This is a genomic window from Bradyrhizobium sp. AZCC 2289 (genome assembly GCF_036924615.1).
Taxonomy (GTDB): domain Bacteria; phylum Pseudomonadota; class Alphaproteobacteria; order Rhizobiales; family Xanthobacteraceae; genus Bradyrhizobium.
The window spans coordinates 9813721-9869348 of record NZ_JAZHRY010000001.1 but is presented as its reverse complement, the minus strand read 5'-3'; the positions used below and the strand labels follow the sequence as shown (position 1 = coordinate 9869348).

General features: G+C 61.6%; 58 protein-coding genes and 3 pseudogenes (1 of these 61 running past the window's edge). 35 read left to right on the top strand and 26 right to left on the bottom strand.

The annotated features are described in order from the left end of the window. The first annotated feature begins 79 nt into the window (after positions 1 to 79). Positions 80 to 409, top strand: a complete 330-nt coding sequence (locus V1289_RS46425) for a hypothetical protein (protein WP_334406302.1) — start codon at positions 80 to 82, stop codon at positions 407 to 409. A gap of 59 nt (positions 410 to 468) precedes the next feature. On the opposite strand, the gene V1289_RS46420 is transcribed toward V1289_RS46425, so the two are convergent. Together V1289_RS46420 and V1289_RS46415 are read right to left on the bottom strand one after the other, a co-directional pair. Beyond that, the gene (locus V1289_RS46420) at positions 469 to 1284 is read right to left on the bottom strand and encodes a lytic murein transglycosylase (protein ID WP_334406300.1); all 816 of its coding nucleotides are present in this window, start codon (positions 1282 to 1284) and stop codon (positions 469 to 471) included. Between the two features lie 229 nt (positions 1285 to 1513). Next, a complete protein-coding gene (locus V1289_RS46415) occupies positions 1514 to 2428 on the bottom strand; it encodes a DUF2189 domain-containing protein (protein ID WP_334406298.1) in 915 nt (304 codons plus the stop codon). Positions 2429 to 2726: 298 nt separating this feature from the next. On the opposite strand from V1289_RS46415, the gene V1289_RS46410 reads away from it, so the two are divergent. Both V1289_RS46410 and V1289_RS46405 read left to right on the top strand, forming a co-directional pair. Further along, positions 2727 to 3128, top strand: coding sequence for a DUF3597 domain-containing protein (locus tag V1289_RS46410; RefSeq protein ID WP_334406296.1), 402 nt, complete (start codon positions 2727 to 2729; stop codon positions 3126 to 3128). A gap of 104 nt (positions 3129 to 3232) precedes the next feature. Further along, positions 3233 to 4023 (top strand): annotated as a pseudogene (locus V1289_RS46405) (fumarylacetoacetate hydrolase family protein). A 64-nt stretch (positions 4024 to 4087) separates the two neighbouring features. Here V1289_RS46405 and V1289_RS46400 read toward each other — a convergent pair. Both V1289_RS46400 and V1289_RS46395 read right to left on the bottom strand, forming a co-directional pair. Beyond that, entirely contained in the window at positions 4088 to 4366 is a 279-nt protein-coding gene (locus tag V1289_RS46400; protein ID WP_074276644.1) for a GNAT family N-acetyltransferase, read from the bottom strand. An 80-nt stretch (positions 4367 to 4446) separates the two neighbouring features. After that, the gene (locus V1289_RS46395) at positions 4447 to 5799 is read right to left on the bottom strand and encodes an IS1182 family transposase (protein WP_334406294.1); all 1353 of its coding nucleotides are present in this window, start codon (positions 5797 to 5799) and stop codon (positions 4447 to 4449) included. A gap of 123 nt (positions 5800 to 5922) precedes the next feature. Between V1289_RS46395 and V1289_RS46390 the strand changes: the two genes are divergently transcribed. After that, on the top strand, positions 5923 to 6882 hold the full coding sequence (locus V1289_RS46390) for a tetratricopeptide repeat protein (RefSeq protein WP_334406293.1): 960 nt from the start codon (positions 5923 to 5925) through the stop codon (positions 6880 to 6882). 156 nt (positions 6883 to 7038) lie between these two features. Continuing rightward, positions 7039 to 7443 carry an SPW repeat protein gene (locus V1289_RS46385; RefSeq protein WP_334406292.1) on the top strand — a complete coding sequence of 135 codons (405 nt, stop codon included), beginning with the start codon at positions 7039 to 7041 and terminating at the stop codon, positions 7441 to 7443. Positions 7444 to 7506: 63 nt separating this feature from the next. Here V1289_RS46385 and V1289_RS46380 read toward each other — a convergent pair whose 3' ends face one another. Then, on the bottom strand, positions 7507 to 8040 hold the full coding sequence (locus V1289_RS46380) for a DUF3828 domain-containing protein (RefSeq protein ID WP_334406291.1): 534 nt from the start codon (positions 8038 to 8040) through the stop codon (positions 7507 to 7509). 88 nt (positions 8041 to 8128) lie between these two features. Between V1289_RS46380 and V1289_RS46375 the strand changes: the two genes are divergently transcribed. Next, the gene (locus V1289_RS46375) at positions 8129 to 8257 is read left to right on the top strand and encodes a hypothetical protein (protein ID WP_309177009.1); all 129 of its coding nucleotides are present in this window, start codon (positions 8129 to 8131) and stop codon (positions 8255 to 8257) included. Between the two features lie 27 nt (positions 8258 to 8284). On the opposite strand, the gene V1289_RS46370 is transcribed toward V1289_RS46375, so the two are convergent. Then, positions 8285 to 9742, bottom strand: a complete 1458-nt coding sequence (locus V1289_RS46370; RefSeq protein WP_334406289.1) for an alkaline phosphatase family protein — start codon at positions 9740 to 9742, stop codon at positions 8285 to 8287. A 263-nt stretch (positions 9743 to 10005) separates the two neighbouring features. On the opposite strand from V1289_RS46370, the gene V1289_RS46365 reads away from it, so the two are divergent. The 10 genes from V1289_RS46365 to V1289_RS46320 all read left to right on the top strand — a co-directional run bounded on the left by V1289_RS46365 (position 10006) and on the right by V1289_RS46320 (position 17484). Continuing rightward, positions 10006 to 10206 carry a hypothetical protein gene (locus V1289_RS46365; RefSeq protein ID WP_334406287.1) on the top strand — a complete coding sequence of 67 codons (201 nt, stop codon included), beginning with the start codon at positions 10006 to 10008 and terminating at the stop codon, positions 10204 to 10206. Beyond that, positions 10203 to 11849, top strand: a complete 1647-nt coding sequence (locus V1289_RS46360) for an acyl-CoA synthetase (protein WP_334406285.1) — start codon at positions 10203 to 10205, stop codon at positions 11847 to 11849. Before V1289_RS46365 ends, V1289_RS46360 begins: the two co-directional genes overlap by 4 nt. 3 nt (positions 11850 to 11852) lie before the next feature. Beyond that, positions 11853 to 12725 (top strand): PCC domain-containing protein, encoded by an 873-nt coding sequence (locus tag V1289_RS46355; RefSeq protein WP_334406283.1) that lies wholly within the window; start codon positions 11853 to 11855, stop codon positions 12723 to 12725. Between the two features lie 714 nt (positions 12726 to 13439). Beyond that, positions 13440 to 14204: an AAA family ATPase gene (locus tag V1289_RS46350; RefSeq protein WP_334406281.1), complete on the top strand. Its 765-nt coding sequence runs from the start codon at positions 13440 to 13442 to the stop codon at positions 14202 to 14204. Between the two features lie 63 nt (positions 14205 to 14267). Then, positions 14268 to 14495, top strand: a complete 228-nt coding sequence (locus V1289_RS46345; RefSeq protein ID WP_309177002.1) for a DUF433 domain-containing protein — start codon at positions 14268 to 14270, stop codon at positions 14493 to 14495. Between the two features lie 3 nt (positions 14496 to 14498). After that, a complete protein-coding gene (locus V1289_RS46340; RefSeq protein WP_334406279.1) occupies positions 14499 to 14864 on the top strand; it encodes a DUF5615 family PIN-like protein in 366 nt (121 codons plus the stop codon). Between the two features lie 109 nt (positions 14865 to 14973). Beyond that, on the top strand, positions 14974 to 16257 hold the full coding sequence (locus V1289_RS46335; protein WP_334406277.1) for a cystathionine gamma-synthase family protein: 1284 nt from the start codon (positions 14974 to 14976) through the stop codon (positions 16255 to 16257). Positions 16258 to 16392: 135 nt separating this feature from the next. Beyond that, on the top strand, positions 16393 to 16719 hold the full coding sequence (locus V1289_RS46330) for a PRC-barrel domain-containing protein (RefSeq protein ID WP_334406275.1): 327 nt from the start codon (positions 16393 to 16395) through the stop codon (positions 16717 to 16719). A 177-nt stretch (positions 16720 to 16896) separates the two neighbouring features. Further along, entirely contained in the window at positions 16897 to 17118 is a 222-nt protein-coding gene (locus V1289_RS46325) for a DUF433 domain-containing protein (RefSeq protein ID WP_334406273.1), read from the top strand. A 3-nt stretch (positions 17119 to 17121) separates the two neighbouring features. Then, positions 17122 to 17484, top strand: coding sequence for a DUF5615 family PIN-like protein (locus V1289_RS46320; protein WP_334406271.1), 363 nt, complete (start codon positions 17122 to 17124; stop codon positions 17482 to 17484). A 47-nt stretch (positions 17485 to 17531) separates the two neighbouring features. Here the strand turns inward: V1289_RS46320 and V1289_RS46315 are convergent, their stop codons facing one another. The 6 genes and pseudogenes from V1289_RS46315 to V1289_RS46290 form a co-directional block, all read right to left on the bottom strand. Further along, positions 17532 to 18413 carry a hypothetical protein gene (locus V1289_RS46315; protein ID WP_334406269.1) on the bottom strand — a complete coding sequence of 294 codons (882 nt, stop codon included), beginning with the start codon at positions 18411 to 18413 and terminating at the stop codon, positions 17532 to 17534. Between the two features lie 142 nt (positions 18414 to 18555). Next, positions 18556 to 19397: pseudogene (locus tag V1289_RS46310) on the bottom strand (IS5 family transposase). A 232-nt stretch (positions 19398 to 19629) separates the two neighbouring features. Beyond that, the gene (locus V1289_RS46305) at positions 19630 to 20865 is read right to left on the bottom strand and encodes an IS701 family transposase (protein ID WP_334396467.1); all 1236 of its coding nucleotides are present in this window, start codon (positions 20863 to 20865) and stop codon (positions 19630 to 19632) included. 265 nt (positions 20866 to 21130) lie between these two features. After that, on the bottom strand, positions 21131 to 24106 hold the full coding sequence (gene uvrA / locus V1289_RS46300) for an excinuclease ABC subunit UvrA (protein ID WP_334406267.1): 2976 nt from the start codon (positions 24104 to 24106) through the stop codon (positions 21131 to 21133). A gap of 255 nt (positions 24107 to 24361) precedes the next feature. Then, a complete protein-coding gene (locus tag V1289_RS46295; protein WP_334406266.1) occupies positions 24362 to 25015 on the bottom strand; it encodes an outer membrane protein in 654 nt (217 codons plus the stop codon). Between the two features lie 404 nt (positions 25016 to 25419). Continuing rightward, the gene (locus tag V1289_RS46290) at positions 25420 to 26196 is read right to left on the bottom strand and encodes an outer membrane protein (protein WP_334406265.1); all 777 of its coding nucleotides are present in this window, start codon (positions 26194 to 26196) and stop codon (positions 25420 to 25422) included. Positions 26197 to 26646: 450 nt separating this feature from the next. Here V1289_RS46290 and V1289_RS46285 point away from each other — a divergent pair, with 450 nt between their 5' ends. From V1289_RS46285 to gyrA, 3 genes and pseudogenes are all read left to right on the top strand, one after another. Further along, positions 26647 to 27144, top strand: a complete 498-nt coding sequence (locus tag V1289_RS46285) for a single-stranded DNA-binding protein (RefSeq protein ID WP_074276662.1) — start codon at positions 26647 to 26649, stop codon at positions 27142 to 27144. A 264-nt stretch (positions 27145 to 27408) separates the two neighbouring features. After that, positions 27409 to 27807, top strand: coding sequence for a DUF2306 domain-containing protein (locus V1289_RS46280; protein ID WP_334406264.1), 399 nt, complete (start codon positions 27409 to 27411; stop codon positions 27805 to 27807). 204 nt (positions 27808 to 28011) lie between these two features. Beyond that, a pseudogene (gyrA, locus tag V1289_RS46275) lies at positions 28012 to 30742 on the top strand (DNA gyrase subunit A). Between the two features lie 57 nt (positions 30743 to 30799). Here the strand turns inward: gyrA and V1289_RS46270 are convergent. Together V1289_RS46270 and V1289_RS46265 are read right to left on the bottom strand one after the other, a co-directional pair. Further along, positions 30800 to 32707 carry a potassium transporter Kup gene (locus tag V1289_RS46270; RefSeq protein WP_334406262.1) on the bottom strand — a complete coding sequence of 636 codons (1908 nt, stop codon included), beginning with the start codon at positions 32705 to 32707 and terminating at the stop codon, positions 30800 to 30802. Positions 32708 to 32833: 126 nt separating this feature from the next. Then, positions 32834 to 33094 (bottom strand): hypothetical protein, encoded by a 261-nt coding sequence (locus V1289_RS46265; protein WP_334406260.1) that lies wholly within the window; start codon positions 33092 to 33094, stop codon positions 32834 to 32836. A 272-nt stretch (positions 33095 to 33366) separates the two neighbouring features. On the opposite strand from V1289_RS46265, the gene coaD reads away from it, so the two are divergent. From coaD to V1289_RS46235, 6 genes are all read left to right on the top strand, one after another. Continuing rightward, the gene (gene coaD / locus V1289_RS46260; protein WP_334406258.1) at positions 33367 to 33864 is read left to right on the top strand and encodes a pantetheine-phosphate adenylyltransferase; all 498 of its coding nucleotides are present in this window, start codon (positions 33367 to 33369) and stop codon (positions 33862 to 33864) included. 47 nt (positions 33865 to 33911) lie between these two features. Then, complete coding sequence (locus V1289_RS46255; protein WP_334406256.1) at positions 33912 to 34475, top strand: peptidylprolyl isomerase; 564 nt, start codon at positions 33912 to 33914, stop codon at positions 34473 to 34475. A 14-nt stretch (positions 34476 to 34489) separates the two neighbouring features. Beyond that, positions 34490 to 34930, top strand: coding sequence for a hypothetical protein (locus tag V1289_RS46250; RefSeq protein ID WP_334406254.1), 441 nt, complete (start codon positions 34490 to 34492; stop codon positions 34928 to 34930). Continuing rightward, entirely contained in the window at positions 34906 to 35370 is a 465-nt protein-coding gene (locus tag V1289_RS46245; protein WP_074276671.1) for a peptidylprolyl isomerase, read from the top strand. The genes V1289_RS46250 and V1289_RS46245 overlap by 25 nt, the downstream gene beginning before the upstream one ends. A 118-nt stretch (positions 35371 to 35488) precedes the next feature. After that, positions 35489 to 36559, top strand: coding sequence for a tRNA preQ1(34) S-adenosylmethionine ribosyltransferase-isomerase QueA (gene queA / locus V1289_RS46240; protein WP_334406252.1), 1071 nt, complete (start codon positions 35489 to 35491; stop codon positions 36557 to 36559). Positions 36560 to 37060: 501 nt separating this feature from the next. Beyond that, entirely contained in the window at positions 37061 to 37207 is a 147-nt protein-coding gene (locus V1289_RS46235) for a hypothetical protein (protein WP_334406250.1), read from the top strand. Positions 37208 to 37244: 37 nt separating this feature from the next. Here the strand turns inward: V1289_RS46235 and V1289_RS46230 are convergent, their stop codons facing one another. Continuing rightward, positions 37245 to 38558 (bottom strand): hypothetical protein, encoded by a 1314-nt coding sequence (locus V1289_RS46230; protein ID WP_334406248.1) that lies wholly within the window; start codon positions 38556 to 38558, stop codon positions 37245 to 37247. A gap of 173 nt (positions 38559 to 38731) precedes the next feature. On the opposite strand from V1289_RS46230, the gene V1289_RS46225 reads away from it, so the two are divergent. The 3 genes from V1289_RS46225 to ltrA all read left to right on the top strand — a co-directional run bounded on the left by V1289_RS46225 (position 38732) and on the right by ltrA (position 43171). Next, on the top strand, positions 38732 to 39463 hold the full coding sequence (locus V1289_RS46225) for a hypothetical protein (RefSeq protein WP_334406246.1): 732 nt from the start codon (positions 38732 to 38734) through the stop codon (positions 39461 to 39463). A gap of 119 nt (positions 39464 to 39582) precedes the next feature. Further along, positions 39583 to 41097 (top strand): NAD(P)/FAD-dependent oxidoreductase, encoded by a 1515-nt coding sequence (locus V1289_RS46220; RefSeq protein ID WP_334406244.1) that lies wholly within the window; start codon positions 39583 to 39585, stop codon positions 41095 to 41097. Between the two features lie 691 nt (positions 41098 to 41788). Further along, positions 41789 to 43171 carry a group II intron reverse transcriptase/maturase gene (ltrA, locus tag V1289_RS46215; RefSeq protein ID WP_334406242.1) on the top strand — a complete coding sequence of 461 codons (1383 nt, stop codon included), beginning with the start codon at positions 41789 to 41791 and terminating at the stop codon, positions 43169 to 43171. A 129-nt stretch (positions 43172 to 43300) separates the two neighbouring features. Here the strand turns inward: ltrA and V1289_RS46210 are convergent, their stop codons facing one another. Next, the gene (locus tag V1289_RS46210) at positions 43301 to 43654 is read right to left on the bottom strand and encodes an integrase core domain-containing protein (RefSeq protein ID WP_334406240.1); all 354 of its coding nucleotides are present in this window, start codon (positions 43652 to 43654) and stop codon (positions 43301 to 43303) included. Here V1289_RS46210 and V1289_RS46205 point away from each other — a divergent pair. Next, the gene (locus V1289_RS46205) at positions 43561 to 44199 is read left to right on the top strand and encodes an acyltransferase family protein (protein ID WP_334406238.1); all 639 of its coding nucleotides are present in this window, start codon (positions 43561 to 43563) and stop codon (positions 44197 to 44199) included. The two genes, V1289_RS46210 and V1289_RS46205, sit on opposite strands and share 94 nt — an antisense overlap. A 61-nt stretch (positions 44200 to 44260) precedes the next feature. Here the strand turns inward: V1289_RS46205 and V1289_RS46200 are convergent, their stop codons facing one another. Continuing rightward, positions 44261 to 45298: an aspartate-semialdehyde dehydrogenase gene (locus V1289_RS46200; RefSeq protein WP_334406236.1), complete on the bottom strand. Its 1038-nt coding sequence runs from the start codon at positions 45296 to 45298 to the stop codon at positions 44261 to 44263. A gap of 245 nt (positions 45299 to 45543) precedes the next feature. Here V1289_RS46200 and tgt point away from each other — a divergent pair, with 245 nt between their 5' ends. Beyond that, positions 45544 to 46689, top strand: a complete 1146-nt coding sequence (tgt, locus tag V1289_RS46195; protein WP_334406234.1) for a tRNA guanosine(34) transglycosylase Tgt — start codon at positions 45544 to 45546, stop codon at positions 46687 to 46689. Between the two features lies 1 nt (position 46690). Here the strand turns inward: tgt and V1289_RS46190 are convergent, their stop codons facing one another. After that, positions 46691 to 46906, bottom strand: coding sequence for a hypothetical protein (locus tag V1289_RS46190; RefSeq protein ID WP_074278626.1), 216 nt, complete (start codon positions 46904 to 46906; stop codon positions 46691 to 46693). Between the two features lie 232 nt (positions 46907 to 47138). Between V1289_RS46190 and cysK the strand changes: the two genes are divergently transcribed. After that, a complete protein-coding gene (gene cysK / locus V1289_RS46185; protein WP_309176662.1) occupies positions 47139 to 48116 on the top strand; it encodes a cysteine synthase A in 978 nt (325 codons plus the stop codon). A 2-nt stretch (positions 48117 to 48118) separates the two neighbouring features. Continuing rightward, positions 48119 to 48358: a BrnA antitoxin family protein gene (locus tag V1289_RS46180; RefSeq protein WP_334406231.1), complete on the top strand. Its 240-nt coding sequence runs from the start codon at positions 48119 to 48121 to the stop codon at positions 48356 to 48358. A gap of 158 nt (positions 48359 to 48516) precedes the next feature. Here the strand turns inward: V1289_RS46180 and V1289_RS46175 are convergent, their stop codons facing one another. Together V1289_RS46175 and V1289_RS46170 are read right to left on the bottom strand one after the other, a co-directional pair. Beyond that, positions 48517 to 49932, bottom strand: coding sequence for a caspase family protein (locus tag V1289_RS46175; protein ID WP_334406229.1), 1416 nt, complete (start codon positions 49930 to 49932; stop codon positions 48517 to 48519). 203 nt (positions 49933 to 50135) lie between these two features. Continuing rightward, entirely contained in the window at positions 50136 to 51014 is an 879-nt protein-coding gene (locus V1289_RS46170) for a DMT family transporter (protein WP_334406227.1), read from the bottom strand. A 324-nt stretch (positions 51015 to 51338) separates the two neighbouring features. Here V1289_RS46170 and V1289_RS46165 point away from each other — a divergent pair, with 324 nt between their 5' ends. After that, entirely contained in the window at positions 51339 to 51737 is a 399-nt protein-coding gene (locus V1289_RS46165; protein ID WP_334406225.1) for a RidA family protein, read from the top strand. A gap of 33 nt (positions 51738 to 51770) precedes the next feature. Then, positions 51771 to 51971, top strand: coding sequence for a hypothetical protein (locus tag V1289_RS46160; protein WP_309176667.1), 201 nt, complete (start codon positions 51771 to 51773; stop codon positions 51969 to 51971). Between the two features lie 55 nt (positions 51972 to 52026). Here the strand turns inward: V1289_RS46160 and V1289_RS46155 are convergent, their stop codons facing one another. The 5 genes from V1289_RS46155 to V1289_RS46135 all read right to left on the bottom strand — a co-directional run bounded on the left by V1289_RS46155 (position 52027) and on the right by V1289_RS46135 (position 54710). Continuing rightward, complete coding sequence (locus V1289_RS46155) at positions 52027 to 52581, bottom strand: hypothetical protein (RefSeq protein ID WP_442896152.1); 555 nt, start codon at positions 52579 to 52581, stop codon at positions 52027 to 52029. After that, complete coding sequence (locus V1289_RS46150) at positions 52526 to 52885, bottom strand: hypothetical protein (protein ID WP_334406221.1); 360 nt, start codon at positions 52883 to 52885, stop codon at positions 52526 to 52528. Before V1289_RS46150 ends, V1289_RS46155 begins: the two co-directional genes overlap by 56 nt. Before the next feature lie 198 nt (positions 52886 to 53083). After that, positions 53084 to 53683, bottom strand: a complete 600-nt coding sequence (locus tag V1289_RS46145; RefSeq protein WP_334406220.1) for a formyltransferase family protein — start codon at positions 53681 to 53683, stop codon at positions 53084 to 53086. A gap of 325 nt (positions 53684 to 54008) precedes the next feature. Then, positions 54009 to 54251, bottom strand: coding sequence for a hypothetical protein (locus tag V1289_RS46140; protein WP_334406219.1), 243 nt, complete (start codon positions 54249 to 54251; stop codon positions 54009 to 54011). 102 nt (positions 54252 to 54353) lie between these two features. Further along, on the bottom strand, positions 54354 to 54710 hold the full coding sequence (locus V1289_RS46135) for a hypothetical protein (protein ID WP_334406218.1): 357 nt from the start codon (positions 54708 to 54710) through the stop codon (positions 54354 to 54356). A gap of 324 nt (positions 54711 to 55034) precedes the next feature. Here V1289_RS46135 and V1289_RS46130 point away from each other — a divergent pair, with 324 nt between their 5' ends. Continuing rightward, on the top strand, positions 55035 to 55292 hold the full coding sequence (locus tag V1289_RS46130) for a hypothetical protein (protein ID WP_074276687.1): 258 nt from the start codon (positions 55035 to 55037) through the stop codon (positions 55290 to 55292). Between the two features lie 25 nt (positions 55293 to 55317). On the opposite strand, the gene V1289_RS46125 is transcribed toward V1289_RS46130, so the two are convergent. Then, positions 55318 to 55628, bottom strand: the final stretch of a protein-coding gene (locus V1289_RS46125) for an ATP-dependent helicase (RefSeq protein WP_334406216.1). It continues 1747 nt past the right edge of the window; the window shows 311 of its 2058 coding nt (coding positions 1748–2058); its start codon lies off the right edge, out of view; its stop codon occupies positions 55318 to 55320.

Genomic DNA, 55628 nt, shown 5'->3' with positions numbered 1-55628 from the left:
CATGCGGCTTTGCGCGCGGCGCCGATCACATTTCTATCGCATGAAATTCATTCCGGAACGGTGCCGGGATCAGCGAAAAATGATTTCGCAGATTCCGGCAATGACGCCGTTGTCTGTGCAAGAAAAACAGAAAATGGAAAGTAACATGCTCAATAAATTACTCGGAGCGGCCGCAATGGTCGCCGTTGCTTACGCAGTCGTTCCCGCCAACGCTGCCAAGATGGGTGGCGGCTGCAGCGGCCCGAACCTCGCCAAAACCGAATCCATGATCGACACGATGGCTGATGGTGAAGGCAAGATCATGGCCCAAAAGGAAATCGCGATGGCGCAGGACGCGATGCTCAACGGCAAGATGGGTGCATGCGGCATGCACCTGAGCAAGGCGATGCACGCCGGCATGGCGAAGTAATCCGTCGCACGCGAAGGGGCCGGTTGCTTTGCGATCGGCCCTCTCATTGGTCTGATTGTTTAGGGCGCGTGCGCGAGTTGGGTCGCGAAATAGCCGATGGTCCTGGCATAGACCTCGCTCTTGTTCCATTGCTGGATCACCGCGAAATTGGCACTTCCGGGCTCCCAGTTCTTGCCGCGCTGCCAGCCGTAGCTGGCGAGAAAATTCGCGGTCGATGCCAGCACATCGGGCGCACTCCGCAGCAAATCGCGGCGGCCATTGCCGTCGAAATCGACTGCATATTTTATGTAGGACGAGGGCATGAACTGGGTCTGGCCGATTTCACCGGCCCATGCGCCGCGCATTTCCTGCGGCGCGAGATCGCCGCGTTCGACAATACGCAAGGCGTCCATCAATTCGGCCTTGAACATGTCGGAGCGCCGGCAGTCATAAGCCAACGTCGCCAGCGAACGCATGGTCGGGAATTTCCCGGTGTTGACGCCGAAATCGGTTTCCAGGCCCCAGATTGCCACCAGCACTTCGGCCGGCACGCCATAGCTCTGTTCGATGCGCGCAAGCACCGAGCCATACTGCTTGAGCATGTTGGACCCGCGGGCAAGCCGGGGCGGGACCATGCGGCCGGAAAACTGTTCGAAGGTCTGATTGAACACCGCCTGTGAATGGTCGCGCGCCAGGATGGCCTTGTCGAGGGTCACGCCGGTCAGGCCGGCTTGAATCGCGGGCTGCGATATTCCCTTGGATGCGGCTTCCTTCTTGAAGTCCTCGAGCCAGGCTTCGAATGTACCGGTGCCGCAGGGCGCCGCAAGCGCCGGCGCCGCCGAGGCCGCGAACAACGCACCCAGCGCAAAAGCGCCGAGGGAAAAGCGAGAGGTCATTTGGTCGTTCACTCCGAAGTCGATTCGCTATCGACGTTAGTATCGGAACCAGACCAAATGTTCGCGGCAACCGCGGCCAAAACAAGGCTTCCAGCTCCACGTCACCGCAGCGAATGCGCCGCCGGCCTCGACGCCCAATTCGTAGGCAGCCTGATTGGATCAGGATCGGCGCATGCCAAACCGCCGGTTTACAATCAACCGGCAGTCTGCCTGAGAGCGCGCCTAAGGCTCATGCGCCACCCTTGCGCCGCCACGGAAACAGGTTAGCCGGGAAATCTGCGGCTGGCTTACGTTCGCGCGGCGGGCGCGGCGGCAGCGGCTGTGGATTGAGCTCGGGCTCAATCACTTCCCGGTAGAGATGCCAGGTGGCGTGGCCAAGCAGCGGAATCACGATCGCGAGGCCAAGGAAGAACGGCAGCGATCCCGCAACCAGCAGCACCGCGACGATCAGCCCCCAGACGGCCATCGGCCATGGATTTTTGGCGACCGCACGAAGCGACGTCACCATGGCATCGCCCGCGCCGGCATGCCGATCGAGCATCAGCGGGAACGAAACGACGCTGATACAAAGCGCGACCAGCGCGAACAGAAAGCCGACGCCGCAGCCCGCCACGATCAGCCACCAGCCCTGCGGCGTGGTGAGCACGCGCTCTGCAAAATCCGGAATTCCCGCCGCGGTCTCGTAACCGAATGCGGCGATGTAAATGGCTTGGGCGGTGGCGATCCAGGTCACGAACAGGGCAAACAAGAGCACGCCGAGCCCGAGCATCGCGCCGAATGAGGGTGACCGGAGCACGTCGATCGCGTTCCACGCGGACGCTTCTTCTCCGTTCTCGCGACGGCGGCTCAATTCATAAAGGCCGAGTGCTGCAAACGGGCCGAGCAGGGCGAATCCGGCGGCCAGCGGAAACAGCAGCGGCAGCACGGCATAACCCAGCACCGTGCGCGCGATCACCAATCCGAGCACGGGGTAGATCACGCACAGGATGACGGCGTGGCTTGGCACCGCCTTGAAATCCTCCCAGCCGAGCTGCAAGGCGCGGTGCAGATCGGAGAGGCCGATGGTTCGGATGACTGGCGCAGCCGCGGCATCTTGTCCGGTCTGCGTCAGTGATGTGACATTGCCTTGAATTTGAGTGGCCATGGTCGTCGTCTCCCTTCGGCGGTCGCATTTTGCGCGCGCGAGAGGCGCACAAACGTGCCGTTTCTCGAATTGATCACGATCAGGCCAGACGCGAAGACAGGAAAGTGGAACGGGCCATGTCGCGAACTGAGTGAACAGCGTACTCCCAAACCGGGACAGAAGCACTCACGCTTCGGTGAATGTCGCATTGGCAAGTCTCGCCCGGCTGGGTAAACTCGAAACGCGATACCGGTCAGGCTGCCGGTCAAAAAGTGCCGCAAGAGAATCACTCCATCTTCAAGTCCACTGGGAGCGAATGATGAGCATTTTCGGAAAAATCATGAGCGCGATCTTCGGCAGCGCGCCTACCGCAGCGCCCGCTGGCGGCGGTGCGGCGGCAGCACCTGCTGGCGGATCCACCGGAGGATCGCCGTCCGCGGCACCGGCGGCAGCACCTGCGCAAACCGTCGACGTTGCTCCCATCCTGGACAAGGCGGTGGCCGCCAAGGGCGAGAAGCTGGAATGGCGCACCTCGATCGTCGACCTGATGAAGGCGCTTGACATCGATTCGAGCTTTGCCGCGCGCAAGGAGCTGGCCAAGGAGCTCGGCTACACCGGCGACAGCAACGATTCCGCGAGCATGAACATCTGGCTGCACAAGCAGGTGATGACGAAGCTCGCCGCAAACGGCGGCAAGCTGCCGCCGGAAATCAAGCATTGAGATCATCGCCTTGAGTGCGTTAAAGGCCCGCGACGCCGCGGGCTTTTTCGTGCAAGCCGTCCTTGTGTCGAACCGGAACAATGAAATGAAAAGGGAGAATACCCATGAACAGGATTGACCGCAGAACCATCCTCGCGTCGGGCGCGCTGGCGCTGGCAGGCGCCACGGCACAAAGCCGGCCTGCCGGAGCACAAGCCGGCCCGAAGGCGATGTTTCCGGTTCCGGCGACGACCGTCCCGATCGTCGGCGAGACCGATGTGTTTCAGGTCCGCCGCATCTATTGCATCGGGCGCAATTATGCCGCGCACGCGATAGAGCGCGGCTCCGATCCGACCCGCGAGCCGCCGTTCTTCTTCCAGAAGCCAACCGACGCGATCCAGAACGTGGCGGTCGGCACCGTCGCCGATCATCCCTATCCATCGCTGACCAAGAACTATCACCATGAGGTCGAGCTGGTGGCCGCGCTGAAATCGGGCGGCGCCAATATTCCAGCCGAGAAAGCGCTCGAGCATGTCTACGGCTACGCGCTCGGTCTCGATATGACCCGGCGCGACCTGCAAAACGGCATGGCCGCGGAAAAGAAGCCCTGGGAAATCGGCAAGAGTTTTGACCATGCCGCCGTGATCGGCCCGATCCACCCCGCGACCAGGACCGGCCATTCACCAAGGGCGCGATCTCGCTTGCGATCAACGGCACCGTCAAGCAGAGCTCGGACCTGCAGAACATGATCTGGAGCGTGTCCGAGCAGATCGCCAAATTGTCCGAAGCGTTCGAGCTGAAGGCCGGCGACATCATCTATTCCGGCACGCCGGAAAATGTCGGTCCGGTCGTGAAGGGCGATGTGCTGTTGTGCAAGCTCGAAGGCCTGCCGGATATGTCGATCAGGATTACGTAAATACCTCAGCGTCATTCCGGGTCCGTGCTGGTGCGCGCCCCGGAATGACGGCGGTCGTGCTGGATTACGCGGTCAGATCCGCAAACTCCGGATGCTTTCGCAGATAATCCACCACGAAGCCGCAGCCGGCGATCACCTTGCGTCCGTCGGCGCGGATCAGTTCCAGTGCGCCCTTGACCAGTTCGGAAGCGATGCCGCGGCCGCGCAGCGCGCGCGGGGTTTCGGTGTGGGTGATGATGACTGCAGCCGGCGTCAGGCGGTAATTCGCAAATGCCACGGTACCTTCGACGTCGAGTTCGAAGCGGTTTTGGGTCTTGTTGTCGCGGACGGATTCGGTCGCCATGGCCTTGCTTTCGGTGAGAGGTCTTCTTCATTCATCTAGGAGCCCGTCCAGATAGGCGTTGCGATGGGCATTGTTGCAGGTTAGCCGGCTGAGGCTGCGTTTGCGAGGGTGAACAGCTTCAGGAGGTTGTGGGTGGTGCAGATGATGGCCCATTCGGCCCGCACTTTCTCTACGCCCCGCAACAGGAACTGGCGGAAGCCGCGCGCCTGTTTGATCTGTCCGAACACCGGTTCCACTACTTGCTTTCTCAATCGGTAGGGTGTTTCGAAGCCGCCGTCGTCGATCTTCTTTCGCATCCGTTGGGTCAGCGGTCCGCCGATTTTTCCGTTCGCTGCTGTCGGGTGCTTGGCGCGTCCGGGCGCGACATAGCCGTCAACGCCGTGTGCTTCGAGCGCTTCGAGATTGGATTCGCTGCAGTAGCCGGAGTCCGCCGAGGCCTGCTCCGGCTTGCGGCCGAGATTGTTCTCGATGGCAACGATCAGGGGCACCAGCTGGCCCTTATCGTTGCCGCACTGCGTCAGTTCGTGCGCGACAATGATCTGGGCGCCTGCGTCGACGGCGGCCTGGGCATTGTAGGCCTGAACGAAGCCATCCTTCGACTTCATGATGCGGCTTTCCGGATCGGTGAAGTTGCGTTGCGACTTGGGATCAGGTTGGTCCGATGGCGGCGCCGCCGGTTTGCCCGGCTTCTTGCGGCCTTCGACTTGGCGCTGCTGTTCCTTTTCGACCTCGATGCGACGCTCTTCCTCCGCCGCCAGCTTGGCATCCGCCTCCAGCGCCGCCATCGCCTGCTGGATCTTCGCCAGCCGTTTCTGCTTGTCGCCGGCCCAATCCGGCATCTCGTCGCCGCGCTTGTCCTTACCGAAAGTCTCGTCTTCCTCGGCATCCGCCGCCTCGGCGGCCGCCAGCATGCGAGCGACCTCGGCTTTCAATTCCGCCTCGCGTTTCTTCATGCGCTCATAACTCATCGCTTTATGTTTCGACGCGTTCGCTTTGATCTTCGTGCCATCAAGCGCGACATGGCCGAGTTTGACCAACCCTGCCGTCTCGCACAACTTCAGAACCTGCAGAAACAGCGCGCCGAGCGCCTTCAAATGCCGCTTGCGGAAGTCGCTGATCGTGCGAAAATCCGGCGGATCGAGCGCCACAATCATCACAAAATCATTCCGTTCGCGGCAGGCCTTCGCGATCCGCCGCGACGAATACAGCCCACTCGCATAGCCGTGCAGCAGAAGCGCCGCCATCATGCGCGGGTCAAACGGCGGCTGCCCGAGCCCGCTCACATAGCTGCCCGTGATCTCCTTGAGATCGAGGCTCTCCCGCACCAGTTCAACGATAAACCGCGAGACATGGCCTTTCGGCACGAAGTCCTGCACATTCGGCGGCAGAAGCAGCGTCTGATCGATATTCCAGGGGCGAAAATACTTGCTCATAGCCCAAGGTTGAATCAGACTCGCTCAGAATTGAACAGCCGCTATTCGGACAGGCTCCTAGGCTTTCGAACCCGCCAGGGCAAACCCGCGACCAAAGGGAAATCGGCCGCATGGATTGCCTGAATGCGTTTTTTTACCTGCCTGACCGCATCGCTCGTGGGCGCAGCCCTGACATTCGCGCACCCGTCTGCCGCATCCGCAGAAGGCGACCAGACCAGGAACGAGCAGCTCTGGCAGAGCTGCATCGGTGCCACCACCACGGCCGAAGACAGGGTGACGGCCTGCAGTGCCGTGATCGACGGCAAGACGGAGACCGGCAGCAAGCTCGCCGGCGCCTATTGCAACCTTGGCTACGGCCTCACCGAACAGCGCCAGCTCGATGCCGCGCTGGCCGACCTCAATGAGGCGATCCGGATCGATTCGGCCTATCCCTGCGCTTACACCAATCGCGGCCGCGTCTACGCCTTCAAGCGCGATTTCGACCACGCCATGGCCGATTATGACGAGGCGATCCGCATCGATCCGACGTTTGCGCTGGCCTACAACAACCGCGGCGACGCCTGGTTGGGCAAGGGCGACCTCGACCGCGCGCTGGCCGACTTCAACGCCGCCATCAAATACAACCCATCGCTCGCCATCGCCTATGGCAATCGCGGCTACGCCTATCAGCGCAAGCGCGACACCGTCCATGCGCTCGCCGATTACACCATGCAGATCAAGCTCAGGCCCGACGCGCTTGCCTACATCAACCGCGGCAATGTCTACCGCGATACCGAGCAGCTCGATCGCGCCGCCGCCGACTATGGCGAGGCGGCCAGGATCGCGCCGACCGATGCCCGCGGCTGGCGCAATCGCGGAATGATCCGGCTGTACCAAGGCGACAACAAGGGCGGTCTTGCCGACTACGACAAGGCGCTGCAATACGATCCGGCCGACGCCTATTCGTGGAACAACCGCGCCCAGGCCAAGCTGCGGCTTGGTGACAAGGCCGGCGCGATTGCGGATTTTCGCAAAGCGCTGGAGATCAGCCCCGGCCTGCGCACCGCGCGCGACGGGCTGCAGCAGCTCGGCGCCGCGCAATAGACGGCAAAATCGCGGCCGGCGGGCCTTGCAAGCGGTCACACTTTACCTACGTCTTCTGAAGACATACGCCCCCGAAGCGGCCGGATGGTCGTTTGATATCGGAGTGTCATGATCGCCGGCTGCTGACGTATGCCTCTTTTCAAAGGGAGGTCTACCATGTCGGATTTTCGCTTCTTCAGTACGCATCGACCGTGGGAGGACTGGTTCGGCATGCTGCTTGGCGTGCTGATCCTGATCTCGCCATGGTTTCCGGTGCAGGCCAGCCAAGAGATCGTCGATGCCGAACGTAGCCACATGATCCTCAATGCGTTTGTGGTCGGCATGCTGGTCTTTGGTGTCGCCCAACTCGAATATGTCGCACTGCAGCGGTGGGAGGAGGGGGCGGCTATCGTGCTCGGCCTGTGGCTGATCGCTTCACCCTTCATCTTCGGCTATTCCGCCGACACCATGCTCCGGTTTTGGCACGCGACGCTGGGCGGATTGGTGGTTTTGCTGGGTGCGCTGCAGCTATGGCAGGACTGGCGCCTGAGCGATCAGGAACTCGCCAGGCATTCGCAGTAGCACCTTGCGACGGGCCTGCCGGTTGGCTGTTGACCGGCAGGTCGTCCGTTGACTGAACATCCGCTAGTTCTTGAGCGACCCCGTGAGCATGTCGCGGATCGACCATGGTTCGCCGTCGCTGCTACCCTTGATATCGTCGATCTTCCAGTCGCCGGCGTCGCGCACGAAGTCGTATCGCACGGTCTGATCGGCGGGCTTGCGCGTCGGGGTGTTGCGGCCGGCGATGGTGACGGCGATCACGGCCTTTTCCGCCTCCAGGCTTGTAGCCACCACCTTGAACGATTTGACGTCCGGCTCCTGCGAGTTTGTGACGGGATCAAAGTCCACAGGGCCGACGTCGCCCTTCGGGGTGTGGGCATCGGCCTTCGCCCATAATTCGACCAGCGATTTCGACAAATATTTTGCCTTTGCCGCCTTGTTCTCGATCACGAACGCGCCGCCGCCATCGCCTTTGCCCTTGGCCGCGCGGGTGTAGATGGCGGTGACGATGGCAACGGGATCGCTCGCTGCGGGCGGTGCCGCCAATGCCCGGCGTGCCGAAACGTTGGCGAATAGCCCGGCGGTTGCGGTGAAAATCAGTTGTCGACGGCTAACCATGGAGTCCTCAAATCGGGTGCGTGCTTATGGACGGGGATGCGTGCCTGCATCATGGTGATAGCAGCGAATCCGTCGCCGGGAGGCTGCCATGGCCAATGAAAAGGGCCCCAACATCAAGAAGAAGCAGAAATGCAAGAATTGCGAGGGCAAGGGCCTCCTGAAGAAGGGCGACAAGGTGGTGAAGTGCCAGCGCTGCAAAGGGACCGGGCTGCGCTAGACGCTGTCCGGCGAGGTCATGCGGGCGCTACTTCTTCGCCCGGCGCTTCGTTGTTTTTCTGGCCTTCGCGGTTTTCCTCGCTTTCCTGGCTGGCGCCTTTTTCTTCTTCGGCAATGGCTTCGGTTTGGTCGGATGCTTCGCCCGGTCGATCATGAACGAGCGGAACTGCTCCACCGCAAGCTGCGCTTCATCCCTCGGCGTGCGCGCCGCTGACCGCGTCATCATTGCCGTGCGGACGCTCGGCTCGCTGATTTGCGCTGCAAGATGATGCCCGAGTTCGATCATCGATCTCTGATTGTCCGATAGCTCGGTGCTTTCCGGCGTCGCGTGCAGCGTCGGGATGTTCGATTTCGGCAACAGATTGTAGGTCTGCCGCGGCGTGTTGCGGAGATATTTGGCGAACGTATTTGTGCTGGCCGAACCAACGCGATCGCCGAGCAGATTTGTCAGGTTCCACTTGTCGAGCAGGAATTTCAGCAGGCTGGTGTGATCGAAGGTATCGTTGATGACGCCCTGATCCAGCCACGGCGACAGCAGGATGGTGGGCACGCGCAGGCCGAGCCTGTCGAACTTGAAGCCGGTGGCGTCGGTGCGATTGTCGGGGCGTACCGCGGCCGGCGGATCGACGTGGTCGTAGAAGCCGCCGTGCTCATCGTAGGTGATGACCAGCAGCGAGCGTTGCCAGAGCGCATCGTTGCCGCGCAGCGCATTGTAGACATCCCAGATCAGCTGTTCGCCGCGAAACACATCTGACAGCGGGTGCTGATCGTTTTGCGAGACCTTGTCCCACGGAAACGTCCCGTAATTCGGCTCGATGAAACAGTACTGCGGGAATTCCGTCTCAGCACCCTGAGCGGCGAGATAAAAGTACCGCATCGGGTCGACCCAGGGCACGTGCTTCAGAACAAGCGTCTGCGACACATCGCCGTCGCCGTAATAGATTTTCCAGGAGATGCCGTTGTCGCCGAGCAGATCATACAGCGTCCACTGGTCCCAATTATTGCCGATGCTGTTGGTGGTGTAGCCGAGCGAGGTCCCGGTGTGCACGAAGACGCGGTTGGGCCATGTCGGCCCCGGCATCGACGAAAACCAGCGGTCGCAAACCGTGTACTGCTTGGCCAGCGTATGCAGATTGGGAAGTACGCCGTCGTCATAGTAGCCCATGATCTCCTGGCGCTGCATCCAGTCGGTCGCGGGGTAGGTGGTGGCGAAATCGGTTACGAAGCCGAGGTTCGGACCCTTCTGCTGGTTGGCCACATTCGGGTACTCGTGCATCGGATCGGGCGTAACGGCGCGCGCGATCGTCGGCTGCATGACGTGCCGGATCGGCGGCTTCGGTGTCGGACTGGTATCGTCATTCCAGTGATTGGCCGCGGTGCCCTTGATGCCGCCGCCGCCAATCCGTTCCGGAAATAAAGCGCCGAGCATCCGGTCGAAGGAGTTGTTCTCCAGCATCAAGACGATGATGTGGTCGAGCGATGCCATGGATGCCTCCCTGTCGCCGGTTATCGACAAGGCTAATGCGCCGATCCCGGAAGCACAACTGAAAATGGTTGTGGTGGTGCGGGCACTACTTCGACAATGACCGCGTATGCGCGCATCACGGCGACGTCATTCGCGTTCGAAATGCCGCCGCGAACCGGGGTTCCGGCGGCCCTTGCCGAACCCGGCGCGATGACGATAAACCAGAGCCGGGAAACCCGGTTTGGGCGCGCTCAACAAGCCCCGTTTGAGAAGAGGAAACATCCATGAAACTCGTGCTGACGTCGCTCGGCATCGTCCTGCTTGTTGTGGCCGCGGTCTATTTCGTGCTGCCGGCCGACCAGTTGCCGAGCTTCTTTCCCGGCCATGAGGCGGGCGTGACGCGGATGCACACCAAGCACGGGATTGTCGCGGGCGTGGCCGGTCTGGTGCTGCTGGCGGCCGGCGTCTGGATGGGACGCAAATGAGCGGCGGGCCCGCCGTCACCGCGGCGGCGCCGCGCGGCGGCCTGGCGCGGATGTCGTGCCGGGTGATGAATCTCGCATATCTCGTCACCCAGAACGCGCGCCGGCACGGCGACCGCATTGGCTTCGTCTGGGGCGAGCGTTCCTGGAGTTGGCGTGAGATCGACAGCCTGGTTTCGGCTTTGGCGGCGGCGCTGGCTGCACGCGGCATCGTCAAGGGTGACCGCATCCTGGTTCATTCCAGGAATTGCGACGAGATGTTCTGGTCGATGTTCGCGGCGTTCCGGCTCGGCGCGGTCTGGGTCCCGACCAATTTCCGCCTGATGCCGGACGAGGTCGCCTATCTCGCTACCGCCTCCGGTGCGAAGGCGTTTTTGTGCCATGGCGATTTTCCCGATCACGCTGCAGGGGTCGCCAACCCCGCGCTCGAATTCATCTGGCGGATCGGCGAGGGCGCGTTCGGCGAGCAATCCGTCAGCGAAGCGATTGCGGCGCAGGCGGGCGCCAAGGCCGCAAACACCGCGGTCGACTACGACGATCCCTGCTGGTTCTTCTTCACCTCGGGCACCACCGGGCGCTCCAAGGCGGCGGTGCTGACCCATGGCCAGATGGCCTTCGTGGTCACCAACCATCTTGCCGACCTGATGCCCGGCACCACCGAGCAGGACGCGTCGCTGGTGGTGGCGCCGCTGTCGCATGGCGCCGGCGTGCATCAGCTGGTGCAGGCCGCGCGCGGCGTGCCGACCATTCTGCTGCCATCGGAAAAATTCGATATCGCCGAGGCGTTCCGGCTGATCGAGAAACACCGCGTCAGCAACATTTTTACGGTGCCGACGATTTTGAAGATGATGGTCGAGCATCCCGCGGTTGACAAATACGATCACTCCTCGCTGCGCTTCATCATCTATGCCGGCGCGCCGATGTACCGCGAGGACCAGAAGGCCGCGCTGAACAAGCTCGGCGCGGTGCTGGTGCAATATTTCGGCCTTGGCGAAGTCACCGGCAATATCACGGTGCTGCCTCCCGGCTTGCACGATCCCGAGGACGGCCCGCATGCGCGGATCGGCACCTGCGGCTTCGAGCGCACGGGCATGCAGGTCTCGATCCAGGGCGACGACGGCCGCGAACTGAAGCCGTTCGAGACCGGCGAGATCTGCGTGATCGGCCCCGCCGTGTTCGCCGGCTACTACGACAACCCCGAGGCCAACGCAAAAGCGTTTCGCGACGGCTGGTTCCGCACCGGCGATCTCGGCCACATGGACGACGAGGGTTTTGTCTACATCACCGGACGTGCCTCCGATATGTACATCTCCGGCGGCTCCAACATCTATCCGCGGGAGGTCGAGGAGAAGATCTTGACCCATCCCGCGGTCGGCGAGGTCGCGGTGCTCGGCGTGCCCGATCCGTTCTGGGGCGAGGTCGGCGTCGCCGTTTGCGTCGCGCGCGAGGGCACCACTCCCGTGAGCGAAGCCGAACTGGCGGCGTTCCTGTCGCCAAAGGTGCCGCGCTACAAGATGCCAAAGCGGTTTTTCTTCTGGGACGCATTGCCGAAATCCGGTTACGGCAAGGTGCCGAAGCGGTTGATCCGCGACGAGCTGGAAGCGCGCGGGCTTTTGGATGTCGTCGCCAAATCGACGGGCACGTGAGCGATGCGCAGCATCGCCCAGCCCGGGCCGCCCGCCACCGAGCGCATCCAGTGGGTCGAGGCGCGCGGTCGCGCCTTCTCGTTCACGCTTGAAGCCGGCATCCCGCTGCTGGAAGCCGCGCGCCGCGGCTTTGCGGCAGCCGGATTTGGCGGCGGCGTGCTGAGCGCCAAAGGTGGGGCGCTCGGCCCGTTTGCCTATGTGATGCCGGCGCTGTCCAAGGACGGCGCCAACGCGGCGTTCTACAGCGACACCTTCCGGCCCGACGGCGTCACCCGGCTGAAGCTCGCAGCAATGACGCTTGGCCAACGCGACGGCGCGCCGTTCTTCCATTGCCACGGTCTGTGGACGGAGCAAGACGGACGCGTCAATGGCGGGCATATGCTGCCGGAGGGGACGTTTGTCGCCGAGCCGTTCGAGGTGAACGCCTTCGGTCTCGACGGCGCGGTCTTCACCGCCGAGCCCGATAGCGAGACGAACTTCAAATTGTTTGGACCGGTGGCGAGCGCGATGACGGATGCGAAAACGACCAGCCGCGCCTTCGCGCTGCGGCTGCGCCCGAACCAGGACTTTGCCTGCAGCCTGGAAACGTTTTGCCGCCGGCACGGCGTCATCCACGCGCGGCTGCATGGCGGGGTCGGCTCGACCATCGGCGCCTGCTTCACCGATGGCCACACCGTCGTGCCGTTCGCGACCGAACTTGCGGTTCGTTCCGGCAGCGTCGCGCCGGGCCCCGATGGCACGCTGCACGCAGATCTCGATATCGCGCTGGTCGATTACCTCGGCGGCATCGCCGAGGGAAAACTGATACGCGGCGACAATCCGGTGCTGATGACGATGGAATTGGTGCTGGAAGTGCTGGGCGAGGAGGGACGGTAGTACCCACATAGGATCGTCATTGCGAGCGAAGCGAAGCAATCCATCTTACCGCTTGCGGAGACATGGATTGCTTCGTCGCTGACGCTCCTCGCAATGACGGCAAGATACACCTTCGCGTTCTCGCGGCGCGATACGCCCGAGCTTTGCATCTTCGATGTCCCTCCGAGAGAACAGAGGGCGCAGGGAAGACCGGGTGCGCGCTGCACCCGCGGTCTCGTGTGCAAGGTTGCACAAAGAAATGCGCACACGAGCATACAGGTTCAGCGGAAACACTCCGGCCTTCCCCGCGCAATGGTTTTACGGCTTATAGCGCGCTCTCCCCGGTGACCGGCTTTCTTGCCACCGTCACTTGCGGATCGCTCCACAAGCTTGACGCCAGCATCGGGGCGCCAGGACCACACGACTTCGCCGTCCGCATCAGCCGCGCTCGTCAGTCGCAGCATCTACGTCCACCGCATCCCACCGCGCGTTTCGTGACGATCGCGAGCCGCCCCTCTTGTCGGGTGAGACGCGCGGAGAAAGGCCACTGATTTGCCCGACGCGACAAGCGGAATATTTTCATAGTGGAGGCTTGACAGGCCAAGGACTGATTTGCCCGTCGGGCAAAAAAACACCCTTTTTTGGCCTTTTGAGTTCACTAGTTCTCGATTTGTTCTTGAATTGCGCCCCGTTTCAGCTATTGGTTGAGTGGCCTTTTCGGTGACTGACGAGCGCATGGCGAGACGAAGCCGAACGATCAATCTGCCGGCGCCGTACCTGAAGCGCATCTGGCTCGAGCCATCGCGCGTCACCGACCGCGAGGCCTATCCATTCTGCCTGCCGCTGTTGCGCGACGATTTCGAACTGAGTTTCGACAGGGCGATCACGATCATCGTCGGCGAGAACGGCACCGGGAAATCCACGCTTCTGGAAGGGATCGCGGTGCTCGCCGGCTATGATGAAGCCGGCGGCGGCAAGGGTTATATGCCGGTCGACCATTCCCAGGCGACCGAGGTGATGGGTGGCCGGCTTTCGAATGCACTCCGTGCAAGCTGGTTGCCGAAGATTACCAACGGCTGGTTCTTCCGCGCCGAGAGCTTCTTTTCCGTCGCAAGATATCTGGACCTGGCGGCGCGCGAAGTCGGTCAGCGAGGACCCGACTTCCTCTCGCATTCCCACGGCGAAGGCTTTCTGCGCTTCTTCGAAGAGCGCTGCCAGCGGCAGGGCATCTTCATCTTCGACGAACCGGAATCCGCGCTGTCGCCGTCGCGCCAGATGGAGTTTTTGAAGCTGATGCGGCGGATGGACAGCATCGGCCACTGCCAGATCATCATGGCCACGCATTCGCCAATGCTGATGGCCTATCCCAACGCGCGGCTGCTGCGGCTGACGAAATACGGGCTGGAGCCGGTGACGGTGAAGGAGACCGATCACTACAAGGTCATGCGGGAGTTTTGCGATGACCCGGCGGGGTTTGTGGAGGCGGCGATAGCGGAGTGAGGCGTCGGGCGTAACCGCTGACAAGCTGCGTTTCATCTGATATCTTGGGATCGAAGGTGCCGAATGTCCGACCTCCTGACACGAATTACGATAGACCCTGACCGCATGCATGGCCGCCCATGCATTCGCGGCCTACGTATTACCGTTGCGGATATTCTGGGCTTGCTGTCGGTTGGCCAGTCGCGAGAGGCGATCCTGCGAGAGTACCCATATCTCGAGAGCGAGGATATCGACGCGGCGCTGGCCTTTGCCGCCCGCCAGGCAGACCACCCCATCATCGCGGCGGAATAGGTCTTGCTCTTTCTCGTCGACGCTCAGCTTCCGCCCTCGCTGGTAGAGGCTCTGAGCGGCGCCGGCTGTGCGGCCGTGCACGTTGCCGACATCGACCTCGTGACCGCGACTGACCAGCAGATTTGGGATGAAGCCGTTTCGCGCTCAGCCGTCCTGGTGACCAAAGATCGGGACTTCTCGCTTCTCCGCGCGGCGAAGAGCGACGGTCCTGTGATCTTGTGGATTAGGGTCGGCAACACGGACAACCGAAGCTTGATCGCGAAGATATTGCGCTCCTTGCCGGAAATAACCGCTGCCGTCGAACGAGGTGAAACGGTTATTGAGCTTGTTGGACTCCAGGCCGTAGGGCGGCAACAGCGAAGCGTGTGACGACCGTGCGGCCGAGCGAAAGAGGCGGAACACGCACCGCTATTCCGCCCTTGCAATAGCAAAACCGGTTATCGTTGGCGCGTTCCTAATCCAGACAGCGAGGCTGGCCATGGTGAAACCATTTCCGTCGAAGACCCACATCGGCAACCACATGCTGCATCCTGAAACGCTGATGCTGAACTACGGCTACGATCCGCAACTGTCGGAAGGGGCTGTCAAATCGCCGGTCTTTCTGACCTCGACCTTCGTGTTCAGGACCGCCGAAGACGGACAGGATTTTTTCGATTTCGTCTCGGGTCGGCGCGAGCCTCCCGAAGGGATGGGCGCGGGCCTCGTGTATTCGCGGTTCAATCACCCCAACAGCGAGATCGTCGAGGACAGGCTCGCCGTCTACGAGCGCGCCGAAAAATGCGCGCTGTTCTCGTCCGGCATGGCGGCGATTGCGACCACGATCCTCGCGTTCGTCCGCCCTGGCGACGTCATTCTGCACTCCCAACCGCTCTATGGCGGGACGGAAACCCTGCTCGCGAAGACGCTGGCGGGCCTCTCGATCGGCGCCGTGGGCTTTGCCGACGGCATCGACGAAGCCGCCGTCGAGCTGGCGGGGGACGAGGCCATGCAAAAGGGGCGGGTTGCGATGATTCTCATCGAAACCCCGGCAAATCCGACCAACGGACTCGTTGATATCGCGCTTGTCCGCCGCATCGCCGACAATATCGGCGAGGCGCAGGACCACGTGCCGATCGTCGCGTGTGACAATACGTTGCTCGGGCCGGTGTTTCAGCGGCCGATCGAACACGGCGCGGATCTTTCGTTGTACTCCCTGACCAAATATATCGGCGGTCATTCCGACCTGATCGCGGGCGCAGCGCTCGGCTCAAAGGCCATCATGAAGGATATCAAGGCGCTGCGAGGCGCCATCGGTACCCAACTGGATCCCCATTCCTGCTGGATGATCAGTCGGTCGCTCGAAACCCTGAGCATCCGCATGGAAAAGGCCGACACAAACGCACGGCTCGTGGCGGATTTTTTGCGCGATCATGCCAAAGTGGCAAAAGTCCATTACCTTCCTCACCACGACGCGGCGTCGCCCGCCGGCCGTCTGTTCGCGCGGCAGTGCACCGGTGCGGGCTCCACATTCTCGTTCGACATTGTCGGCGGTCAGGCCGCCGCCTTCAAATTCCTGAATGCGCTGCAAATCTTCAAGCTGGCGGTGAGCCTGGGCGGCACCGAATCGCTTGCCAGCCTGCCCGCCAGCATGACCCATTCCGGCGTTCCCGCTGACGTCCGCCGGAAAATAGGTATCCTCGACTCCACGGTCCGGCTGTCGATCGGCATCGAACACCCGTCCGATCTGATCGCGGATATTGCGCAGGCGCTCAACGCGGCGTAGCGGCAATCGCTGCGCTATTCCGCCCTACGAGCCGAACGCGTGTTTTTGCACCGCAGCGAACCGGACGTTCCGCGCATGCCCGCGCTCGTTCGTGCTATAATGCCGGGGGAACAGGAGAACCACAGGGAGGACGCCATGCATCATACCCTGGTGCCCAGCGATCGCGTCGAGCACGCGTGCGTTTTTGGGCTGGACGGCACAAAGCTCGGTACGATCGAGCGCCTGATGCTCGACAAGGTGAGCGGAACGGTTGCCTACGCGGTGATAAAAACCGGCGGGCTGCTCGCCACCCACCACCATTATCCGGTGCGGTGGGACGCACTCAGGTTTGATCCCAGGAGTCAGGGCTACCAAACCGACGTGACGTTGGAGGACCTGCGCGAAGGCCCATGCGAGATCGATGATGACACCTTCGACTGGGGCGACCGCTCGCGCCCGCACCCGCACTACTGGACGGTTTAGGGGCCGTAGGGCGCAATAGCGCAGCGAATTGAGCTGCACGTGCAGACGACGAAAGAGGCGGAATTCGCTGCGCGGTTTCGCCCTACGAGTTGCATGGACACGGGGCATCCCGCGGAGCCGCTGACAAACTTCGTTCGATCTGATATCCTGGACAAAAGATCGGATCGAAGGACCGCCATGTCACACGAACGAATTGAAGTCAGCCCGCGCATCATGGACGGCAAGCCGGTCGTTCGCGGTACGCGCATTCCGGTGGAGCTTGTTTTGCGCAAGCTAGGTGCCGGTATGTCGCCCGAGGCGATCCTCGCGGATCACCCGCGGCTGACGCGTGATGATATCCAGGCCGCGCAGGCGTTTGCCGCCGACTATCTCGCCGACGAAGACATCGTTTACGGCTAACAGGTGCGTTGGCTCGCGGACGAATGCGTCGCGGCGTCGTTGGTCGCATTTCTGCGCACGCAAGCCCACGATGTGCTCTACGTCGCGGAAGCTGCGGCTGGTTTGAGCGACGCGGACGTCATCGCGCTCGCGCTGCACGAGAAACGGCTCCTGCTAACCGAGGACAAGGATTTTGGTGATCTTGTCTTTCGCAGGGAGCGCACGGTCCCCGGTGTGGTCTTGATGCGTATCGGCTCCGAAAATCCCGTACTGAAGTCAACGCGTTTGGCGGCGGCGATCGAGCGATATGGCGAAGGGCTTTTTGGCCGCTACACGGTGATTGAGGAAGGACGCTTCCGGTCGCGTCATCTGTGGAGTGAGAGGTAGGACCGCAGTCGTAGGGCGCAATAGCGCAGCGTATTGCGCCCTCAGAGTTATTTCTCGAGAAAACTTCGTAGATGGCTCTCCACAAAGTAGTGCGGACGCCAGCCTTTTCCCAATCGTTCGACCAAGAATGTATCGATGGCGCCAGTCATCGCACTCGATCCAGGTGCAAAATAGTCAGCAAGCATGCCTGCGCTGGTGAACAATCCGAAGCGCATCATTTTTGCCGGCAAAGACTCCAACCAATCAACTCTCGCCTTTTCACGAAGCATTTCAGTGACCAAATTAGCATCTGGATTTTGCTCTCGTAACCACTTTTGAAAGGCACTGGCCTTTTGCATCAACTTGATAAAATCCTCGGGGCTACGCTCACCTGTGTTAATGACTTCGCGAATGCTCGGCACCGCCACGGAGATAAAGTCGTAAATCTGTCTCTTGCTCTCATCGGGAGCAAATCGAACGCCGAAGCTTCGTTGCAACATCATGCTGGTAATTGCTTCGTTCTTTTCGCTGCCGACGAACGCTGCGTTGTAACGGGCGGCAAGACCAATATCGAACCTGGCGTCGCTAATAGCCGGGAATAGATTGTTGGGACCGAATGAAGCCCTCTCGCTCTCCGGCAAAAAGCGGCGCAAATGATTGAAATCAATGTCAGTCGCGATTCCAAACTTGAATGAATCCAGCGGAAGTACGTCGAGCCGAGAAAACTTGATCTCTTCCTCAGGAATTCCATAATTCACTAGAGATATCCGCGCAACTTCCCTTGCTATGTATGGATCGCAGATGTCTTTGCGGCCAAGTGTAGGCACATCATGGTCATCAAGATCGTGAAAAGAGATAAGATCGGCTAGTCGACGAAAATACGCTCTTGCCTTGCCCTTATCTCCAAACGTTCTTTGAAGTTGCTGTTCAAGCAGTTCAGGATTACGCATGTTCGGGCGCTTCTGATCGCCACCTATTCTAACTATAGTAAAGAAGTGCTCGCTTATCCCATTAGTGTTGTTTGAGTGTAGGACGGGAGCCTGCGGCGAGTAATTCGCAGTCAAATAGCCTTCCCTAAGAGTCTGTCCGGGATCATGCTGTTTTTTGACAGAGCTTTCTGAGCATGAGGCGGATTGAGGCAAGGCGCAAGAACGCCAAGGCCTTTCGGTTGAGGCACTCCCAATCCTTGGCCAAGCGGCGACAGCGATTGAGCCAGGCGATGGTGCGCTCGACGATCCATCGCTTGGGCAAGACCGCAAAGCCCTTTGCTGTATCGGAACGCTTGACGATTTCCACGTCGATTTGCCGGAGGATTTTGCGAACGGCGGACTGAAAGATCGGCCCCTGATAGCCGCCGTCGGCATAGAGCTTCAGCAGGAATGGATGCAGGCCAAACAGTGTGGCCATCACCAGCACCCCGCCGTCACGATCCTGGATGTCCGCCGAATGTACAAGGGCGTGGAGCAATAAGCCCTGGGTATCGACTAGGATGTGGCGCTTCTTGCCCTTGATCTTCTTTCCCGCATCGTAGCCATGCGGGTCAATCCACGCCCCCCTTTTTCCGCGCTCTTGACGCTTTGACTGTCGATGATGGCGGCGCTCGGGCTGGGTTCTCGGTTGGCCAACTCCCGACATTGTACATAGAGCGCGTGATGGATGCGATCGAGCGTGCCGTCCCAAGTCCACAAGTCAAAATAACCGTGCACCGTGCTGCGCGGCGGCAGATCCTTCGGGATCGCTCGCCATTGGCAACCGCTGCTCAGCACATACATCAGACCATTGACCACCTCACGCACATCCACCGTGCGCTTGTTTCCGCCTCGCTTGGCTGACGCAATCAGCGGCTCCACCAACGCCCATTCCTCATCGGTCAAATCGCTGGGATAGCGTAGCCGGCTGCGGTCGTAACGACCGCGGTTCTCTTTCGTCCACATCGGCGCTCCTTCAGATTCGGACCGCCTCCCTTGAATCACAAATGATTCCGATGATTCAACATGTTTTCGGACAGACACTAACATTACAGTTGTCGTTTTTTGAAGTGGGCCCGTTGGGCGGCGGCCTGGTGAGTTCTGCGCCAGAGTGACCATGCGATGATGTGTGCGGGTTGGATCCGCTTTCGGGCGAGCCTGATGGCGATGCGGCGGACTTCCTGGATTGACCAACGGATCAATGACGGATTGGTGATATTTTGAGTTTTGCCGTGGTTCGGCGTTTCGTTTTTTTGGGCGGCGGCGAATTGGCGCGATGGCGGATCACCGCCATCATGGCGAAGGCGAGCATCACCAGGGAAACGTGGCGATGCCACCCATGCCAGGATCTGCTCTCGTTGTGATCGAGCCCGAACTCGTTTTTCGCGGTCTCAAAGCTGTCCTCGATCGCCCACCGATGGCCTTCGACCGCCACCAGCGTTTCGATGGATGTTCCCGCTGGACACCAGGTGGTGAAGAAGGCGAGATCGCCATCGGCGATACGACGACGGATCAGCAGACCTCGTGTCCAAAGACCATGATTTGCGCTGTAAAATTCTTCGACCTCGAGATCGGCCAATTCGAGATAGCACCAATCGTGCAGCCGCGGTCCTTTGGTTCCGGCCCCTGCCGACAGGCGTTTCCAATCGGACGCGCGCCGCGTCCGAGCGATGTCCGCGGCCTTGCCGGCGACCGATCGCCGCTTGCCCCAGGATTGAAATACATGAGCGCTGCTGACCCCGAGCACGTAGCCTTTGCCTGCCCGGCGTAATTGCTGTTCGATATCGCCAACACCGTAGACAGTATCACCGGCAACCCACTTGAATGGTACAGACGCGGCTATGGCGCGTGCGATCATGCTCGTTGCAAGCTTTGGCTTGGTCGCAAAGCCGGCACCGGGAGGCACATATGCGGCTTCCAGACGATCTGGATCGTCGGTCCATTCCTTCGGAAGATACAGCGCGCGATCGATGAACGCATGACCGTGGCGCGACACGTAGGCGGCGAAGACGCCGATCTGGCAGTTCGTGATCTTGCCGGCGGAACCAGTGTATTGCCGCGCCACCCCGCACGACGCCTTGCCTTGCTTGAGAAAGCCGGTCTCGTCGATCACGAGCACCGCATCGTCATCCGCCAAATGCTCGATGACATAATCGCGGACGATATCGCGCAGACCATCAGCATCCCAATCCCTGCGACCCAGGATCGCCTGTTGCCGCCAAGGACCGGGATCGCCAGCTGCCTCCGCGCGCATCCAACCGGTCTTGCGTTGCTCATCTCCGAGCAGGCTTTCCAGAAACAAGCCTGCATTCCTCGCAACACGATCTTGATTGAACAACGGACGTATCCGTTGCTTGATCTCACGAAGCGACGCCGCCCACAGCGCAAGCGTCTCTTCAATCGACGCTGGCCGCGTCCACGATCTTCGAATCATGGTTGCCCATGGATTCAGAAAACTGCATAAAAGGCAACTGTAGTGCTAAGCATGGTGACGAGAACGTCAAGGAAGTCTGCTTGGACCATTAAGGCCAATGTTCCCATGTCGATTAGCAGATGAGCCTTGCTGAAAAATAATAAAGACTCGCAAAGCGAGCCTTTATCAAATTTTCCATCTCTCGTACTGGGATTACGAAATATGCAATTCCCAAGCATAACTTAGATCTTTCGCGGGTTTGAGAGACAAGGAAAAGTCCTACTTCTCACTCCGCCGCCTCGCTCGCTCCCGCACTCTTCCGCGGCTTCCCTGCCGCCTTCTTCAACACCGGCGCCAAAAACTTCCCCGTATAGCTCCGCGGCGCTTTCACGATATCCTCCGGCGGGCCCCAGGCGACGATTTCGCCGCCGCCGTCGCCGCCTTCGGGGCCTAAGTCGATCACCCAGTCGGCGGTCTTGATGACCTCGAGATTGTGCTCGATCACGACCACCGTGTTGCCCTGCGACACCAGCTCGTGCAGCACCTCCAGCAGCTTTGCAACGTCGTGAAAATGCAGGCCCGTGGTCGGCTCGTCGAGGATGTAGAGCGTGCGGCCGGTGGCGCGCTTTGACAATTCCTTGGCCAGCTTGACGCGCTGGGCTTCGCCGCCGGAGAGCGTCGTGGCCTGCTGGCCGACATGGATGTAATCGAGGCCGACGCGGTGCAGCGTCTTGAACGTCTCGCGGACGCGCGGCACGGCCTTGAAGAAGTCGGCGGCTTCTTCCACGGTCATGTCGAGCACGTCGGCGATGCTCTTGCCCTTGAACAGGACTTCGAGCGTCTCGCGGTTGTAGCGCATGCCCTTGCAGGTGTCGCAGGTGACGTAGACGTCGGGCAGAAAGTGCATCTCGATCTTGATGACGCCGTCGCCCTGGCAGGCCTCGCAGCGGCCGCCCTTGACGTTGAAGGAGAAGCGGCCCGGCTCGTAACCGCGTGCCTTGGCTTCGGGTAGGCCCGCGAACCATTCGCGGATCGGGGTGAACGCGCCGGTATAGGTCGCGGGATTGGAGCGGGGGGTGCGGCCGATCGGCGACTGGTCGATGTCGATGATCTTGTCGATATGCTCCAGCCCCTCGATGCGGTCGTGGGGGGCGGCGCCCTCGCTGGCGTTGTTGAGCTTGCGCGCGATCGCCTTGTAGAGCGTGTCGATCAGGAGCGTCGACTTGCCGCCGCCGGAGACGCCGGTGACGCAGGTGAACAGCCCGAGCGGAATTTCCGCCGAGACGTTTTTCAGATTGTTGCCGCGCGCATTGATGACCTTGATGGTGCGCCGGTGGTTCGGCGGCTTGCGCTCGGGGATCGCGACCGACAATTCGCCGGTGAGATATTTGCCGGTCAGCGACTTCGGATGGCTCATGATCTCGGCGGGCGTGCCCTGCGCGATGATATGGCCGCCATGCATGCCGGCGCCGGGGCCGATGTCGAGCACATGATCCGCCAGGCGAATCGCGTCCTCGTCATGCTCGACCACGATCACGGTATTGCCGAGGTCGCGCAGCCGCTTCAGCGTTTCCAGGAGTCGCGCATTGTCGCGCTGGTGCAGGCCGATCGAGGGCTCGTCCAGCACATAGAGCACGCCGGTCAGCCCTGAGCCGATCTGGGAGGCCAGCCGAATGCGCTGGCTTTCGCCGCCCGACAGTGTGCCGGAGGCGCGCGACAGCGTCAGGTAATTCAGGCCGACGTCGAGCAGGAACGACAGCCGCTCGCGGATCTCCTTCAGGACGCGGGCGGCGATCTCGTTCTGTTGCGCGTTGAGCGATGCCGGCACGCTCTCGAACCATTCGCCGGCGCGGCGCACCGACAATTCAGAGATTTCGCCGATATGTTTTGCCCCGATCTTGACGCACAGGGCCTCCGGCTTCAGCCGGTAGCCGTGGCAGGCCTCGCAGGGAACGTCGGAGAAATACTTTGCCAGCTCCTCGCGCGCCCATTCGCTTTCGGTCTCGCGGTAGCGGCGGTTGAGATTGGTGATGACGCCTTCGAACGGTTTCTTGGTGTCGTAAGAGCGCACCCCGTCTTCATAGGAGAACTTGATCTCGTCGTCGCCGGAGCCGTGCAAGAGGGCGGCCTGCGTCTTCTTCGGCAGGTCCTTCCACTTGGTGTCGAGCGTGAACTTGTAGAATTTGCCGAGCGCGGTCAGCGTCTGGATGTAATAGGGCGAGGACGATTTGGCCCAGGGCGCGATGGCGCCCTTGCGCAAGGTCATCTCCTTGTCGGGGATGACCAGGTCCTCGTCGATATGCTGCTCGACGCCGAGGCCGCCGCAGGCGGGGCAGGCGCCATAGGGGTTGTTGAAGGAAAAGAGTCTGGGCTCGATCTCGGGAATGGTGAAGCCGGAAACCGGGCAGGCGAATTTTTCCGAAAACAAAATCCGCTCCGGCCCACTCTTGTCGTGGATTTTGGCGGTCTTCTTGTCGGATTTCTTCTCGTCGGCCGCGGGCGCATCCGCATATTCGATCACCGCCAGTCCTTCGGCGAGTTTTAGCGCGGTCTCAAAACTTTCCGCCAGGCGCTGGCCGATGTCCGGCCGCACCACGATGCGGTCGACCACGACGTCGATGTCATGCGGAAATTTCTTGTCGAGAACAGGCGCTTCGGCGAGTTCGTAAAACGTGCCGTCGATCTTGACCCGCTGAAACCCCTTCTTGAGATACTCGGCGAGCTCCTTCTTGTACTCGCCCTTGCGGCCGCGCACGACCGGCGCCAGCAGATAGAGCCGGGTGCCTTCGGGCAACGCCAGCACGCGGTCGACCATCTGCGAGACGATCTGGCTTTCGATCGGCAGACCCGTGGCGGGCGAGTAGGGCACGCCGACGCGGGCCCAGAGCAGGCGCATGTAGTCGTAGATCTCGGTGACGGTGCCGACGGTGGAGCGCGGGTTTTTTGATGTGGTTTTCTGCTCGATCGAAATCGCTGGAGACAAGCCGTCGATCTGGTCGACGTCGGGCTTCTGCATCATCTCCAGGAACTGGCGCGCATAGGCTGAGAGCGACTCGACGTAGCGCCGCTGGCCCTCGGCATAGATGGTGTCGAAAGCGAGCGAGGATTTGCCGGAGCCGGACAGGCCGGTGAACACCACGAGCTTGTCGCGGGGGATCTCGACATCGATGTTCTTGAGATTGTGTTCGCGCGCGCCGCGGATCGTGATCGCGCGCGTCGAGGAGGCGTTTTGTTGGCGCTTCGCCCTGAGCACTTCATCCATATCGGCAATTCCAGGCGCGCGTCGGGCGCCGCTTTAGGGCGCGCATCGCGGGAAATCCGCCAACAAGCGCCGATGGGGTGATGCTGGGAACGTAGGAAGAACGCCGGGTGATTTCCAGTGCTCTCGGCGAATCATCAACGGTTTGTTGCGAAGCGGGTTGCGGTGGCGGCACGTGGCAGCAGTTCGGCGGCATCATAACAAAAAGGCCGGCGCGAGGCCGGCCTTTTCCAGTCGCAAAGCCCGCTGTTGCGACGATCAGTATTTGGCGATGACCGGACCGCCAAAGCGGTAGCTGACCCGGACCGTGCCCATGTCGATGTCCTGGCGGATGTTGTCGCTGCGGGTGACGGCAATGGCCGTGACCGGGAACGTAACGTCGCGGTTGCCCATGAACAGATGGTTGTATTCAAAGCCAACGGACCAGTCCGGTGCGAAGCTGAATTCAATCCCGGTTCCGATCGCGCCACCCCAACGGGTTTCGGTGGTCTGATTGAACACGACACCGGTTGCGGTGAAGGCGCTGGTGTATTTGTTGTCGGTGACCGCAGCGCCGCCCTTCAGATACCAGAGCACGTTGTTCCAGGCGTAGCCGACCTGGCCGGTGAACAGGCCGATGGCGTCGACCTTGGTCTGGTTGGTATAGGGGATCACTGCCGTCAGGCTTGCATTCGATCCCTTCAGGTCGGCCCAATCGCCCTGGGCTTCGACGCCGAACACCCAGCCGGCCGATTGCCAGCGATAACCGATCTGGCCGCCGGCGAGGCCGCCCGTCGCGCTGTGACAGCCCTCGGAATTCGGGGTCACCGCAGCGCCTGCAACGCTGGTGATGGTCAGGCACTCGCGGCTCGATGCGCCGCCGCCGTTGAGGCCAATGTAAAAGCCGCTCCAGTCATACGCCGCGGCGATCATCGCGGGCGCTTTGGCATAGGGCCGCGCAGCAAGATCTGCCGCCGAGCGCGGGCGCCGCCGCCAATGTCGCCAAGGCGAACCCTGCTACCAGAACGTTTCGTATCATTTTCATTCCCCTGCGATCCCCGTTCGCGTCTTTTGGTCGCCGAGCGAACGAGTGAGATCGAAAAATTCTAGCTCAGCGGGTGCGAAAAGGCCGTCACCGAAAAACCACATCCGTGGCAAAACGCCTCATTCGGGACAGGCGTGCGCAACATCCGCGCACCGTCGAAATTCGATCGAAGCGCGAGTCGTGCAAACAACGAGTCATGCAAACAACGAGGCGTGCAAACAACGAGTCGTGCAAACAAAAAGGCCGGCGCTAGGCCGGCCTTCTCGTCTCGAATTTTGGCGCGTTGCGAAGATCAGTACTTCGCGACGACCGGGCCACCCCAGCGGTAGTTGACGCGGACGGTGACGAGATCGACGTCCTGACGGATGCGGTCGGTACCGAACAGAGTGCCAGCCGGGCCGGCGACGCCGTTGTTGAGGAAGGTGTTGGTCCTGTCCTGCATGAACAAATGATCGTATTCGATCGCAGCCGACCAGTTCGGAGCGAAGCCGTATTCAACACCGACGCCGACCGTGCCACCCCAGCGGGTGTCGTTGACGTCGTTGGAGACCACTACGTTGGTGCCGGTTGCGAACGAACGGAAACGATCCGAAGTCACGGCAGCGCCGCCCTTCAGGTAGAACAGCGCGTTGTTGGCGGCGTAGCCGATCTGACCGGTGAACAGGCCGAATGCGTCGATCCTCGACTGATTGTCGAAGAAGCCGCCGGGAAGCAAGCTCCGGTTCCGGCCGCTCAGGTCAGCCCAGTCGCCCTGCGCTTCAAGGCCGAACACCCAGGTGCCAGCCTGCCAGCGGTAACCGATCTGACCACCGGCGACGCCACCGGTTGCATCATGGCAACCCTCGGCCGCGACGAACGTGGCACCCAATGCAACCGGCGTCGTGAAGTCCCAGCACTTGTGGCTCGAACCCCAACCACCGTTGGCACCGATGTAGAAACCGCTCCAGTCATACACCAGAGCGATCGGCGCCGGCGGCGCCTTGGTGTAAGGACGCGCGGCAAGGTCAGCAGCGGCTGCGGGAGCAGCCAGCGCCATCAGAGCAACCGTACCAAGCAAAAACTTTTTCATCGCATAATCTCCAGCTCTTGGATCGCTTATCGTTGGTCCCGAAGCGTTTCAATTTATGACGCGAGCGCCGCGTCCGTGCTCAGGTCATACCCCGATTCAGCCGGAAATGCCGTCTCCGAAATGCAACACTCGCCGACGAAGTGAAGGCTCCGCAAGTTAGTGATTTGTTTAGAGTATTCGGGCCGGCCCCGACGCAATCGGGTTCCATTTTGGGTTCCCGGGTGCCGAAATACCGCCAGGTCCCGGCCTTCTGCAGGTTGCACAGAACAAAACTGGAACATTGTGCCGGGCGATGCTATATGTGGATAACCGGGGGATTGCCGCGGGATCGCCAAGCGGGCCATGGCTGCGAGCGTATAGGGTCGCTTTCAAATATCCCAAGGCAGATAGCGAAATCCGAAGCGACGGCCGGTGTTCGGCCAGTCCGGTAATTTTGAGTGGAGAGCAGCGATGGCGGGAAGCGTAAACAAGGTGATTCTGGTCGGTAACCTCGGCAAGGATCCGGAAATCCGGCGGACGCAGGATGGCCGGCCGATCGCCAATCTGAGCATCGCGACGTCGGAAACCTGGCGTGACAAGGCGACCGGCGAACGCAAGGAAAAGACCGAGTGGCATCGCGTCGTGATTTTTTCCGAGCCGCTTTGCAAGATTGTCGAGCAGTATCTGAAAAAGGGCGCCAAGGTTTACATCGAGGGCGCACTGCAGACCCGCAAATGGACCGACCAGAGCGGCGTCGAGAAATACTCGACCGAGGTGGTGCTGCAGGGCTTCAACTCGACGCTGACCATGCTCGATGGCCGCAGTGGCGGCGGGGGCGGCAGTTTCGGGCCCGACGAGTCGGGCGGCGATTTTGGTGCGGGCGGGCCATCGAGTTCCGCACCGCGCCGGGCTGTGGCGGCGGGTGCCGGCGCACGCAACAGCGATATGGACGACGATATTCCGTTCTGATCGCAGCACAGGTTCAGAATCGGATTGCGTGACGCCGGAATAGGCGGTGTCGCGCGAACCGGTTCGGTCTGTTTTCAACATTAAGAAATTTCCACAATATATTGATTTAAAAGGAAAATCGCGGTTGCGCTGCTGCGTATCGACTAGCTTTGACTTCGATCGATGTTAATGATATTAACATGATGTTAATGGTATTAACACGAGGAAATCGATCTAGCGTTTTCGATCATTTCCATTCCCGATTGAATTTCTGGATCGCCCGCCATGAGCCTCGCGCCGCTGCTCGATGCCGCCCCCGCGATCCCCGTTCATGCCTTTGCGGCGATGGCCGCGTTTGCGCTCGGCCTCGTCCAGTTCGCCGCACCGAAGGGAACGCTGCCGCATCGGACGATCGGCTGGATCTGGGTCGGCCTGATGGCCATAGTGGCGATCAGCTCGTTCTGGATCCATCAGATCCGACTGCTCGGCCCCTGGAGCCCGATCCATCTGCTGTCGATCTTCACCTTGATCGTGCTCCCGATCGCGGTATGGCGGGCGCATCATCACGACGTCACCGCTCACCGCCGCATCATGATCTTCATTTTCGCCGGCGCGCTGGTGGTCGCGGGGCTGTTCACTTTGGTGCCCGGACGGATCATGCACGCGGTGGTTTTTGGCCGTTAGCGGGCGCCTCGGACAAGCGGTTTTTCCCGTGCATTTCCACGCCGAAATGGCCGGTTCCGCGGGGCTTGGCGGCGGACCTCGCCAACCCGGTAAGTCTATGAAAAAACGAAGGGAAAAACAGCGCTGCGGAACCGTCTTGGGGTGGTTATCGGAGCTCCGATACGCTATATGATTCTTTGAAATCGAATTGACCGGATTCCCCCTTTGTCTGACCCTGAAGATACTCCGCCCGGCGAGCCGCCGGCGTCCTCCGATATTCGTCCCGTTTCCATTCTCGACGAGATGAAGCGCTCCTACCTCGATTACGCCATGAGCGTGATCGTGGCGCGGGCGCTGCCGGATGCGCGCGACGGGCTCAAGCCCGTGCATCGCCGCATCCTCTATTCGATGTACGAGCAGGGGCACACGCCGGACAAGAAATACGTCAAGTCGGCGCGCGTCGTCGGTGACGTGATCGGTAAATATCATCCGCACGGCGACCAGTCGATCTACGACGCGATGGTCCGGATGGCGCAGGATTTCTCCATGCGCGTGCCGCTGGTCGACGGGCAGGGCAATTTCGGCTCGGTCGATGGCGATCCGCCAGCCGCCTATCGATATACCGAAGCGCGTCTGACCAAATCGGCGCTCGCGGTGCTCGGCGACATCGACAAGGACACGGTCGATTTTCAGCCGAACTATGACGGTTCGGAAAATGAGCCGTCGGTTCTGCCGGCGAAGTTCCCAAATCTTCTGGTCAACGGTGCCGGCGGCATCGCGGTCGGCATGGCGACCAACATTCCGCCGCACAATTTGGGCGAAGTGATCGACGCCTGCGTGGCGCTGATCGACGATCCCGCGCTCGGCATCGACGACCTCATCAATATCATTCCCGGCCCGGACTTTCCGACCGGCGGCATCATCCTGGGGCGCCAGGGCATCCGTTCGGCCTATCACCTTGGCCGCGGCTCGATCGTGATGCGCGGCAAGGTCACGATCGACACCATCCGCAAGGATCGCGAAGCGATCATCATCACCGAGATCCCGTATCAGGTGAATAAGGCCACCATGGTCGAGCGCATCGCCGAACTGGTGAAAGAGAAGAGGATCGAGGGCATCGCGGATCTGCGCGACGAGTCCGACCGCGACGGGTTTCGCGTCGTGGTCGAGCTGAAGCGCGAGGCGATGGCCGATGTGGTGCTGAACCAGCTCTATCGCTTCACGCCGCTGCAGAGCAATTTTCCGGCCAACATCCTGGCGCTGGATCAGGGCCGGCCGCAGACGATGAACCTGAAGGACCTGCTGACGCTGTTCATCGCGTTCCGTGAGCAGGTGGTGACGCGCCGCACCAAATTCCTGCTCAACAAGGCCCGCGACCGCGCCCATATCCTGGTCGGCCTCGCCATTGCGGTCGCCAATATCGACGAGATCATTCGCGTGATCCGCACCTCGCCCGATCCGTCCACCGCGCGCGATACCCTGATGTCGCGCGACTGGCCGGCCCGCGATGTCGAGGCGATGATCACGCTGATCGACGACCCCAGGCACCGGATGGCCGCGGACGGCACCGCGCGGCTGTCGATGGAGCAGGCCAAGGCCATCCTCGATCTTCGCCTGCAGCGGCTGACCGCGCTCGGCCGCGAGGAAATCTCCGAAGAGCTCGACAAGCTCGCGATCGAAATCGCCGATTATCTCGACATCCTGCGCTCACGCGCGCGCGTTCAGGCGATCATCAAGACCGAACTCGCCGAAGTGAAGAACGAGTTCGCCACACCCGCGCAAAACCGTCATCATCGAGCAGGAGGGCGAGGTCGAGGACGAGGACCTGATCCAGCGCGAGGACATGGTAGTCACGGTCTCGCATGCCGGCTACGTCAAGCGCGTGCCGCTCTCGGCCTACCGGGCGCAGCGGCGCGGCGGCAAGGGCCGCTCGGGCATGCAGACCCGCGACGAGGATTTTGTCAGCCGCCTGTTCGTGGCCTCGACCCATACGCCGGTGCTGTTCTTCTCCTCGCGCGGCCAAGTCTACAAGGAGAAGGTCTGGCGGCTGCCGGTGGCGGCGCCGAACGGGCGCGGCAAGGCGCTGATCAACATCCTGCCGCTGGAGCAGGGCGAGCGCATCACTACCATCATGCCTCTGCCCGAGGATGAATCCTCCTGGGCCAATCTCGACGTGATGTTTGCCACCACCGGCGGCACCGTCCGCCGCAACAAGCTGTCCGACTTCGTCGATGTCCGCCGCTCCGGCATCATCGCCATGAAACTCGGGGACGGCGAGGCGATCGTCGACGTGCAGATCTGCACCGAGCGCGACGACGTGCTTCTGACCGCCGCCGGCGGCCAGTGCATCCGTTTCCCCGTCACCGATGTGCGCGTCTTCACCGGCCGCACCTCGATGGGCGTGCGCGGCATCGCGCTGGCAGACGGCGACACGCTGATCTCGCTGTCGATCCTGCGCCACGTCGAGGCGACCTCGGATGAGCGGTCGGCTTACCTGAAAATGCGCCGCGCCGTGGCCGGCGAGGTCGGTGCCGAAGAGCCGGCGGACGCCGAAGCCGAGGAGACGTCAGGTTCGCTCCAACTCTCCCAGGAACGCTATGCGGACATGTCGGCGCAGGAGCAGGTCGTGCTGACCGTCTCCGTCAACGGCTACGGCAAGCGCACCTCGTCGTTCGAATACCGCACCACCGGCCGCGGCGGCAAAGGCATCGTCGCGATGTCCGTCAACAACCGCAACGGCAAGCTGGTGGCGTCATTCCCGGTCGAAGATTCCGACCAGATCATGCTGGTGACCGACAAGGGTCAATTGATCCGATGCCCAGTCGAGGGCATCCGGATCGCCGGCCGTTCGACCCAGGGCGTCATCGTGTTCGATACCGCCGAGGACGAGCATGTGGTCTCCGTCGAGCATATCGGCGATGACGGGGAGAGCGGCGAGAACGGCAACGGGCATTGATGCCCGGCGTCATTCGGGGCGATGCGAAGCATCGAACCCGGAATGACGCGGAAACTGCTAAATCTCGATCTCGGTCCCGAACTCCACCACCTGCTTGGTCGGCACGCCGAAGAACGCCGCCGAGCGTTCGGCGTTGCGCTGCAGGAACGCGAACACCGACTCCCGCCATACCCACATGCCCGGAACATCCTCGCGCGGGATGATGGTTTCGCGGCCGATGTAGTAGGTGATGTCGGTGAGATCGATGCCGGGCAGCTTGCCCTGTTTGCAGGCCAGGATCAGCCCATCATAGATGGTCGGGTACTGCATGAAGCCGTAATGCAGGATGACCCGCGTGATGCCCGGGATCACCTCGATCACCTCGGCGCGCTCCTCGTCGGAGATGCGCGGGGATTCCTCGATCAGCACGGTGACCAGCACCACGCGCTGGTGCAGCACGTGGTTGTGCTTGACGAATTGCGTCAGCGCCAGCGGCACGCCCTTGGGCGACGACGCCAGGAACACCGCGGTCCCCGACAGTCTCGCACGGCACTTGTTGATGGCGGTCTCGATCAAATCCTCTTCCGGCTGACGCAGGGCGCCGCGGGCCCGCTCGACCAGTCTGACGCCGCTGCGCCAGGTCAGCATCAGGAACGCGACGAAGGCTGCGAGCAGCAGCGGAAACCAGCCGCCCTCGAACAATTTGACCGAGTTGGCGGCAAAGAAGATCACGTCGATGACGAAGAAGAAGCCGTTGACCGCGATCACGATGAACGGCGAATAGCCCCACTGGATCGCAACCAAAGCCGCGAGCAACGTAGTAATCGCCATCAATAGCGACACCGCGATGCCATAGGCGCCGGCGAGCGCGTCCGAGCTGCCGAAGCTCAGCACGGCGCCCAAGGTCGCGGCGGCCAGGAGCCAGTTCACCAGCGGCACATAGATCTGGCCGATCGCATCCCCCGTGGTGTGCCGGATCAACATCCGCGGCAGGAATCCGAGCTGGATCGATTGCTGGGTCAGCGAGAACACGCCGGAAATGATCGCCTGCGAGGCGATCACGGTGGCGAGCGCCGAGAACGCGACCAGCGGGTAGTGCAGCCAATCGGGTGCGAGCTGGAAGAACGGATTATCGATCGCGGTCGGATCGGAGACGAGCAGGCCGGCCTGGCCAAAGTAATTCAGCAGCAGCGCGGGCAGGCAGACCGCGAACCAGGCGAGCCGGATCGGGAAGCGGCCGAAATGCCCCATGTCGGCATACATCGCTTCGCCGCCGGTTACGGCGAGGAACGCGGCGCCGAGGATGGCGAAGCTGATGTGGAAATCCTGGTGGATCAGGAATTCGAACGCATAGAGCGGGCTTAGCGCTTCCAGCACCGCCGGCGCCTTCACGATGCCATGGATGCCGAGCGCCGCCAGAACGATGAACCATGCGAGCATCACGGGGCCGAAGATCCGGCCGATGAAACCGGTGCCTTGCTTCTGCATGATGAACAGACCGATCAGAATGACGATCGTGATCGGCACCACGGCCGGCGCCAGCGACGGCTCGTCCACCTTCAGTCCTTCGATCGCGCTCAGCACCGAAATCGCCGGCGTGATGGCGCCGTCGCCGTAAAGCAGCGCGGCGCCGACAAGGCCGACGACCAGAAGCTGCGCGCGCCACGTCCCCGGCCGGGCATTGCGCGCGTGGAGCAGTGCGAGCAGCGCGACGATGCCGCCTTCGCCGCGGTTGTCGGCGCGCAGGATCAAGAGCGCGTATTTCAGTGAAATGATCAGGATCAGCGCCCACAGGATCAGGGACACCACGCCGAGGATGTCCTCCTGGGTAACCGCTCCGCCATGGGCGGCGGCCTTGGCGGCTTCCTTCAGCGCATAGAGAGGGCTGGTGCCGATATCGCCATAGACGACGCCGAGGGCGCCGAGCGTTGCTGCGAGGGGGAGTGGGCTTGGATGGCCGGCGGCGATGGCGGGCGTACTGGTCACTGGCAAGACCCCAAGGACGTTGCATCGCGCCCGCCGGATCATCCGAAGCGCGCGATCAAGCGTCAGTTTGCGACGACACGCCGCAAATTACCATGGGGTGTTTTGTGACTGTGGGGAGGACGGCCCTTATGGGGTGCGGTCAGCGGTAACCAGGCGCGCTTCGCGGATCGGCGCCGCCTTGGTGCCGGCAACGCGAAGGCAGGAAGCCTCGAAATTCGGCCAGGCCTGCTGCGAGCAGTCCCTGCCGACCGCGCGGACGTCCAGACGGTCAGCCTTGGCGAGGGCCTGGGGTACGCTGGCTTCCACCTGCGGGGCGAAGCCGGGGAGAATGGTGAGTGCGGTAGCGACGAGCGCAGCAACAGCAATGGCAGAAAGTGCCTTGATCATGACGGTCCCCTGTCATTGGGCCTTCGCGGCCCGTCGTTTCGTTGTGAACTTACTAACCAGCCCAGGTTTCCGGCTGTCTTCGCCAAGCCCGAAAATGGTTTCGTCCCGCCTGAGTTTTGTTTCGTCGTCCATTGGCGGACGAAACATTGTCGGTTCGCTAAGGAGACGCCGGGACTCCGGAACTGGTTCATTGACCGACGCCAAATAAAAACCCTGCCGGTTGGGGAACCAGGCTGGCTTGCCGGGCCGCCCGGGGCGGGTTAGAGGGGGCTATGCCCCGTATCGCGCTTTATCCCGGCTCTTTTGACCCCGTCACCAACGGCCATCTGGACGTCGTCAAACACGCCGTCCTGCTGTGTGACCGGCTGATCGTCGCCATCGGGGTCCATCCCGCCAAAAAGCCGCTGTTTTCGACCGAAGAGCGTCTGGACATGGTCCGGGCGGTATTCGGTCCGATCGCGAAGGCGGCCGGCTGTGCCTTCGACTGCACCACATATGACAATCTCACGGTTACGGCCGCCCAGAAGGCGAGCGCGACCATCATGATTCGGGGCCTGCGCGACGGCACCGACCTCGACTACGAAATGCAGATCGCGGGCATGAACGAAACCATGGCGCCCGAGGTGCACACCGTGTTTGTTCCGGCCTCGGTCGCCGTCCGCCCGATCACCGCCACACTGGTGCGCCAAATCGCGCAGATGGGCGGCAACGTGTCCGCCTTCGTGCCGTCATCGGTCGCTGCTCAGCTCAAGACCAAATTCGCCAGCTAGCGGGCGTTCCGCGCCCCGATATCCGACCACTCGACCCCGGAGTTTTCATGATCCGAATTTTCGCCATTCTCGCTGTGCTGGTTTGCGCGGCGCCTGCGATCGCCCAGCCGTTGCCGGCCAATCTCGACAAGGCGAATGCGATCGTGATCGACACCACCAAAGGCCGCATCGTCATCAAGCTCAGAACCGACATCGCGCCGGGGCATGCCGAGCGGCTCAAGCAGCTTGCGCGCGAGGGCTACTACAACAACGTGCCGTTCCACCGGGTGATGGACGGCTTCATGGCGCAGACTGGCGATGGCCAGAATTTCAACGGCACCGGCGGTTCGAAATATCCGAACCTGAAGGCCGAGTTCTCCAACGTGCCGTTCAAGCGTGGTATCGTCGGGATGGCGCGCCGCGGCGACAGTAACGACTCCGCCAACTCGCAGTTCTTCATCATGTTCGCGGACGGCTCCAGCCTGAACGGCCAGTACACGGTAATAGGGGAGGTCGTCTCGGGAATGGATGTGGTCGACAAGCTGAAGAAGTCGCCGCCGGGATCGTCGAGCGGCCAGGTCACCGATCCCGACAAGATGGTGAAGGTGCAAGTCGCATCCGACATCAAGTGAGCCCAGACTGAACCATGGCAGCGCCGCGCAGCAAGCCATTTCCCTGGTTTGCCGTACCGCTGTTGCTGCTCGCATTGTCGGCGCCGGCGCGGGCGGAACCCGAGCGGCTCGACACCATCAGGGACGTCGTCGTCAGGCTGCATCGCTGCTGGAAGCCACCGCCGCTGTCGCGCGCCAACCCGATTGACATCACGGTCGTCGTCAGTTTCAACCGCGAGGGCGGCATTCTCGGCCATCCCCGGATCACCTATGAATCCGAGCAGGCCAGCGACAATGACCGGGTGCAGTACCGGATCGCGGTGATGGAGACATTGCAACGCTGCACTCCGTTGCCATTTACCGAAGGACTGGGCGGTGCCGTTGCCGGCCGTCCGTTCGCGATCCCTTTCAAAACCCGTAAATCCCCACCCAGAACCGAAGAGAAAAGAGCATGGCTGTCACCGAAAATACTTTGATCCTTGAAACCACCCAGGGTCCCGTCACCATCGAAATGCGGCCCGATCTTGCGCCGGGCCATGTCGCGCGGATCAAGGAACTGGTGCGCGAGGGATTTTACGACGGCATCGTGTTCCATCGCGTGATCGAGGGCTTTATGGCGCAGACCGGCTGCCCGCACGGCACCGGTACCGGCGGCTCCGGCAAAAAGCTCAAGGCGGAATTCAACAAGGAACCGCATGTGCGCGGCACCACCTCGATGGCGCGCGCGGCGAGCCCGGATTCCGGCGACAGCCAGTTCTTCATCTGCTTTGACGACGCCTCCTTCCTCAACGGCCAGTACACGGTCTGGGGCAAGGTGACCGAAGGCATGGAGAACGTCGACAAGATCAAGCGCGGCGAGCCGGTGAAGAATCCCGACAAGATCGTCAAGGCGCACATGGCCGCCGACGCGGCTTAACCTCGCGCTGTCATTCCGGGGCACGCGTCAGCGTGAACCCGGAATCTCGAGATTCCGGGTTCGCATCTTCGATGCGCCCCGGAATGACGCCAACGGCCACGCTGGAGCGCATTGCGCCATGCGCACCGATCTCTTCGACTTCGAACTTCCGCCCGAAAACATCGCGCTGCGGCCGGCGAGCCCGCGCGATTCCGCGCGGATGCTGGTGGTGCAGCCGGACGGTGTGTTGCGCGACCGCACCATCGCCGAGTTGCCGCAATGGCTGGAGCCCGGCGACCAGCTGGTCGTCAACGACACCAAGGTGATTTCGGCCCAACTCAAGGGTCGCCGCATCGGCAGGGAAACCGAACCCAAGATCGAGGCGACATTGATAAAGCGGCTCGACGGCTCGCGCTGGCAGGCGCTGGTCAAGCCCGCCAAGAAACTGGCGCCGGGTGATGTGGTGCGCTTCGGCAATGAAGGAAAAGTCTGCCTGCTCGGTCACCTCGACGCCGAGGTCGAGGCCAAGGGCGAAGACGGCGAGATCACGCTGTCGTTTTCGTTTCACGGGCCGACGCTCGACCAGGCCATCGCCGATCTCGGCGCGCCGCCGCTGCCGCCTTACATCGCCTCCAAACGCACGCCCGACGATCAGGACGCCGCCGACTACCAGACCATGTTTGCGGCCAATGAGGGCGCGGTTGCCGCCCCCACGGCCGGATTGCACTTCACGCCGGCGCTGGAAGCGGCCTTGCGCGGCCGCGGCGTCGAGCTGCATCGGCTGACGCTGCATGTCGGGGCAGGGACCTTTCTGCCGGTCAAGGTCGAGGAGACATCCGAGCACAAGATGCACGCCGAATGGGGCTGCATCTCGCCCGAGACCGCAGCGGCATTGAACGCGGCGCGCGCCAAAGGCGGCCGCATCGTCGCGGTCGGAACCACGTCGTTGCGGCTGTTGGAGAGCGCTACCGCCGAGGACGGCACCATCCAGCCGTTCGACGGGGAGACCTCGATCTTCATCACCCCGGGCTATCGTTTTCGCGCGGTCGATATCCTGCTTACCAACTTTCATTTGCCGCGCTCGACGCTGTTCATGCTGGTGTCGGCCTTCTCCGGTCTCGAGGCCATGAAACACGCCTATGCGCACGCGATTGCCGGCGGCTATCGCTTCTATTCCTATGGTGACGCGACTTTGCTGTTTCGCAAGTAGGGCTGGGTGACTTTCCGCTTGAGTACGCGATTTAACATGCGCGAGGATCGCGTATCTCACGGCTGAGACGACAAAGCAGAATTCGGCAATACTGAATAAGAGCCGTCGCTGAATGTCGCTGCGGCGGCTTTATTCGTGCTGTTAAGCCGCAGTTGCTGCTCGTTCGTGCTGTGCTTGCTCACGCTCTTCAAGGGCGGCGATGGTGTCGTCTTGATATTGTCCCGCCGCTCGATCATTCGATCGCGATCAGCGCAGACCGATGGCCGGATGACGTCCAGCTATCCGATCTCGAAGCACGGTTCGCATGCAAGCCGTGCGGCAAGAGGCGCGCCGACGTAGGGCCGAATTGGAACGCCAGGGGACCAGCCGCCGGCATGCAACTGAGCGCGGCTGGCCTGTCATGATGGCTCGCATCAGTGTTTTGCTCGCAGCGAACCGCGAGTTCAATGCATCACGGAAGGAACCCCGTTGGGGGCGCCGGAAGTTGAAACGGGATAAGCAATGACGGTCTGGATTTACGTCGATACCGGCAAGCTGGTTGGCGACCGCGATCACCTGAAGGTCTTTGCAAACGAGGACGCGGTCGAAACGTGGTTTCAGGAAAACGATCCGGAGCACGTCGCGTTCGAATATGAGGTTCTGGAATGAACCGCATCGGTCCTTTCCGATCTGCGAATGTCCCGCGTTACCCCCTATATACGAGCGGCTCGAGCAGCAGGCGGAACACCACGGGGCCAGCAATCAGCAACACAAACAGGATGGCACGAACGGACTGCGATCTGGCTTCATCGAGCAACGGCAGCCCCGCGAGCGGAAAGAGAGCCGCCAGCGGCAAATAGTAGCGCGGGTAAGCGGAACTCAGCCAGCCGTAGTCCACATGGAGCCTATAGCTGAAGATAACATGGATCACCAACGTCCCGGCAAATGCCAGCGCGCCGGCGACAATCAGGACATCGAGCGAAGCTGCTTTCCCGGAGACGACCCGCCGGATCGCCACCAGGGTCCCGGCATAGGCGCACAGCGCCGACATGATCGGGATCACGAGTGCGTAAAAATATGTGTCGCGCGGCTTCCACGGCGGCATCCATTCAACCGCAAATTCCAGGATGAAATGGCTGACATAGGCAAACGGTCCCAGGTGCTCGGCGCGATCCCAGCCGAACTGCGCTGCTTCCTTTGTGACCTTGGCGAGTTCCCCCACCGTCATCGGAGTCGGGCTGCCGTACTGCGCAATCAATGCAAAATAGGGAGCGCAGGCCAACAGCGCAGCGACCGCGATCGGCGCGATCCACCGGGATGGCAAGCGGCCGCGCCACAGCAACCACAGCAATACGCCACCGACAAGTCCCCCGGCCAACAGCAACCCGGTGAACTTCGCCCACGACGCGACAACGACGCCGCCGAGGGCAGCCAAAAGCCAGGCACGGCTGCCGCTGAACAGGAGTTGATAGGCGCCCAGCGTGGCGATCGCTCCGCCGGCGAAGGCGGGGTTGTCATTGCTAACGGAGCCGGCAAGGAGAGTCAGCAGCGGGATGCAGGCGATCGGAACAATATAGGCGCAGAACGTGGATCGCGGCAGCCCCGCCGCGAGCCCTATCGCCATCAGCGCTGCGAGCCCGATCGTGTCGAGCGCTACATTGAGCAGGCGATGGAAGATGAGCGCCTCGGGATGGCCTTCGAGGACGGGACCCAGCCGGGCCAACAGCAAATAATATGGCGACGGGTGATTGAGATAGTTGACTTCGCTGGTGAAGCGGAAGCTTGATGGGTCGAGCATCGGCATCTTCGCAAACTCGGGCCACGTATCGCCGGAGTGCTGGAGGTACGCGACATAAGATACATGCGCCACCTCATCGAAGCCCTGATTACTTATGTCCCTGCGAATAGTGCCAAGCGCGGAGATGACAAACAGCAAGAGCACGAAAGCGCCAAGGCGCCAATTGGCCGCCCGAACCGCATTTTCCTGGTCGTGTGAGAGCGTGTAAAAATGATCGGGCATAGTCATCGCACACTAATGTGCACATCACACATTAAGCAATTCCTATTCAATCACCGCCGTGACTGGCCTTCTAACGCGAAAATTAACAAATACATTATACAGCCGAGCCGAACGGTCGGAACGCTTCCAAATGCGCCTACGGTGTGAGGCAGAACGTTGAGGGTAAGTCCAATATGACGCGGATCGGCACTCGCGCAGAAGTCTGGATTTCCAACGTTGTTGCTTCGTTCGCGCGTTACGTCGCCGAACGCACGCTGCCCGAGTCAGTTCCGATGCTGATGCGCCGTGATGCCGTGATGGATTCTTTTAACTACGCAAAAGAAAACATGAAGGGCGCGTATGCGTTCTTGGATCGATTTGACGGCCTGGCGCTCTCCATCAAGGAAGCCAGGAGACGATTTCCTTCCCGCAATCGCGTCCTGGAGTTTGGAGTCTACAAAGCAGGAATGATTAACTATCAGGCCCGAAGATTTCCGGAACTGCAATTCGTCGGCTTCGATAGCTTCGAAGGCTTGCAGGAACAATGGAGCGGCATGGCTCCTGCGAAAACTTTCGATCTCGGCGGCAAATTGCCGAAGGTCCGGCCTAACGTTTTCTTGGTGAAGGGATGGTTTGCGGAGTCGGCGTCACGCTGGAAAGCGGAAAACCCCAGCTCCGATATCCCTCTATTGGTGCACGTGGATTGCGACACTTACGCCGCAACAGTCGATGTGCTGCAATCATGTGCCGACTACGTCGAACATGGCCTCGTCCTGCACTTTGACGACTATTTTGGCTTTCCCGATTGGAGAACCGGCGGATTCAAGGCGTTGCAGGAGATCTCGGAAGAGCGGCGTTGGCGCCTGACCTATCTGTCCTATGGCACCAAAGAGGTGTCGGTTCTGGCGGAGACCCCCTCCAACTGACGTCACACACAGCGGATATGTTGATGTTGCATTAACGCTTTTTTGCACGCAGAGATAAGCCGGGCGTTAACAAAGCTCTGCGTAAATGCGATCCGAAAAACCCAGGGATCGCGCCGCTCATGACCGTTGATGCAGAGATTTTCGTGATCGGCGCCGGCCCCGCAGGTCTCACGGCGGCTTATTGCCTGACAAAGGAAACGCCGACGGTCATCGTGATCGAGAAAGACCCGCATTATGTCGGCGGCATCAGCCGCACCGTGCGGCACGGCAACTTCTTGTTCGATATCGGGGGCCATCGCTTCTTCTCTAAAGCAAAGGAAGTCGTCGATCTCTGGCATGAGATCCTGCCGAATGATTTCATCACGCGACGGCGGCTATCGCGCATCTATTATGGAGGAAAGTTCTATTCTTATCCGCTGAGCGCATTCCAGGCGCTGCGCAATCTCGGGATTTTCACCAGCGCCGCCTGCATGCTTTCCTATGCGTTTGCTAAGGCTTTCCCGGTCGCGGCACCGCACAACTTCCATGACTGGGTTCGCAACCGGTTCGGCGAGCGGCTGTTCCAGATCTTTTTCAAGACCTACACCGAAAAGGTGTGGGGCATGTCGTGTGACGAAATTTCCGCCGACTGGGCGGCGCAGCGGATCAAAGGTCTGGACCTCCGTGTCGCGGTCATGAACGCGCTGACGCGTTCGTTCCGGCGCAAACCGAAAGCCGAGGCGACCGGTGACGATGTCGTCAAGACCCTGATTGAGACATTCCAGTACCCCCGCAAGGGTCCCGGCATGATGTGGGAGGCCGCGGCGGCCAGGGTCACGGAGCGTGGCGGCCGAATCTTGATGGGCCGCGAACTGGCCGAGCTGGCCTATGACGCAGTTCAGAAGCTCTGGCGCATCGAGGTTGCGACCGTGGACGGCGCGCGCGAAAGCTATACGGCGCGCCACGTCGTAAGTTCGGCGCCAATACGCGAGCTGGTGCAGAAATTGTTGCCGAAACCGATGTCGCTGCTGCATGCGCGCGAGTTGCGCTACCGCGATTTCCTCACCGTCGCGTTGATGATCAACAAGTCGGAAGTGTTCGACGACAACTGGATCTATATTCATGACCCCAGCGTGAAAGTCGGTCGCGTGCAGAATTTCGGTTCTTGGTCGCCTGAGATGGCGCCGGCCGGGATGAGCTGCCTGGGACTGGAATATTTCTGCTTCGAGGACGACGGCCTGTGGACGATGTCCGACCAGGAGCTCATCGCGCTCGCTACCCAAGAGGTCGCCAAGGTTGGTCTGGTCTCGGCCGCCGACGTGGTCGACGGCTGCGTGGTGCGCCAACCCAAGGCCTATCCGGTCTATGATGATGTCTATCGCGAGCACATCGCGACGATTCGGCGCGACCTTGAGCAAAGCTGTCCAACCCTGCATCTGATCGGCCGCAACGGAATGCACAAATACAACAATCAGGATCACGCCATGATGACCGCAATGCTGACGGCGCGGAACATCCTGGCAGGAGAACGCCTCTTCGACATTTGGCAAGTCAACGAGGACGCCGAATATCACGAAGCTGGCGCATCGAGTGCGCATGCCGCGCTCGCGAGCGGGCGCCTAGTGCCCCTCAAGGTGAACACCCGGGCGGCGTGAAACTTCTTACCCCATGGTCCTTGCTCGGCATGACTTCGTGAGGGTTACCCCAATAACAGTTACTTCGGTGGGGAATGGTGTAACGGTAGCAAAACCCGGTGCACCGGGGCCCGAGACGGTGGGATACGCACCTTCATTGAACAGCCGTCCCGGCTGTGTGTACCGAAAACTTAAACACGGGCGTAGCGGTGATGAAGTCGTGTGCCGTGGAAAGGCACGGTTCTTGAGAGGGTGCAAGTCCCTCCCGGCAAAAGTCGCTCCAGCCGGTAGCAATCGGAGCAGGCGGGAAGGCGACGACCTGTCTGAAGCCTCCGGTGGAAAGGGTCATTTAGTGACTCCGCGAGTGTGCGGGCTGTAACTTGAGTAAACGCTGAGCAGGCCTCGAAAATAACAATGTGGAGGCTGACCTGACGACTTCACAGGGAAAGCTGCCACTGCTGGGGAAGGGAGCGATAAGCACCCAGCAGCTCCACCGGGGTAGTGGCGACGGCACGTACACAACGAGAACTGGGGCAACACGGGAGACCCCATCGCGTGGTCTTGAGCGAGAGACCAACCGGAGGCCTGTGAAGGCCAGACCGGGCGCGGCGGGGAGTCGGTTGGGCTCGTAGTACTGAGGAAGCCGGGTAATGCCGGTGGAGGAAAGGAGCCCTCGTTCAAGTCGATGTGGGAAGTGGTGAAGGAGGGGAGATTGGGCAACCTGGAAACTCCGCCAAGTGTCCGGAAGCTGCAGACTGCATTACATGCGAAAGCGAAGGCAGAACCCGAGTATCGGTTCTATCTTCTGTACGATAAGGTGTACCGCGCGGATATTCTGAGCTTCGCCTATGCCAGATGCAAAGCCAATGGCGGCGCAGCTGGGGTCGACGGCCAGACGTTCGAGGACATTGAGGCGTACGGAAGCCAAGATCGGGACTCCGAGGATCGCAAGAACCCGGATATCGAAACCGACTGGAACCCATGGCTCGGGGAACTGGCGCAAGAGCTCAGGGAGAAGACTTATCGACCGCAAGCGGTCAGACGGGTCTACATTCCGAAGCCGAACAGCAAGAAAATGCGACCTCTGGGGATCGCGACGATACGCGACCGGGTTGTACAGACGGCGGCGATGTTGGTGCTTGAGCCCATCTTCGAGGCCGACCTGCAGCCTGAGCAATATGCGTACCGCGCCGGCATGAATGCGCTGGACGCGGTCAAGACCGTGCACCGCCTAATCAACACCGGGTACACGGCCGTGGTCGACGCTGATCTGCGTGGCTACTTCGATGAGATTCCGCACGGACCACTGATGAAATCGGTGGCGCGCCGGATCACCGACCGGCAGGTCCTGCACCTGATCAAGATGTGGATCGAGGCGCCGGTGGAAGAGACGGACGATCGCGGACGAAAACATCGAACCACGCGAAATCGGGATGAGCATCGCGGCATTCCGCAGGGCTCCCCGATCTCTCCGCTACTGTCGAACCTGTACATGCGACGGCTGGTGTTGTGGTGGAAGCAATCAGGCACGCCGCAACGGTTGGGAGCCGTCATCGTCAACTACGCCGACGATCTGGTGATCTGCTGCAAGGGTACGGCCGATCTTGCCGTGCAGACGATGCGAGAGGTGATCAAGAAACTGCAACTGGAGGTCAACGAAGACAAGACGCGCACCTGCCGTGTACCGGGGGAAAGCTTCGACTTCCTGGGCTACACGTTCGGGCGGTGTTACTCCCGCAAGACCGGGAAGGCCTATCTGGGCACGACGCCATCGAAGAGGAGCATCAAGCGAATCTGCGATGCGATCAGTGCCGAGACCGGCCAACACACGAAGACGATATCAGCCGAGAAGCTGGTGAAGCGACTCAACTTCAAACTGAGCGGATGGGCGAACTACTTCCATCTTGGGCCGGTCTCCAAGGCCTACCAAGTGGTCGAGGCCCATACCAACTATCGGCTGCGCCAATGGTTATGCAGAAAGCACCGGGTCAATGGCAAAGGGATCAGTCGCTACCCCGACCAGTACCTCCACGAAACCCTGAGGCTGGTCCGGTTGCCGGGGCTGACGCGTAACCTGCCGTGGGCGAAGGCATGAGTGCTTGTCCGAGAGCCGGATGCGCTAGTCGCGCATGTCCGGTTCGATGAGGGGAGTGTGGAAACGGGGACCATGGCTCGGCCGTTCAGGCACCGCCAGACGAAAGGGGCGGAAACAGATACGCCGGACCTAACGTCTACCGCGCCACACTCCTACTCTACCGCCCAGAATGGTGCGTGAAGTGATCACACCGGTTCGGTGAACTGGGCGAGAAACCGGCGCATCCTTGTTCAAGGATCGATGCGTTCTGACGCTATTGAAATAGTCGGCGCAGGATTTCAAGACCCGACGCAAATGCATCTCGCCCAAGACTATGATGTGGTCCACACACTCGCGCCGGATCGATCCGATCAGCCGTTCGGCAAAGCCATTCTGCCAAGGCGAGGCTGTTGGCAAACTTGCTGTTCGCGGCTTTCGGCAAGCGGCTGAGCACAAAATCCTTGATCTGGTTTGTCGGCGCGGCGGCCCTTGCGCTTGCTGCATGCGCCACGGCAGGGTGGCTCGGGTTTGGCATCGAAGTCGACAAACGCGGCGTGCTGGGCGGCGGACCGAGCTGGGAAACGTTCGGCGCAGGAGTGCTGCGGGTTGGCTTCTCGTTCTTCGCCGGCGTCTTGATCTACCGGTTCTACGAATCGATGCGGCTGCCGCCGGCGAGCCTCGGCTCGTCGGTCGCCGCATTTGCCGTCGTCACCGGGGTCCTTGCGCTGGGTTTTTCCGCGAATTTCGAACTCCCCGCGACCCTGTTTTCCGTGATCGTCATCTTTCCGCTTGCGATCATGATCTGCGCGCGTTTCGACCCGCCGAAAGGCGTTTTGACAAACACCATGCGCACCCTCGGGCTGCTTTCCTACGGGATGTATGTTTTGCAGGGCGTGACGTTCTATGCGGTGGAGGTCTGCGCCCGGCATTTCGGGATCCAATCGGTCTTGATCGGGCTGTTCGCGATGCCGGTCGTCGCTGCGATCGCATACGCAGCCACCGTTTTCGTCGACCTTCCGGTCAGGCGTTGGATGAAGCAAGCGCTCTAGAAACCGACGTAGGGGGATGCGGGACAGGCGGACGCTAGGCGCGCCTGTCCCTGCGATCACCTCACGCCATCACGCGCTCCGGCAACAGCTCCGCGATCTGCACCGCGTTCAGCGCGGCGCCCTTCAACAGCTGGTCCGCCGCCACAAACATCGAGATCGAATGGCCGGAGAGGTCGCTCAGATCCTTGCGGATGCGGCCGACCAGCACGTCGTCCTGGCCAGATGCATCGATCGGCATCGGGAAATAGTTCTTGGCCCGATCGTCCACGATCCTGACGCCCGACGCGCTCGCCAGGATCGCGCGGACCTCGTCTTCGCTGATCGGCCGTTCGCATTCGAACGTGATCGCCTCGCAATGGGCGCGCAGCACCGGCACGCGCACGCAGGTAACGCCGACGGCGATCCGCTCGTCCTCAAAGATCATTCTCGTTTCCTTGATGACCTTGGTCTCTTCGTCGTTGTAGCCGGTCGCGGGATCGATCGCCGTATTGTGGTTGAACAGGTTGAACGCGTAGGGATGCGGCATGACCTTTGGCTGAAATGCCTCGCCATTGAGATAGGCGCGGGTCGATTCCACCAGTTCCTCCATCGCCGCTGCTCCAGCGCCGCTGGCCGCCTGATAGGTCGACAGGATCAGACGCTTGATGCGGTTGTTGCGGTGGATCGGCCACAGCGGCACCAGCGCCGTGATCGCGGCGCAGTTCGGAACGGCGATGATGCCCTTGTGCTCCCGGATACGGCCCGCGTTGATCTCGGGGATCACCAGCGGCACGTTCGGATCCATCCGGAAGGCGGAGGAATTGTCGATCACGACGGCACCGGCCTTGACCGCGATCGGCGCGAACTTTCGGGAGATGCCGCCGCCGGCCGAGAACAGCGCGATATCGACGCCGTCGAACGAGCGCTCGGTTAGTTCTTCGATCACGATCTTCTGGCCGCGAAAATCGATGGTCTTGCCGGCCGAGCGCGCGCTCGCCAGCGCCTTGAGCTTGCGGAGCGGAAAGGCACGCCTGTCCATGGTGGCGATGAATTCGGCACCGACGGCGCCGGTCACGCCGGCGATGGCAACAACGGGATCGTTCTTCACTTTGGTCTCCATCAGGCAATAAAAAAGCCCCGGACCTTTTCAGGCGGGGCTTCGGTTCAGATGGTGCGATCGTCCAGACTACGCGCGCACGGCTCCCGAGCCCCCGGAGGGTGCTTTGGTTTTCGCAGTACGTTTGGTGGTCGTGATCATGGGGCGGACTTATGCTGAAAAGTTTGATCGGCGTCAACGGCTTTTCGGCCGAAAATCGGCATCAGCGAGGTTGAACAGGGGAGCGTTGTCACGCCATAAGCTGACGCATGAGCCTTCCCGATCATCCTGCCAATCATTTCGATCTCCTTGCCACCGACGGCGCCGCGCGCACCGGCCGCCTGACCACCCCGCATGGCCTGGTGCGGACGCCGGGCTTCATGCCGGTCGGCACCGCCGGCGCCATGAAGGGCATGCACTGGCGCGAGGTGCGCGAAGCCGGCGCCGACATCGTGCTCGGCAATACCTATCATCTGATGCTGCGGCCGGGGGCCGAGCGGATCGCCGGCCTCGGCGGCTTGCAGCGATTCACCGGATGGGGTGGGCCGATGTTGACCGACTCCGGCGGCTTCCAGGTGATGTCGCTGTCGGAGTTGCGCAAGGTGACCGAAAACGCCGTGACGTTTCGCTCGCATATCGACGGCGCCAAGGTCGAACTGTCGCCGGAGCGTTCGATCGAGGTGCAGCGGCTGCTCGGCTCCGACATCGCCATGCAGATGGATGAATGCGTGCGGTTGCCGGCCGAGCGCGGCGATATCGAGCGCGCGATGCAACTCTCGCTGCGCTGGGCGGAGCGCAGCAAGCGCGCGTTCGAGACCGCGCCCGAAGGCTACATGCTGTTCGGCATCGTCCAGGGCGGCGACGTGCCCGAACTGCGTCACGCCAGCGCGCGCGGGCTGGTCGAGATCGGCTTTCATGGTTACGCGATCGGCGGGCTTGCGGTTGGCGAGCCGCAGGCGGTGATGCTCGCCATGATCGAGGAGACCGCGCCCCGGCTGCCGGCGGATCGGCCGCGCTATCTGATGGGCGTCGGCACGCCCGAGGACATTCTGGAGGCGGTGTCGCGCGGCATCGACATGTTTGACTGCGTGATGCCGACGCGGAACGGACGTCACGGCATGGCGTTCACGAGGTTCGGCCAGATCAACCTGCGCAACGCCCGCCATATCGACGATCCCCGGCCGCTCGATGAAGCGAGCCCGTGGCCGTCAACGCGGAATTATTCGCGCGCCTATCTGCATCATCTCGTCAGGGCAGGCGAGACGCTGGGCGCCATGCTGCTGTCGGAAATCAACGTCGCCTATTACCAAGAGCTGATGCAGGGCATTCGCGATGCGATCGCGGGCGGGACGTTTGAGGATTTCCGAAAACAAACGCGCGCCGATTGGGCGCGCGGCGACATTGCTCCGAGGTGAGTCAGTTACAGGCGAACCTCTTGACCGAATGTTTGGTTACGAAACCGTAACCACAGGTGTCGCAGGTCCAGAGATAGCTGATCAATTCGTCGTGCAGATAGGCAGACGCTTCCGCGGCGACCATGGAGTCGGCGCATACCGGGCAGGTCGGTAAATCACATCCGCGCGGGTTGGGCCTGGACGCCGCGGTCGACAGGATTTCAGCAAGTGCCGGCATCGTGACCTCCTTGCGCTCTGAACCTGAACTCATCTGATACCCAAACTATACACCCACTTGTTTGACGTTGTCGCAACACAAATGCGTAGGTTTGACGTTATTTGACGCCGCTAACATTTTGCAATGCAGCGAAATTTTGTCTCCGGTGTTTCTGGCTTGCACACCGGCGTGCACTGCACCTAACCTAGGAACAGCGCAAATTCCGCGCACATTCTCGCCAGGGGAGTCTTTGATGAACGCGCCAACGGCAACGAGTGCAGTGCAGCGTCCCGGGCGGGGCCGCGTTTTCGACTCCATCGTCGACGCGGTCGGCGACACGCCGATCGTCCGGTTGCGCAGACTGCCGCAAGCCCACGGCGTGCACGCCACCATCCTCGCCAAGCTCGAATATTTCAGCCCGGCCGCGAGCGTGAAGGACCGCATCGGTGCTGCGATGGTGATCGCGATGGAGAAGGCCGGCGTGATCAATGCCGACACCGTGCTGATCGAACCGACGTCGGGAAATACCGGAATTGCGCTGGCGTTCGTCGCGGCCTCGCGCGGCTACCGGTTGAAGCTGGTGATGCCGGAATCGATGTCGATCGAGCGGCGCAAGATGCTGGCGTTCCTGGGCGCCGAGATCGTGCTGACGCCGGCAGCGCAGGGCATGAAGGGCGCGATCGCGACCGCCGAGGAATTGATCCGCACCACGCCCAACTCGGCGATGCCGCAGCAGTTCAAGAACCTCGCCAATCCGGAAATTCACCGCCGCACCACGGCGGAAGAAATCTGGAACGACACCGGCGGCAATATCGATTTCTTTGTTGCCGGCGTCGGCACTGGCGGCACCATCACCGGCGTCGGACAGGTGCTGAAGCCGCGCAAGCCTTCGCTGCGCGTGGTCGCCGTCGAGCCCGAGGAAAGCCCGGTGCTGTCGGGCGGCCAGCATTCTCCGCACAAGATCCAGGGCATCGGCGCCGGATTCATTCCGGACATTCTGGATCGCTCCGTGATCGACGAGATCATCAAGATCAACTCATCGACCTCGATCGAAATCTCGCGCGCACTCGCCCGCAATGAGGGGATTCCCGGCGGCATCTCCTCCGGTGCCGCGATCGCGGCGGCGCTGCAGATCGGCAAGCGGCCGGAGAGCGCCGGCAAGACCATTCTCGCCATCGTACCGTCGTTCTCCGAGCGCTATCTGTCGACGGCACTGTTTGAAGGAATTTGATAATGGCCGATCAACCGAGGCGACCGAGAACCCTGAACGATGCGCGCTCCGAGGCCGAAGCGGCGTTCAAGCGCACCACCACCAAGGTGGCCGAGGCGCCGACCAAGACGGTAGCCATTCCCGGCGTCAAGGAACTGGTCTCGCTGCGTATCGACCAGGACGTGCTGCAATACTTCCAGGAGGGGGGTGCGGGCTGGCAGGACCGCATCAACGAGGCGCTGCGAAAGGCCGCGGGCAAGTAGGCGATCGCCGGCGGACAAGGAAGTTGAAATATGCAGGCTTACGTCGGCCGTCGACAAGTTCGTGAAACTGACGGCAGGGCATGCGGAGTGCACGCGATCCGCCCCCGAATGAAAAAGCCCGGGCGCTCCCGGGCTTTTCCCTTTGATGTGGCCTAGATCTAGCGGAACATTCCGCCGACCACGCCGCCGATAAAGGCGCCGGGGTTCGGGCCGCCGCCACCGCCACCGCGATAGTGACGGCCGCCACCGCCTCCGCCTCCACCGCCGCTATGGCGTCGGGCAGGGCGATCGTCGTCATCGCCGGAACTGGCGGATGTCGTGGCCGATACGATCTCGGTCAGCAAAGCCTTATGCTGCAGCTTGTTGAGGTAACCGCTCTTGGGATAGCCGCGGGCGGCCTGCCAGCGGGTGATCACGGCGCGGGTCGCTTCATCGAACTTGCCGGTCACCTTGGTGTCGAAGCCGAGCCCGGTCAGCCGGCGCTGCACGTCGCGGCGCTGGCCCTTGTCGAGGCCGATCCGGTCCTCGGTGGTCTGGTTCGCTTCCTCATTGAAGGTCGCGGGATCGACGCCGGTGGTCAGGTTGCGGGTCGTGGTGCTCGGGCCGTTCTCGAGGGCTGCGATCCGCGACAGCGCCAGCGACTTGAACTGGCCGTTGGGATAGTTGCTTAAGTAGGCGTTGAGCTCTTCCGGCTTGTTGGAATCCTTGATCGAGCGCCAGAACTCGAGTTCGACGTCCGAACTCGGAGCGGTGGCTACGGCAACCGGGGCGGACGTCGCCGCCGCCGTATTGGCCGCAGGTGCTGCGACCGGGTTCAGATAGACAGAACCGATCAGGTTGGTGTGGCCCCAGGGCAGTTGGCCCTTGTTGGTCTCTTCGTTGACCTGGGCGCGGACCTTGGTCATCGCCTGCTGGATCTCGACGCCGGGGGTTGCGATGTTGGCGATCAGGGCGCGCGTGAACGGGCTGTTGGTGCCTTCCTGACCGTCGAGCGCGGTCTGCCCCGGGCCGGTCGCGAATGCGATCAGGGTACCTTCGCCGGATTTCATTTCGGCAAGGCCGGTCTGCACCGAAACGCTGCGGGTGGCCGAGTTCGACTTGATCTTGGCAGCGAACGGATTGTCGCGGCAGGCGTCGAGGAACACCAGCTTGACCTTGGCGTCGCTCATGGTCTGGTCGAGCGTGAGATCGATATTGATGGCGGCCCCTAACTTGACGTCCATTTCCGATTTGATGTCGGCATCGACCGGCAACAAATAGTTGGTGCCGCTGATGGCGATGCCGTGACCGGCATAGAAAAACACGGCCACATCGGCGCCCTGGGCTTTCTTGCCGAAGTCGAGCAGCTTTTCCGTCATCTTGTCGCGGGTGAGGTTGGTGCCTTCGACGACTTCGAAGCCGACATTGCGCAGCACGCCGGCCATCGCCTTGGCGTCGACCGGCGGGTTCGGAAGCTGGGCGACGTTCTTGTAGGCGCCGTTGCCGACGACGAAGGCGACACGTTTCTCGGCGTTGGCAGCACTGGCGGTGAACGTGATGCAGATCAGTGAAGCAATGAGGGTGAGGGTGCGCATCTGAAATCCCCAGGCAGAATCGAAAAAACTTTAGCTACAACGCTGATCGCATATTACACGAAAAAGACACACTTCGCGCCCCCAAAAAGGGGGACTTGCCCAGAATTTTAAGACGCGCACCCGGCGCTTCCGACGGTAACCGCCGGCACGCGCGTGCGCGCGCGATCCGCATCACAATATTCGGCGACAGTCGCAGGGAAGAATCAGGCGCCGGCCCGCGCCGGAACCGGACTATTCGGTTTCAGGTTCAAGAGATTGCCCGTCAGGATGAGCGCGGCGCCAAGCACCGTGAACAGGTCGAGCCGTTCCGAATAGATCAGCCAGCCCACGGTTGCGGTCAGGGGGACCCGCAGGAAATCCATCGGGATCACCACCGTCGCGTCGGCATGCAGCATCGCGCGCGCCATGCAGTAGTGGGAGAAAGTGCCGCAAAACGCGATCACGACGACCCAGCCCCAGATGTAGGCCGGCGGCCAGGTCCAGACATAGAGCGCGGGGAAAAATCCCGCCGCCGTCTGCACCACCAGCATCCAGAAGATGATCGCCAGCGTCTGTTCGGTTCGGGTCAGCGACTTGACCACGGCGATCGAGATACCGAAGCCGACGGCCGCGGCGAGCGCGATCAACTGGCCCGGGTTGATCTCGCCGGTGGCGGGACGGACGATCACGATCACGCCGACCAGGCCGAGCGCGATCGCCACGATCTTCCAGCCCGTCATGCGTTCACCGAGAAAGAATGCGGCCAGGATAGCGGTCCAGATCGGCATGGTGAATTCGATCGCCACCACCTGGCCGATCGGGATCAGCGTCAGCGCGAAGAACCAGCCGAGCTGCGAGGCGTAATGGAGCAGATTGCGCGCGATATGCACATGCACCCGCGCAGTCTTCACCACCGAAAATCCGCCGTTGATCCGGATCAGTGGGTACAGCATCAAGAGGCCGAGGATCGAGCGCATCTCCATCAGCTGAAACACGTTGAGTTCACGCATGCCCTCGCGGCCCGCGACCGCCACGATCAGCATTAGAGCGAGCCAGCCCGCCATCCACAGCGCGGCCATCGATTTGGATTGTGTGCGGTCCATCGGCGGAGGAAATACCGGCTGGTCAACGAGGGGAGGCCGGTATCGGCGAGTTGAGGCTGATTTGCAACGCGCAAATGTGCTGACGCAGTGATGCGCGTTTCAATTTCGCGGTGGGATTGGCCGTTCGATTGATGCTAAGCAACGGCGGATTTTACTCGTCATTCCGGGGCGATGCGAAGCATCGAACCCGGAATCTCGAGATTCCGGGTCTGGTCCATCCAAGTCGGCTGTTGCCGACTTGGACACCAATATTGCTGAACTCGGGTAAACCCGAGTTCAGTGGACCATCCCGGAATGACAATGAAAATTGGGAGGACTTTGCTGATGCGTATCTTGCAACCGGCCGAGTGGTCGAAACCCCGCGGCTTTTCGCACGGCGTCGAGGTCGACGGTCCCGGCAAATGGATCGTGCTCGCGGGCCAGACCGGCGGCGACGAGAAGGGCGACTATCCGCCTGACATGGCCGCCCAGGTCGGCACCGCGCTGAGGCGGATCATCAAGCTGCTCGGCGAGGCCGGCGCAGGGCCCGAGCACATCGTCCGCCTGACCTGGTATTTGACCAGCCGCAGCGAATACGAAGCGGCCGGCGCCGGCATCGGCGCAGCCTGGAAGGAGACGCTCGGGCGCAACTTCCCGCCATCGACGCTGCTCTACATCGACGGGCTTGTCGATGTCAGGGCCAAGGTCGAAATCGAAGTCACCGCTTACGTGCCCAAAGTATAGAAGGCATAGGAAAAGCCAGAGAGAGTTTCATCAATGACCAATCGATCCACTGCTGCGGACTATGTCACGGCCTTCGCCACCGGCTGGCCCGAGAACCAACCCGACATCATGGTGCTTTCGCTGACCACGCACAAAGGCGTGCAGGACTTTGCGTTCAACAAGGAACAGGCCCTGTTAATCGCGAGAACCATCAAGGAAACCGCGGCGAAGCTGGCGAAACCCAAAACGAGCTAGTGACCGATCGACCGAATTGCGCCCCGGGCTTTGCCCGTGGGCGCAATTGGAGCGCTTATTTCGAAAGCGCCATATGGACGGATCTGAACACGCTGTCGGCACTCATGTCGACCGTCTGCTTGTTGCCTGCGGTTCGCAGCGAAATCCTGGCATTGAACGCGGCCGCGCTGGCCACAACCTGGAAGTTGCCGCCGCCGCCGCGGCCCTGCAGGCTGCCGCCGATGTTGCGGCTGCTCTCGGTCCAGTTTCCGGAGACCGCGCCGCCCTCGGCGACCACGTTAGCCGCGAGGTTGAACTTGTAGGCGTCGCTGGCGCAGGTGAGGCTCATCTCCATGTTTGGCCCGATCACCCGATAGATCGCGCGGCAACGGATGCGCTCGCTCGAACCATCGTCCAGCGTGACAGTGCCGCCGCCAGACCAGCTGCCGGCCATGCCCGCGAACGGGTTGGACTGGGCGTGGCTGGTTGAGGCGGTGAAGGCCATCATGCAAAACGCGACGGCTGCCAATATCAGCCGCCGCGCATGGGCGAAGAGTTCCGATGTTCGGCTCGTCTTACTGGCGGGACGCTTCCCACCGACCGCTACAAGGTACACCAGCTGATGCCCCATTCCATTTCCCCGATCCGGAGTTGCCACTGAGTTGACCGTTCGCATATGCACCATTGATCGAGACTCGCACAAGCCCCCCGCTTCCGACGCTGCCGGAGACCGGGGCGCCGGCGGCCGAAACCTTGCCGTCGGTGACCATCAGGGTTGAACTCGTCTGCGCATCGCAGCTGCCGGTCTTGGTGACGACGGTGACCTGCCAAAGCCCGTCATAGGGCGTCTGGGCGGACGCGGGAGCCGCTGCAAGGGCGGCCGCTGAGGCAAGAAACGAAGCGAAAAACAGGCCGCTAATGCGATTGTGGCGCATGGATCAAATCCCCGAGAGATGTGTGTGAAGAAGCGCCTTATCCGGGCACAATGTGTTCAAACTTTGGTGCGGCGCAGCAACACAGAAAGTTCCTGTGGAGTCAAACACATCAAGGTGAATTCGGTTCCGGGTCAGGAACAGAGAAATCGTTCCTGGCGACGGATTCGCGCACGTTCGGGGGCACTGGCGTCGAAAAGCCTAGTGTTTACCATCGCCCAGGCTTGGGGCGTTGGTCGCAAACTGCTCGTCCTGCGGCTTGGCCGGCAGGGCTTTGTGGGTTTTGGCGTAGTCGATGACGTCGCCAAGCAGTTTTTGGCCGAGCGGCGCCAGCGCGCGCTCCCATAATTCGCGGGCGGTCTCGCCCTTCTTGACGAAGACCCACTCCTGGGCCGCGATCGCGCCGGCATCCATCCGGTCGGCGAGGTGATAGACGCTGCCGCCGGCGATCGGATCGCCTTCCTTGATGGTCCATTCGATCGCGGCGATGCCGCGATGGCGGGGCAGCAGCGAGGGGTGATAGCCGATGCCGCCGAGTTTGGCGGCGGCCAGCGCCTCCCTGGTGACCCGGGCATGGCTGTGCGCGGTCACGATCAGGTCGGTGGCGGGAGCGATCTCCGAGGCTGCGACGAATTTGGGGTTGGCCTGGACGACAACCTCGATCCCGGCGGCTTTGGCGGACGCGGCCAGCCTGTCTTCGCCGTCGTGAACGACAACCCTGACGATGTCGACGCCGTGTTGCCGCAGCGTGTTCAGTGTCGTCACGCCGAAATGGCGGGAGCCGACCAGGGTAATCCGCATGTTGTGCTGTCCGTTATGATCGAAACTTCGTGCCCGTCGATAACACGTCGCCTGCATCTGTCACGCCGCCGGCCCTCCGCGCAGTGGGTTATCAACAGCGCGCACCGGGCGGGGCTGAACGCGCCGGCCGGCGAGGCGTAGCCGGCACGTTGGGGCGATCCAGGCCGGCGCCCCGGTTGGCCATGAAAATAGGCGGTGGCCGTAGGCTTTTTGACCATGGCAAAACTGTGTTGCTACCCTTGATTGCTTCGGGACCAGCACACCGTCAAGGCGGGCTTCAACTAACGCTTCGGCTGGCTGCAGCAGCCGCGACCGCTCCAGCCATTCAGGCGAGAATACGAAGCTCGGGTTTGCTGAAGGTACGGGCGGAACGGTTGACCGGCTGGGACCGGCGCTCCGCGGCCTTTTGCAGATAGGATCGCAGGTCGGCGCTGCACTGCTTCATCTGGTTGCGCAATTCGCGGCGGGTAAAGGCGGTGAGGGTTGGATCGCCCAATTGCTGCCAGGCCGCCCGTAACCGCTGCTGCAGCGCGCGTATCTCCTGATCGACGATGTCGGGCTCTGTCATTCCGGTGGAATCTCAAAGCGTGATCGCGTCGGGATTAATGCTGATTCTCGATCCGATGCCCATCCCCGGAACATTGCGGGCTTCAAAACGGGAACAAGCGGCTTACATGATCGTTGGGCTTGCGGTTTGGAGCGTTTCAATGTCCAGCAGTTCGGCGATCGTTCTCACCTTGTTGTTTGGCAGTTTGATCGCATCCCCCGAAACCTTGGCGCAAGGCGTGACGCTGGCGCAGCTGACGCCGCCGGCGGGTTCGGCCGGCGCAGGCAATTCACCCATCAGCGGCGTGCCGTTCGGGCCGGCCAATCCCAGCGTGCTCAGCGACCCCAGCGGGATCGGCAATGCGTCGAGGCTGCCGCCGCTGGGCACCAATACCCCGGCGCCCATCCCTCCCGGACCCGCGATCGGATCGCCCCGGCCCACCACAACGCCGGTCGTGGGCGCGTCGCAGCGGATAATCATCCCCGTTCAGATAATCATCCCCGTTCAGAAGGACTCACGCAGGAGGCCGTTCCGCGGCCGCGGCCGCGGCCGTGACCAAGCGCAAGTCAGCAAGTTCACGGGCATCTGCCGGGGGTGTTAGAGCTCTGCGGCGCTGAGAGTCTGACTCAAAATGCGATGCCCGATGTTCCGCTGGGTGAATTTTCGCCAAAAAGTTCGCTCAGTTTGATCGGGCCATTCCAGGGGCATCCCATGGTCTGGCCGAGCCTGATGGTATGTCGTGCGGCAACGTCGAGCACCGGGCGAGCGTGGGAACGGCGACTTGAACGTGCGGAGGGCAGTGCATTGTCAAAAAAGGGCATCACAGGCCACGACGAATGGGTGGTCACGGAGGCTTTGGCGACGGCACTGGTCGCGCTCGAGCAGCTTCCACCGAAGCATCAGCCGCGTCCCCATATGGAGGACATCAAGAAGCTGTTGGTGGCGGGTTGCCAGCCGGGCGCGATGCCGCTGCATCTGGCGCAGGCAAAGTGCAGGCTGTTTCCGGACAAGGATCCGCTGACCATCTATCGCGAATACGGCCTCGAGGACGGCCAAGGCTGAGCCAAGGCTGAATGGAGCCCCGCGGTCAGCGCCACATGCCGCGCATGCGGGCGCCGATATCGATGCGCGGTCCCTGGTTGGCCGCGCGCGCCGCGGCCGCGGAGGCCGGCGGCCAATGGGTCCGCTCGAACATCGGCAGCAGGGATTCTGAAATGAAGCGGGACCGTGAGGCGTAGACGTGGCGGTCGCCGCGTGAATTCTGGCCGTGAGTGAAGAAGCGTTGCGGCACAATGAGGTGCAGATCGTCCTTGGCGCGGGTCATGGCGACATATAGCAATCGCCGCTCCTCCTCCAGTTCCGCCGAAGTGCCCGCGCCCAGATCGGACGGCATGCAGC

Coding starts and splice junctions, on each gene's coding strand:
- V1289_RS46425 (WP_334406302.1), top strand. CDS start 80: ATGATTTCGCAGATTCCGGCAATGACGCCGTTGTCTGTGCAAGAAAAA.
- V1289_RS46420 (WP_334406300.1), bottom strand. CDS start 1,284: ATGACCTCTCGCTTTTCCCTCGGCGCTTTTGCGCTGGGTGCGTTGTTC.
- V1289_RS46415 (WP_334406298.1), bottom strand. CDS start 2,428: ATGGCCACTCAAATTCAAGGCAATGTCACATCACTGACGCAGACCGGA.
- V1289_RS46410 (WP_334406296.1), top strand. CDS start 2,727: ATGAGCATTTTCGGAAAAATCATGAGCGCGATCTTCGGCAGCGCGCCT.
- V1289_RS46400 (WP_074276644.1), bottom strand. CDS start 4,366: ATGGCGACCGAATCCGTCCGCGACAACAAGACCCAAAACCGCTTCGAA.
- V1289_RS46395 (WP_334406294.1), bottom strand. CDS start 5,799: ATGAGCAAGTATTTTCGCCCCTGGAATATCGATCAGACGCTGCTTCTG.
- V1289_RS46390 (WP_334406293.1), top strand. CDS start 5,923: ATGCGTTTTTTTACCTGCCTGACCGCATCGCTCGTGGGCGCAGCCCTG.
- V1289_RS46385 (WP_334406292.1), top strand. CDS start 7,039: ATGTCGGATTTTCGCTTCTTCAGTACGCATCGACCGTGGGAGGACTGG.
- V1289_RS46380 (WP_334406291.1), bottom strand. CDS start 8,040: ATGGTTAGCCGTCGACAACTGATTTTCACCGCAACCGCCGGGCTATTC.
- V1289_RS46375 (WP_309177009.1), top strand. CDS start 8,129: ATGGCCAATGAAAAGGGCCCCAACATCAAGAAGAAGCAGAAATGCAAG.
- V1289_RS46370 (WP_334406289.1), bottom strand. CDS start 9,742: ATGGCATCGCTCGACCACATCATCGTCTTGATGCTGGAGAACAACTCC.
- V1289_RS46365 (WP_334406287.1), top strand. CDS start 10,006: ATGAAACTCGTGCTGACGTCGCTCGGCATCGTCCTGCTTGTTGTGGCC.
- V1289_RS46360 (WP_334406285.1), top strand. CDS start 10,203: ATGAGCGGCGGGCCCGCCGTCACCGCGGCGGCGCCGCGCGGCGGCCTG.
- V1289_RS46355 (WP_334406283.1), top strand. CDS start 11,853: ATGCGCAGCATCGCCCAGCCCGGGCCGCCCGCCACCGAGCGCATCCAG.
- V1289_RS46350 (WP_334406281.1), top strand. CDS start 13,440: ATGGCGAGACGAAGCCGAACGATCAATCTGCCGGCGCCGTACCTGAAG.
- V1289_RS46345 (WP_309177002.1), top strand. CDS start 14,268: ATGTCCGACCTCCTGACACGAATTACGATAGACCCTGACCGCATGCAT.
- V1289_RS46335 (WP_334406277.1), top strand. CDS start 14,974: ATGGTGAAACCATTTCCGTCGAAGACCCACATCGGCAACCACATGCTG.
- V1289_RS46330 (WP_334406275.1), top strand. CDS start 16,393: ATGCATCATACCCTGGTGCCCAGCGATCGCGTCGAGCACGCGTGCGTT.
- V1289_RS46325 (WP_334406273.1), top strand. CDS start 16,897: ATGTCACACGAACGAATTGAAGTCAGCCCGCGCATCATGGACGGCAAG.
- V1289_RS46315 (WP_334406269.1), bottom strand. CDS start 18,413: ATGCGTAATCCTGAACTGCTTGAACAGCAACTTCAAAGAACGTTTGGA.
- V1289_RS46305 (WP_334396467.1), bottom strand. CDS start 20,865: ATGATTCGAAGATCGTGGACGCGGCCAGCGTCGATTGAAGAGACGCTT.
- uvrA (WP_334406267.1), bottom strand. CDS start 24,106: ATGGATGAAGTGCTCAGGGCGAAGCGCCAACAAAACGCCTCCTCGACG.
- V1289_RS46295 (WP_334406266.1), bottom strand. CDS start 25,015: ATGATCGCCGCGGCGTATGACTGGAGCGGCTTTTACATTGGCCTCAAC.
- V1289_RS46290 (WP_334406265.1), bottom strand. CDS start 26,196: ATGAAAAAGTTTTTGCTTGGTACGGTTGCTCTGATGGCGCTGGCTGCT.
- V1289_RS46285 (WP_074276662.1), top strand. CDS start 26,647: ATGGCGGGAAGCGTAAACAAGGTGATTCTGGTCGGTAACCTCGGCAAG.
- V1289_RS46280 (WP_334406264.1), top strand. CDS start 27,409: ATGAGCCTCGCGCCGCTGCTCGATGCCGCCCCCGCGATCCCCGTTCAT.
- V1289_RS46265 (WP_334406260.1), bottom strand. CDS start 33,094: ATGATCAAGGCACTTTCTGCCATTGCTGTTGCTGCGCTCGTCGCTACC.
- coaD (WP_334406258.1), top strand. CDS start 33,367: ATGCCCCGTATCGCGCTTTATCCCGGCTCTTTTGACCCCGTCACCAAC.
- V1289_RS46255 (WP_334406256.1), top strand. CDS start 33,912: ATGATCCGAATTTTCGCCATTCTCGCTGTGCTGGTTTGCGCGGCGCCT.
- V1289_RS46250 (WP_334406254.1), top strand. CDS start 34,490: ATGGCAGCGCCGCGCAGCAAGCCATTTCCCTGGTTTGCCGTACCGCTG.
- V1289_RS46245 (WP_074276671.1), top strand. CDS start 34,906: ATGGCTGTCACCGAAAATACTTTGATCCTTGAAACCACCCAGGGTCCC.
- queA (WP_334406252.1), top strand. CDS start 35,489: ATGCGCACCGATCTCTTCGACTTCGAACTTCCGCCCGAAAACATCGCG.
- V1289_RS46235 (WP_334406250.1), top strand. CDS start 37,061: ATGACGGTCTGGATTTACGTCGATACCGGCAAGCTGGTTGGCGACCGC.
- V1289_RS46230 (WP_334406248.1), bottom strand. CDS start 38,558: ATGCCCGATCATTTTTACACGCTCTCACACGACCAGGAAAATGCGGTT.
- V1289_RS46225 (WP_334406246.1), top strand. CDS start 38,732: ATGACGCGGATCGGCACTCGCGCAGAAGTCTGGATTTCCAACGTTGTT.
- V1289_RS46220 (WP_334406244.1), top strand. CDS start 39,583: ATGACCGTTGATGCAGAGATTTTCGTGATCGGCGCCGGCCCCGCAGGT.
- V1289_RS46210 (WP_334406240.1), bottom strand. CDS start 43,654: ATGCAGCAAGCGCAAGGGCCGCCGCGCCGACAAACCAGATCAAGGATT.
- V1289_RS46200 (WP_334406236.1), bottom strand. CDS start 45,298: ATGGAGACCAAAGTGAAGAACGATCCCGTTGTTGCCATCGCCGGCGTG.
- tgt (WP_334406234.1), top strand. CDS start 45,544: ATGAGCCTTCCCGATCATCCTGCCAATCATTTCGATCTCCTTGCCACC.
- V1289_RS46190 (WP_074278626.1), bottom strand. CDS start 46,906: ATGCCGGCACTTGCTGAAATCCTGTCGACCGCGGCGTCCAGGCCCAAC.
- cysK (WP_309176662.1), top strand. CDS start 47,139: ATGAACGCGCCAACGGCAACGAGTGCAGTGCAGCGTCCCGGGCGGGGC.
- V1289_RS46180 (WP_334406231.1), top strand. CDS start 48,119: ATGGCCGATCAACCGAGGCGACCGAGAACCCTGAACGATGCGCGCTCC.
- V1289_RS46175 (WP_334406229.1), bottom strand. CDS start 49,932: ATGCGCACCCTCACCCTCATTGCTTCACTGATCTGCATCACGTTCACC.
- V1289_RS46170 (WP_334406227.1), bottom strand. CDS start 51,014: ATGGACCGCACACAATCCAAATCGATGGCCGCGCTGTGGATGGCGGGC.
- V1289_RS46165 (WP_334406225.1), top strand. CDS start 51,339: ATGCGTATCTTGCAACCGGCCGAGTGGTCGAAACCCCGCGGCTTTTCG.
- V1289_RS46160 (WP_309176667.1), top strand. CDS start 51,771: ATGACCAATCGATCCACTGCTGCGGACTATGTCACGGCCTTCGCCACC.
- V1289_RS46155 (WP_442896152.1), bottom strand. CDS start 52,581: ATGGGGCATCAGCTGGTGTACCTTGTAGCGGTCGGTGGGAAGCGTCCC.
- V1289_RS46150 (WP_334406221.1), bottom strand. CDS start 52,885: ATGCGCCACAATCGCATTAGCGGCCTGTTTTTCGCTTCGTTTCTTGCC.
- V1289_RS46145 (WP_334406220.1), bottom strand. CDS start 53,683: ATGCGGATTACCCTGGTCGGCTCCCGCCATTTCGGCGTGACGACACTG.
- V1289_RS46140 (WP_334406219.1), bottom strand. CDS start 54,251: ATGACAGAGCCCGACATCGTCGATCAGGAGATACGCGCGCTGCAGCAG.
- V1289_RS46135 (WP_334406218.1), bottom strand. CDS start 54,710: ATGATTATCCGCTGCGACGCGCCCACGACCGGCGTTGTGGTGGGCCGG.